Origin of the sequence: Bradyrhizobium sp. 139 (assembly GCF_023074175.1) — a bacterium.
Lineage (GTDB): Bacteria > Pseudomonadota > Alphaproteobacteria > Rhizobiales > Xanthobacteraceae > Bradyrhizobium.
In genome coordinates this window covers 56016-111797 of record NZ_JADPKS010000069.1, presented here as the reverse complement: position 1 = coordinate 111797, position 55782 = coordinate 56016, and the positions used below count along the sequence as shown (strand labels likewise).

Sequence of the window (55782 nt, the reverse complement as noted above, 5' to 3'; positions counted from 1 at the left end):
CAGTCCCCTCGCCGACCTTCGTTGCTGGCCTCGCTCGAGCGCGTCCTCGGCCTGATCGTTGAAATCCCGGCGGCGATCCTGGTCGTCGCCGAGATCGTGATCCTGTTTGCCGGCGTGGTCGCGCGCTACGGCTTGCACCGGCCGCTGATCTGGTCCGACGAACTCGCCTCGATCCTGTTCCTGTGGCTCGCGATGCTGGGCGCGGCGGTCGCGTTCCGCCGCTCCGAGCACATGCGCATGACCGCGGTGGTCGGCAGCGCAAAACCGGCGATGCGGGCCTGGCTCGATCTGGTCGCGACCTGTGCGGCGCTGGCGTTTCTGGCGCTGATCGTCTGGCCGTCCTGCGACTACGCCTATGAGGAAAGCTACATCACAACGCCGGCGCTCCAGATCTCGAACATCTGGCGAGCCGCCGCGCTGCCGGCCGGCATCGGCCTGATGGCGGCGTTCGCCCTGCTGCGGCTGCTGCGCGCGGCCGACTACCGGATGGTCGCGGCCGCCGTGCTGTCGGTCGCCGTCGTGATCGGCCTGTTCTGGCTGGCGGAGCCGTCTTTGCGGCCACTCGGCAATCTCAACCTCGTCATCTTCTTCGTCGGCGTCGCCGGCTTCTGCGTGTTTGCCGGCGTTCCCATTGCGTTCGGCTTCGGTCTCGCCATCTTCGGCTATCTGGCGCTGACCACGCGCACACCGGTCATGGTGCTGGTCGGGCGGATGGACGAGGGCATGAGCCACCTCATTCTGCTCTCGGTGCCGTTGTTCGTGTTCCTGGGACTTCTGATTGAAATGACCGGCATGGCGCGCGCCATGGTGGCTTTCCTGGCCAGCCTGCTCGGCCACGTCCGCGGCGGCCTGCATTACGTGCTGGTCGGCGCCATGTATCTGGTCTCCGGCATCTCCGGCGCCAAGGCCGCCGACATGGCGGCGGTCGCGCCCGTGCTGTTCCCGGAAATGAAGCAGCGCGGCGCCAAGCCCGGCGATCTCGTGGCGCTGCTTGCGGCGACGGGTGCCCAGACCGAGACCATTCCGCCAAGCCTCGTGCTGATCACGATCGGCTCGGTGACAGGCGTGTCGATCGCCGCCCTCTTCACCGGCGGCCTCCTGCCCGGCATCGTGCTCGCCATCACGCTCTGCATGCTGGTGTGGTGGCGCTACCGCCACGAGGACATGAGCCATGTCCGCCGCGCCACGGCGTCCGAGATCGGCAAGACCTTCATCATCGCCCTGCCCGCGCTCGCGCTTCCCTTCGTGATCCGCTACGCCGTGGTCGAGGGCATCGCCACCGCCACCGAAGTCTCCACCATCGGCATCGTCTACGGCGCCCTGGTCGGCCTCCTCGTCTACCGCCGCTTCGACTGGCGGCGGCTGTTTCCGATGCTGGTCGAGACCGCGGCGCTGTCAGGCGCGATCCTGCTGATCATCGGCACGGCGACCGGCATGGCCTGGGGTCTGACCCAATCCGGCTTCTCGCGCGCGCTGGCTTCAGCCATGACCGGATTGCCCGGAGGGCCGGCGACCTTCATCGCCGTCTCGATCCTGGCCTTCACCATTCTCGGCAGCGTGCTGGAGGGCATCCCGGCCATCGTGCTGTTCGGACCGCTGCTGTTTCCGATCGCCCGTGCCGTCGGCGTGCACGAGGTGCACTATGCGATGGTGATCATTCTCGCCATGGGTATCGGATTATTCGCCCCGCCGTTCGGCGTCGGCTATTATGCCGCCTGCGCCATCGGACGCGTCGACCCGGCCGAAGGCATCAGGCCGATCTGGGGCTATCTGCTGGCGCTGCTGGTGGGATTGATCATCGTCGCGATCTTCCCCTGGATATCGATCGGATTCCTTTGAGACGCTTTTGAGGAGGGTGTCGATGAGTGAACGGCAGAACCAGTACAATATCGGCCTCGACAAGACGCCCGCCAACTACGTGCCGCTGAGCCCGCTGAGCTTTCTCGCGCGCAGCGCCGCCGTCTATCCCGATCACGTCAGCACGGTTTATGAGGGCCGCAGCTTCACGTGGCGCGAGACGCATGAGCGCTGCAAACGCTTTGCGTCCTGGCTCGCCGGCAAGGGCATCGGCATCGGCGACACCGTCGCGGCGATGCTGCCGAACATTCCGGCGATGAACGAGGTGCATTTCGCGGTGCCCATGACCGGCGCCGTATTGAACGCGCTCAACATCCGCCTCGATGCGTCCTCGATCGCGTTTCAGCTCGATCATGGCGGCGCGAAGATCGTCCTGGTTGATCCCGAATTTTCCGCCGTCATCACCGACGCGATGTCCCAGATGAGCGGCCCAAAACCGATCGTTGTCGATGTCGACGACGCCGCCTTCGAGGCCGGCAAGCGCATCGGCGAGATCGAATATGAGGCCGCGGTCGCGCAAGGCGATCCAGACTTCGCGGCAATCCCGCCGGGCGACGAATGGGACGCGATCGCGCTGAGCTACACCTCGGGCACCACGGGCAATCCCAAGGGCGTCGTCACCCATCATCGCGGCGCTTATCTCAATGCCGTCAGCAACATCCTCGCAGGCCAACTCGGACAGCATCCGGTCTATCTCTGGACGCTGCCGATGTTCCACTGCAACGGCTGGTGCTTTCCCTGGACCATCGCGGCCGCCGCCGGCATCAATGTCTGCCTGCGCAAGGTCGAGCCGACCAGGATCTTCGAGCTGATCAGACAGCACGGCGTCACCCACATGTGCGGCGCGCCGATCGTCTACAACACGCTGATCAACGCGCCCGATGCGCCGAAGGGCAATGCCGCGCGACGCGTCGTCGGCCTGATCGCCGGCGCCGCGCCGCCGGTCGCGGTGCTCGAAGGCGCAGAAACCATCGGCATCAAGCTCACGCACGTCTACGGCCTGACCGAGGTCTACGGCCCGGCCTCCGTTTGCGCCGAGCAACCCGGCTGGGACGATCTGCCCGCCGCCGAGCGCGCCGGCATGAAGCGGCGCCAGGGCGTGCCCTACCCGCTCGAGGAAAGCGTCACCGTCATCAATCCGCAGACGATGCAGGAGGTGCCGCGCGACAGCGAGACCATCGGCGAGGTCATGTTCCGCGGCAACATCGTGATGAAGGGCTATCTCAAGAACGAGAAGGCCACGAAGGAAGCCTTCGAAGGCGGCTGGTTTCACACCGGCGACCTCGGCGTGCTCGACGAGCACGGCTACGTCATCATCAAGGACCGCTCCAAGGACATCATCATCTCCGGCGGCGAGAACATCTCCTCGGTCGAGGTCGAGGACGTGCTCTACAAGCATCCGGCCGTGCTGTTCGCTGCTGTCGTCGCAAAGCCCGATCCGAAATGGGGCGAGGTGCCCTGCGCCTTCGTCGAACTGAAGGACGGCGCCAACGCGAGCGAAGCCGACATCATCGCCTTCTGCCGCTCGCATATGAGCGGCTTCAAGACGCCGAAGGCGGTCGTGTTCGGACCGATCCCGAAGACGTCCACGGGCAAGATCCAGAAATTCCTGCTGCGCAACGAGGTGGGATCAGTGAAGGCAATTTCGGCCTGAACCTGTCTCGGCTTCAGAACATTTGGAAACACAGACCGGGACAGTGCGGCGATCGTGCGTCGCCCCGAAACCGACTGTGCAGGTTTGACCACGTCGGGACACGGCAGGAAAAGATTGGAAAACATTAGAGACGCATTTACGTTTCGCTCCAGTCGGATTCGCTGATTCCAGATGATTGGCCGCGCAATCTGCGGCTGGCGACCGGCGCTGTTGGGGCGCTTCATGCGGTTGGGGTCGTGAGCGCGGACGTGCGTGCGCGTCTGTCGCTGCTGCTATTGACGGCTGGACTGCTGCTGCCCAACGCGGCCGCTGCGCAGACCACGCGCGAGTTCGGCGCATTCGCGGAGATGCCGGGCTATGGCGCAGCCAGACCGAATGCGCCGGGCTATGGCTTCAACAATTTCGCCGATCCTGCGTTCGGCGGCGCTGCATTTGGCGGGCCGCCTGCATCAGCTTTCTCCGGCGCCTGGTTTGGCAATGGCGGTGGCGGCGGCATGCAGCCGGGCTATGGCTGGAACGGCGAGCCGCCCGGCCGTGCCGACGAAGCGCGGTTCGGCATGCGGCAGTCCTTTGGCGGCGGCGCCGATGGTGCTTCGCGGCCCGAGACGGTGCAGGCCACGTTTCTGGCAATGACCCAGTTCACGCAAGCCTTGCTCGATCCCGCCATCGACGGCCGCGGCGTCGGCCCGGCAGAGTTTGACGCGGAGCTCGCGGCCTACGCCGATATCGGTAACGACCAGACACATGGCGGTGTCGGACGCGAAGCCTATGGAGCGATGTACGGCAAGCCCTCGCTCGCGTCTGCGCACTGGAACGTCTGGGCCGCCGGCTTCGGCGGATCGCAGGTGTCGACCGGCGGCACCGGCTCTGCCAGTCGGAGCTTTGGCACGGTGGTCGGCGCCGATTATTCACTGTCGCCGCAGACGCGGATGGGCTTTGCGCTCGCCGGCGGCGGCACTGGCTTTGCCAACAATTTTTCCAGCGGCCGCTCCGATCTGTTCCAGGCCGGCACCTTCGGCAGGCATTCGATCGGATCGGCATATGTCGCAACTGCGCTCGCCTATGGCTGGCAGGCCATTACCGGGGACTATCAGGTGATGCCGGCCGGCACCGGCCTTAACGCAACGGTCAACGCCGACGCCTATTCTGGCCGTCTCGAAGGCGGGTATCGCTTTTCCATGCCCTGGCTGGGCATCACGCCCTACGCGGCCGCGCAGATCACCACCTTTCGCCCGCCCTCCAATGCGGCGCAGCCGGCCCACGTCGTCGATCGGTCTCCGGCGGTGCCCGGCAGCGATGGTTTCACCGACACCCGCGCCGAGTTCGGCCTGCGCACGAGCACGTCCCTTGCGCTGTTTGGAAGCATGATGAACCTTCGCGGACGGCTCGCCTGGTCGCATGATTTCAGCGCGGGGCAGTCGATCCCGGCGGCGTTCCAGTCCCTCTCCGGTCAGGGCTTCATCATTGGCGGCACGGCATTGGCGCCGAACGCGGCGCTGACAGGCGTAGCGCTCGAGCTGGGGGGCCTGAACGGTTGGTCGGCTTCGGCGAACCTCGACAGCGAGCTGTCGAGCCTGATCCGCTCCTACACTGGCAAGGCCATCCTGCGTTACGCCTGGTGACCCTGCCGCAAGATCGAGGGAAAGACTTCCGCGCCGGTCGAGGGAGCGCGAAAGGCCTCTCCGTCCTTACATCTTCTTGTAGGCGTCAATCAGCGCCTGGCCATCGGGCCCTGCCTTCTTGAGCCAGTCGGCGCTGAGCTGTTCGCCGATCTTCTGGAAGCCGGCCTTCAGCGCCGGGGTCGGCGGCTCGACCGTCATGCCTTTGGCCTTGAGCTGATCGATGTACCAGGCGCTCTTGTCCTGCCAAGCCTTCCAGCCGCGGGTTTCCGCGGTCGCAGCGGCCTTGAGGATGGCCTCCTGCGTCGGCTTGTCGAGCGCGTCGAACGCGGCCTTGTTGACAAAGGTGTAGTCCTTCGGAATCCAGGCCTGTACGTCATAGAAGTATTTGAGCGACTCCCAGGCCTTCGCATCGTAGCCTGTGCCGCCCGACGACATGAAGGAGTTCACCACGCCGGTCGCAAGCGCCTGCGGCAGTTCGGCAGCCTGGATCGTGACCGCCTGGGCGCCGACCAACTCGCCAATGCGGGCGGTTCCAACATTATAGGCCCGCCATTTCAGGCCCTTCATGTCTTCGATCGTCGCGAGCGGCTTGTTGACATAGACGCCCTGCGGCGCCCACGGCACGACGAACAGCAGCTTGAGACCCTGCGCATCGAGCTTCTTGGCAATCAACGGCTTCGACGCCTGATAGAGCTTCATCGCGTCGGGGAAGCTGGTCGCCAGAAACGGCACGACATCGATCCCGAACACCGGATCCTCGTTCTCGTGGATCGACAGCAACACTTCGCCCATCTGCGCCTGCCCGGTGACCACCGCGCGTTTGATGTCGGGAGCCTTGAACAGCGAGGCGCCCGGATGAACCGTGATCTGCAGTTTGCCGGACGTCGCGGCTTCGACGTCCTTGGCGAAAGCGATCAGATTTTCGGAGTGCGGATTGTCGGCCGGATAGGCTGCCGGCAGATTCCACTTGGTCTGGGCCAAGGCGGGTGTTGCGGCCAGTATTGCGCCGGCAATCAGGCCTGCACGGACTAAACGAGACTTCATCGAACTTCTCCTCCCGGTCAAATTGAAAAGCCTGGCGTGGTCAGTCTGGAAAGGCAAGCTTGGGCAGAAACAGCACAATCTGCGGATATTCGGTGATGATGAACACGGCGGCCAGCAGCAAGACGAAAAACGGGAACGCCGCTTTGGCGACGGTAAGGGTGTCGCGGCCGCTCATGTTCTGGAGCACGAAAAGATTGAAGCCGACCGGCGGCGTGATCTGCGCCATCTCGACATGGATGATGAGGTAGACACCGAACCAGACCAGGTCGAGACCGGCCTGCCTGACCATCGGCAGCACGATGACGGCGGTCAGGACGATCATCGAGATGCCGTCGATCAGGCAGCCCAGGATGATGTACATGATGCTCAGATACAGCGCGAGCATGCCCGGCGTGAGTTGTTGCCCCTGGACCCAGGTGGCGAGTACGGCCGGGATGCCGGTATAGGCCATCGCGGCCGTGGTGTAGGCCGCGCCTGCGAGGATCAGCATGATCATGCAGGTCAGGCGCGTCGCGCTCATGATGCTCTCGAGAAAATTCTTGCGCGTGAGCGTGCGGCTCCACCACGCCAGCAGCAGCGCACCGGCGACGCCCCAGGCGGCGCATTCCGTCGCGGTCGCGAAGCCGAGCACGAGCGAGAGGAAGACCGCCATGATCAGCAACAGGCAGGGCGCAAGCCTCGCCGACTCGCGCAGCTTCTGGCGAAACGGAATCGGGGGATCACGCGGCGGAATCTTCTTCGGGTTCAGCAGCGACCAGATGATGATGTAGCCCGAATAGAGCACCATCACGAGCACCCCCGGCAGGAAGCCGCCGAGGAACACCTGGAGTACGGAGACATTCGCCGTGACCGCGTAGACCACCATCGGGATCGAGGGCGGGATCAGGAGTCCGAGCGTGCCGGAGCCGGCGAGCGATCCGAGGCTCAAGCCCTTGTCGTAGCCGCGCTTGTCGAGCTCGGGCAGTGCGATCTTGCCGATCGTCGCACAGGTCGCCGCCGAGGAGCCCGACACCGCCGCAAAGATGCCACAGCCGATCACATTGACATGGGTCAGGCGCCCGGGCAGCCACTGAACCCAGGGCGAGAGCCCCCGAAACATTTCTTCCGACAATTTGGTGCGGAACAGGATCTCCCCCATCCAGATGAACAGGGGCAGCGCGGCCAGTGTCCAGGATGAGCTGGCGCTCCATGTCGTGGTGGCAAGCACGGTGCCGAGCGGCAGGCTCGTCGTCAGCGCCATCGCCACGAATCCGACGAGTCCGAGCGAGACCGCGATCCAGACGCCGCTTCCCAGCAGCAGGATCATGATGCCGAGCAGGATGAAGGACAGCTCGATCATGCCGAGATTGGCCATGGTCAACCTCCGCCGCCCTGCGAGATGCGCTCGATGAATTCGTCCGGCGTCTCGTCCGGCGAGCCCTTCTCGTAGCTCGGCCGGTTGCCGCCGACGACACTGACCATCTCGTCGATCAACGCAACCGACAAGACAACGAGACCCGCGGCAAAGCCGAGCTGGGGAATCCAGAGTGGAAGCGCGACGACGCCCTGCGCCACATCGTTGAAGCGCCAGGAGTCGTAGGTCATCTGCACGGCATGCCGGGTGAAATAGAGAATGAAAGCGGTGGCAATACCGAGCGCCATGATTTCCGCGACCTGCTTGGCCCGCCCGTGCAGACGTTCCAGCAGCATGCCGACGCGGATCATCTCCCCGCGCTTGAAGGTGTGAGCGAGACCGAGGAACGCCATCGCGGCCATGCACCAGGACGCGAAATCATCGCCGGCGGGAATGTTGATCGCAAACTGGCGCCCGACCGACATGATCATCATGATTGCAAAGATCGCAACCAGGAAGACTCCGGCGGCGTAACCTGCACCGAGATAAAGGAGATCCAGAGCGCGTCGCACCAGTCCCCGGCTCGTTACGTCCTCTGCCAACGCAATCCCCATCCTCACACGAGGCGATACAACCGGCCTGGCGGCCGCACATCGGGCGCCGCCGGTTCTGCTTGAATATCGCCCTGCCCAGCGCCTGTCTTTCAGACGTTAGATCAACATGATGGGTCCGGCGCAAGCAAGGAGTATGCCGGCCTATGCCGGAATTCCCACCGCAGGTTCAGTGCGTCTCCAGCCGCAGCCCGTCATACGCGGGCACCACGCCCGCGGGCAGCGACTGCCGGATCACCTCGTAATCGACGTCGGCCGTCATGTTGGTGATGACGGCGCGCTTGGGCTTGAATCGCTCGATCCAGGACAGCGCGTCGTTGATGCTGAAATGGCTGGAATGGCCGGCGTAGCGTAAGCCGTCGACGATCCAGAGATCGAGATTTTCCAGCGCGCTCCAGCTCTCGCGCGGAATGTCGTTGAGATCGGGCGTGTAAGCGGCGTTGCCGATGCGATAGCCAAGCGCGGGGATCTTGCCATGCTCGACCAGGAAGGCAGTCATGGTCACGTCCCCGCCCTTGCCGTTGATGGTCTGGCTCTCGCCCGCCTCGATCGAATGGCGGTGCAGGATCGGCGGATAGTCGCTGCCCTCGGGCGCGATGAAGCAGTAGGAGAACCGCGCCATGATGTCTTTCGCGGTCGACTGGTTGAAATAGACCGGAATGCGCTTGCGCATGTGGAGCACGACGGAGCGCAGATCGTCCATGCCGTGGGTCTGGTCGGCATGCTCATGCGTCAGGAACACCGCATCGATGTGGTCGACGTCGGTGGAGAGCAGTTGCTCTCGCAGATCGGGCGACGTGTCGATCACGATGCGCGTGGTGCCGTGGCTCGACGTCTGCTCGACCAACAGCGAGCAGCGGCGGCGGCGGTTCTTGGGATTGTTGGGATCGCAGGCACCCCAGCCGAGCGCCGGGCGCGGCACGCCGGCGGAGGAGCCGCAACCCAGGATCGTCAACGTCAGCGTCATGCGGCTCCCAGTCCTAAGCTTTCGCCTTGGAGAACAGGCGGAAGAAGTTTTCGCTTGTCTGGCGTGAGATCTCATCAAACGACACGCCGCGCGCCTCGGCGAGCACCTTGGCGACCTCGACCACATAGGCCGGCTCGTTGCGTTTGCCCCGGAACTTGCCGGGCGCTAGATAGGGCGAGTCCGTTTCAACCAGAATACGGTCAGACGGCAATTCAGCCGCAAGCGTGCGCAGGGCCTCCGATTTCTTGAAGGTCAGGATGCCCGTGAAGCCGATATAGAGCCCGAGCGACACCGCCTTCAGCGCCAGCTCGCGCCCGCCCGTGTAACAATGCAGCACGGCGCGAAACGATCCGTTGGCGGCCTCCTCTTCCAAGATGCGGCCGCAATCTTCGTCGGCTTCGCGGGTGTGGATCACCAGCGGCAGGCCGGTGGCGCGGGCAGCAGCGATGTGGGCGCGAAAGCCCCTCGCCTGCGCCTCCGGCGCGCCGTTGTCGTAGAAATAGTCGAGCCCGGCTTCACCGAGCGCGACCACCTTGGGATGCTGCGTCAGCGCGATCAGCTCGTCCGGCGAGATGCCGTCTTCCTCATCCGCGTTGTGCGGATGGGTGCCGACCGAGCAGTAGACGTCGTCGTAGTGCTCAGCGATAGCCAGAAGCTGATCGAGCTTTCGCACCCGTGTCGAGATCGTGACCATACGGCCGATGCCGGCCGCACGTGCACGCGAGACGATCCCGTCGAGGTCTTCCGCAAAGTCCGGAAAATCCAAATGGCAGTGGCTGTCGACCAGCATCACGCGTACGCCTTAGGCTGCCGTCTCGATGTAGCGCGGGAACGCCGGCGCCGGCGCTGGCAACGTCGAGCCGGGCGCAATGCGCTTGGCACCGCCGAGCATCGCGAAGTTCCGCTCGTCCGCAGGAATGCCGAGGCTGTCGAGCAGCAATCCCGAGGCGGTCGGCATCGCCGGCTGGGCCAGGATCGCGATCTGGCGCACGACTTCGGCGGTGACATAGAGCACCGTCTTCTGCCTGATAGGATCGGTCTTGGCGAGCGCCCACGGCGCCTCGCCCGCGAAATAGCGGTTGGCCTCCGCGACCACGGCCCAAACGGCGTTGAGCCAGTGATGAATCTGCTGCATCGCCATCGCCGCGCGTGAAGCGGCGAGCATGCCGTCCGCCATCGCCAACATCGCATTGTCGTTGTCGCTGAACTCGCCGGGCTCCGGCAGCACGCCGCCCAGCTGTTTGGCGATCATCGACAGCGAGCGCTGCGCGAGGTTGCCGAGATCGTTGGCAAGATCGGCGTTGATGCGCGCGACGATGGCCTCGTGATTGTAGTTGCCGTCCTGGCCGAACGGCACCTCGCGCAAGAAGAAATAGCGCATCTGGTCGACGCCGTACTGGTCGGCGAGGTTGAAGGGGTCGACCACGTTGCCGACCGACTTCGACATCTTCTCGCCCCTGCTGAACAGGAAGCCGTGGGCATAGACCCGTTTCGGCAGCGGAATGCCGGCCGACATCAGGAACGCCGGCCAGTACACCGCGTGGAAGCGGATGATGTCCTTGCCGATGATGTGCACATCGGCAGGCCAGTAGCCCCAGTTCTTGTCGCGCTCGTCAGGGAAGCCGACGCCGGTGATGTAGTTGGTGAGCGCGTCGACCCAGACATACATCACGTGCTCTTCGTCGCCGGGTACCTTGACGCCCCAGTCGAAGGTGGTGCGCGAGATCGAGAGATCGCGCAAGCCGCCTCGCACGAAGCTCACCACCTCGTTCTTGCGCGAGTCCGGGCCGATGAATTCAGGATGATCCCCATAAAGCTTGAGCAGCTTGTCCTGGTAGGCCGAGAGGCGGAAGAAATAACTCTTCTCCTCGACCCACTCGACCGGCGTGCCTTGTGGTCCGAGACGCACGCCGTCGTCATTCAAGCGGGTTTCGTCCTCGGCGTAATAGGCCTCGTCGCGCACGGAGTACCAGCCGGCATAGGTATCGGCGTAGATGTCGCCGTTCGCCTCCATGCGCCGCCAGATCTCCTGGCTGGAGCGATGGTGCTGCTGTTCGGTGGTGCGGATGAAACGGTCGAACGACACGTTGAGGCGTTCATCCATCTCCTTGAAGCGGCCGGCGTTGCGGGCGGCGAGCGCCGAGACGGACATGTTTTCACCGGCCGCCGTCTGAACCATTTTTTGACCATGCTCGTCGGTGCCGGTCAGGAAGAAAACGTCCTTGCCGTCGAGCCGCGCGAAGCGCGCCAGCGTATCGGTCGCGATCGCCTCATAGGCGTGGCCGATATGTGGGCTGCCGTTGGGATATGCGATGGCGGTCGTAATGTAGAAGACGTTGTCGCGTGCGGGGGCATCAACGGGAGCAGTGGCTTGCGGAGCTGCGACGGGCTTCGGCGCGCGCGGCGCCTTCGGTTTCACAACCTTCGGCGGGGTGGCGACAGGAGCCGGGGCGACGGTCACGGCGGACGCAGCCGCCCTCGCCTTCCTGGCCACCTTCTTCGCTGGAGCCTTGACTTGCTTCTTGGCTGGCTTCCTGGCCGCCTTGTTCTTCGAAACCTTCTTGGCGGAGCCCTGCTTTTTCGCAGCCTTCTTGCTGGCCGTCTTCGCCGTCTTCGCTGCGCTCTTCCTCACGCGCGTCCTGGTGGCCGCCTTCTTGGTCTTCTTCACCTTCTTGACAGCCTTGCGCACGCGCGCCTTTGCCGCCTTCCTGGTGGCTTTCTTTGCAGCCTTCTTCTTGCTGCTGTTGCCTTTGACGGTTCTCTTAGCTCGCGTTGCCACCACGAATTCCTTTACCGGCTTCTTAAAATCTGGAAACGAACCTGCGCCTAGCGCGTCGCGTCCGCCAGCCAGCCGAACACCGAGAAAACCAAGGGCTTTCGCTCCAGATTGTAGGTTTCGGTGTCGCGCGCGGCGCGGACGATCTTTTCCCATACCTCGCTAAGGCGCGCAAGGCGCGGCAGGTTCTGGTTGGCGTTTGCTTCGTCGGCATGCAGTCGCTCCGCGATCCAGCGATCGATGCCGTCGATGAAGGCTGCAAGCGCGACGCGGTCGTTGGTGGGAAGCGAATCGCCGAGCGTGTGCAATTCGCGCGGATCGACCAATGGAAGTTTCGCGAGCAGCGCTGCCGTGCGCTGCTGGAGTTTCAGGGCGTCGCCGCCGAGCAGCGTCAGCGCCCGCGCGACGCTGCCCTCGGAGGCCTCCGCTGCCTCACGCAGCGCCGGATCGTTCGGATCGAGGTCAGCCGCCGAAGCTGCGGCGCCGATCACATCATCCGTGCCGAGCGGGCGCAGGCGCAGCTTGCGGCAGCGCGACTGGATCGTCGCCAGCACCCGCGCCGGCGCGTGGCTTACCAAGAGGAATAGCGATCGCTGCGGCGGCTCCTCGAGGATTTTCAGCAGCGCGTTGGCCGCATTCGGATTGAGCTCGTCAACGGTGTCGACGATGCAGACGCGCCAGCCTTCGGCGGCTGCCGTGGAGCCGAAGAACGAGATGGTCTCGCGCGTCTCATCCACGGTGATCACGGTGCGCATCACGCCGCGCTCGTTGGCGGTGCGTTCCAGCGTCAACAGCCCGCCATGCGAGCTGGCCGCAACCTGCCGCGCCACGGCGTTGTCAGGCTCGATCGCGAAGGTCTCGGCGCGCTGCACGGCGGGCGCCAGCGGCTGGCCGTGAGCGAGCACGAAGCGCGCCATGCGATAGGCCAGCGTCGCCTTGCCGATTCCCTGCGGTCCCCCGATCAGCCAAGCGTGCGGGATGCGCCCGCTGCGATAGGCCGCGAGCAGCGCCATCTCCGCCTCGCGATGGCCGAACAGAAGGCTCGTCTCGCGCGGATGCGGAATGGCGGTATCGCGTTCGGCCTGACGCGGGCTCATGCGGAAACCACCGATGCAGGGGTTGGGAGAAGACGATCGCGCAGCGCCGTCCAGATGCGCCCGGCGACCGTGTCAGGATCGGAATTGGCGTCGATCAGCACGCACCGTGCGGGATCGTCCGTGGCGATCTTGCGATAGGCCTCGCGCAGGCCCTGATGGAAGCTGAGCTTCTCGCTCTCGAACCGGTCGGGCGTGCCGCTGCCACGGCGTACGGCCGCGCGCTGCAAGCCGATCTCGACCGGCAGATCGAGGATGATGGTGAGGTCCGGCTTCAGATCGCCGATCGTGACCCGCTGCATCGCATTGATCAACCCCGCTGGCACGCGGCCGAGGCTGCCCTGATAGGCGCGCGTCGAGTCGGCAAAGCGGTCGCACAGCACCCAGGTGCCCTGACTGAGCGCGGGCTCGATCAGGGTGCGGACATGGTCGTCGCGCGCGGCCGCGAACAGCAGTGTCTCGGCCTCGGGCCCGAGCAGCTTGCCCATGCCCGACAGCAGCAGATGCCGGATGATCTCGGCACCCGGCGAGCCGCCCGGCTCGCGCGTGACGAGCGTGCGGAGCCGCGCCGCATTGAGCCGGTCGGCGAGTTTTTTGATCTGGGTCGACTTGCCCGTCCCCTCGCCGCCTTCAAAGGTGATGAAGCGTCCGCGTCCGGACGGCCGCTGTACCGCGCTCTCACTCATGATCAGAGCTTCTCGGCGCCTGCGCGGAACATGCCGATCGCGAGCTCGCTGGCGCCGTCGATTGCGCGGCGCACGGTCGAGCCGGTGCCGATCGCTTCAGCCGCATAGACCGGCGTCTCCACCGCGATGTTGCCGCTGCGCCAGACCTTGACCACGCCGACCTTCTGACCGGCCTCAATCGGGGCGCGCACCGGTCCGCTATAGACGACACGCGCGATCAGCTTGTCGCTGCCGTTCTTGTGCACCATCACCTTCACGGGCGTCTTGGCGACGAGCTTCACCGAGCGGCTCTCGCCGCCAAACACCTTAGCGTAGCCGATTTGCTGGTCGGCGGCGATCAGCGTGCGGGTCTCGAAATTGCGAAAGCCCCATTCCAGCATCTTCTTGGCTTCGGTGGCGCGATCTTCCGGGTCTTCAAGGCCGTTGACGACGACGATCAGCCGCGTGCCGTTCTGCGACGCAGAGCCGACCATGCCGTAACCGCCCTCCTTGGTGTAGCCGGTCTTCAGACCGTCAGCGCCTTCCATCGAATTGAGCAGAGGATTGCGGTTGGGCTGGCGGATCTTGTTCCAGGTGAACTCCTTCTCGCCGAACAGTTTGTAGAATTCGGGGAAGTCCAGGATGATGTGCCGCGCGAGGATGCCGAGCTCGCGCACGGTCATCTTGTTGCCGGGGTCGGGCAAGCCGTTGGAATTGCCGAAAGTCGACTTCGTCATGCCGAGTTCGCGGGCACGCTTGGTCATGAAGTCGGCGGCAAAGATTTTCTCGTTGCCGGCCATGCCTTCGGCCAGCGCGATACAGGCGTCGTTGCCGCTCTGGATGATCGCACCATGCAGGAGATCGTCGACCGAGACCTTGCTGTTGATGGCGGCGAACATGGTCGAGCCGCCCGAGGGCGCGCCGCCCTTGCGCCAGGCGTTCTCGCTGATCCGGTACTCGTCGGTCGGCTTGATGTCGTCCTTCTTGATGGCATTGAAGACGACTTCCGCCGTCATCAGCTTCATCATGCTGGAGGGCGCGCGCAGCTCGTCGGCGTTCTTCTCGAACAGCACACTGCCGCTGGAGGCCTCGATCAGGATTGCGGTGGGGGCATCGCCGTCAAAGCCGGCATCGTCCGCTTTCTTGGCGCCTTGGACGCTCTGGTTGGCGGCGTAGAGTGCCCCGCCCCAACCGACGCTCGCCACCAGAACTGTCGCGATCAGCCCGCGCGCCAGCCCACCGGCGGAGAACCGGGTGCGGCGGAGCGGAAAAAGACGAAATGCCATGGCCAAGCCCTGAGAGCGGCGTTCTAACAGCAGGAACCGGTGCGAACAACACGGCGCTGGCCGCGGGACCCCGAGATTGCACGATTCTCGTTGCGCCCCTATCGTGGCACCTCATATTTCTCGACCAAACCCCTGAAACAAGGCGGAAAAGCGATGTTGTCCACCCGCGTGATCAAGGCCAACGGGATCGATCTGTTCATCCGCGAAGCCGGCAAAGGTCCGCTGGTGGTGCTGTGCCACGGTTGGCCGGAACTCTCCTATTCGTGGCGCCACCAGATTCCGGCGCTGGCGGGCGCCGGGTTTCGCGTCGTCGCCCCCGACATGCGCGGCTACGGCCAGAGCGCAGCGCCGGCAGACGTTGCCGCCTACTCGATCTTCGACACGGTCGGCGACGTCGTCGGCCTCGTGCACGCGCTCGGCGAAACCAAGGCGATGGTGGTCGGCCACGACTGGGGCGCGCCGGTGGCCTGGCATGCGGCGCTGTTCCGGCCCGACATCTTCACGGCCGTGGCGGGCCTGAGCGTGCCGCCACCATTCCGCGGCCGTGGCAAGCCGCTCGACCTGCTGCGCCAGGGCGGCGTCACCAATTTCTACTGGCAGTATTTCCAGACGCCCGGTGTCGCGGAGGCCGAGCTCGAGCGTGACGTCGCCCGCACGATGCGCATTGTGCTCGGCGGACGCGGCCTTGCCGATCCCACCGCCGCGATGTTCGTGCAGGAGGGCAAGGGCTTTCTCGGCCACGCAACTGTCGAGGAGCCGCTGCCGGACTGGCTGAGCGAGGCTGATTTGGCCTATTTCACCGAGACCTTCCGCAAGTCCGGCTTCCGCGGCGGGCTGAACTGGTACCGCAACCTCGACCGCAATTGGGAGCTGACGGCGCCCTGGCAGGATGCGCAGATCCACCAGCCCTCACTGTTCATTGCCGGCTCCAAAGACGCGGTCATCACCGGCCTGATCGGGGCCAAGCGCGTCAACGAACTGGAGCGCGTGCTGCCGAATCTCAAGCGCAAGCTGATCATCGAAGGCGCCGGCCATTGGGTGCAGCAGGAACGACCCGACGAGGTGAACGCGGCGTTGCTGACGTTCTTGAAGGAAAGCGCGGCCTAGTAGAGGCCGCGGCCGCTCAGGATGTTGCGGGCCTCGGCGGCGCCGTCGGCCGATGACGGAGCGGTCTCGGTCGCGTAGCGACCATCCTCGTCATAGGACACCGCGCGCGCGTTCTGCAGCGCCCGGCCCCGGCTGCGGTTCGAGGCCGACATCTCTGAGGTCGCATTGAGTGAAGCCAAGTCGGCGGACGTGTTGCCGAGATTGTAGGGGCGCCCCTCCGGCATCGGAACCTCGCCGCGAATGGCGCCGCGGTTCGACGATGGCAGCTCCGGCACGAACGGCCTTGCCGACGCGACCCGAACCATCGAGGGCGACGGCGCCGGGATCCCGGTGCGCAGGGTTGCCATCAACTGGCGGTCGTCGGAGCCCTCCAGCGGCGCCCGGCCGACATATTCGACGCGGACCTTGGCGACACCATTGCCTTTGAATTCAAGAAGTTCGGCGGCCTTGTTCGAGACGTCGATGAGCCGGTTGCCGTGATAGGGCCCGCGGTCATTGACGCGGACGATCAGCGATTTGCCGTTCGAGACATTGGTCACCCGCGCATAGGACGGCATCGGCAGGGTCGGATGCGCCGCCGTCAGCGAGGTCATGTCGAACACTTCGCCATTGGCGGTCAGGCGGCCGTGGAAATCGTCGCCGTACCAGGACGCCATGCCTTCGGCGCGGTAGTTGACGTCTTCTTCCGGCACGTAGGTCCGGCCGGCCACCATGTAGGGCTTGCCGACGCGGTAGGTGCCGCCGCCCTTCGGGACTGGATCGCCCAGCGCCACGACCCGGGGGCTCGAGGACACCCCGTATTTCGGATCGACCCGGCTGGCGAACTTGTTCGAGGAGGCGCAATTGGCGAGCGCGAGACAGGTCGCGACCGCGGCAACACCGCGCGCGGTCCGCAAAACCGAATCTGACCGTCGGATCCCCATTCGCCCCAAATACCATTTCGCCGGAGGCGTACCCAACCCGCTTTGGCTACGGGGAGCGCTATCCGGTCCTCAAGTCCGAGGCGGCCCACCACCGCGTCGGAAGTCGTGACGATATCGCAACCCGAACACGGCGGAAATGGGGAGCCCACAACGATCGCGCCGAGATGGTAAACGGGACGTTCGCTTCTCCCCGTTCATCTACGGAGCGCAGGTACCCCTGCTCTGTGCCACTCCCGGGCATTCTGTTGCGCCAAATCCTCACTCCACCCCCATTGTCGTGGCGCTCACCGGAATTCTTTTGACTGTGCAAGGCCGCCCGCGTTTTCTCGCCTCCAAGGGCGAACTGGAATTTGATGATGATCGAGACGGTTTCGGCACTGATGGGTCTGTTAAGCGCGGGGATCTTCCTGGCCCATGCGTTTGAAGGTTACCGCACGAGGGCCTGAGGCCATTCGCGCGGACGGCAAGCATCACCTCTTTCAAGACAGGGCGTTCGGACAAATTTTAATCGGTCCAACCGAGCATCGAAAACGAGAGTGGCAGGTGTCCCATGCGCAACCATGACCTCGTATCCGACGGCTTCCTGGCATTGACCGCCGGCGGCCTCGTTCTACTCTGCTCGAGCCTCGTGGCACTGGTCTTCGCCTGAGCACTACCAACACTTTCCCGCATCACGCGCTGCTCAGCGCAGGCCCAATAGCGAGCGGCGATAGAAGCTGTCGCGGGCCTCGCTCAGGCAGACGAAGCTGCCGTCGAAACCCTGACCGTACCGCTTCTGGCCCTTGCCGTAGTAGACGCCTTTTCTGAAATCGAGCCAGACAACCTGGTCGTGCGGGCAATGACGTTGCGCCTGCGCCTGGTAGCGAAACGGTGTCAGCGGTGTCGCCGAGACCTCCGCGCTGCCGGCGCCAACCAGGATTGCGACTGCGATCCCGCCGAGCCCTTTGCCGAAGCCGCTCCAAGACACCCCCAAAGACACCCCCGTCTCCTGATTCAAGTCTCCACGCGATAGCCGTTCGCCACGGTAGCACAGGACTGCGCGGTCTGTCGGCCGCGGCAGACGGCTTCGCGTCTTCCGCCGGCCATCTTGTCGGGTTACATGACAGCGAGATCATCTCGCTGCGAGGATGCCGCCTGAATGTCGGTTGAGCCTGGATCCACGTCCGAACTTCGCACCGAACCCCGCCCGCCCTCGCCGCGCCTGGGCCTGCTCCCGATGGTCATCTTCGGCTCGCGCTGGCTGCAACTGCCGCTCTATCTCGGACTGATCGTGGCGCAATGCGTCTACATCTCGCTGTTCCTCAAGGAGCTCTGGCATCTCTCCTGGCACGCCCTCGATCTCACCGAAGAGCAGATCATGATGAGCGTGCTGGCGCTGATCGACGTCGTGATGATCTCCAATCTGCTCGTGATGGTCATCGTCGGCGGCTATGAGACGTTCGTCTCGCGACTAGACCTCCAGGGCCATCCCGACGAGCCGGAATGGCTCGGCCACGTCAATGCGAGCGTGCTGAAGATCAAGCTCGCCATGGCCATCATCGGCATCTCCTCGATCGCGCTGCTGCGCACCTTCATCGAGGCCGGCAATCTCGGCTCAAGCCGCGCCGGCTTTACCGAGACTGGCGTGATGTGGCAGGTGCTGATCCACCTCACCTTCGTGGTCTCGGCGATCGGCATTGCCTTCGTCAACAAGCTCAGCGATTCAGGCGAGCGCAGGCACGCCGAGTGAGGTGCGGCTCTGCCTTGTCTACTTGTCGGCTTCGAGTTGCGCCAGCGTCTGGTGCAGGCACTCCTGAAGCTTCTGCGCGACCTGTTGGCGCGAGACGCCTTTGGCGGCAAGATCGGCTGACACCTTGCCCACGACATCGTCGATCGTCTGGCTCGCCAGATTGTCCGTCACCAGCGCGGTTGCGTAGCTTGCCGCGGCATCGCCGCTGAGCCCGAGTTGGCTTGCGGCCCAGAGCCCGAGCAGCTTGTTGGACCGGGCCGTCGCCTTGAACATGAATTCCTCGTCGTGGGCGAATTTGGCCTCAAAGCCCTGTTCGCGCTTGTCGAACGTGGTCATGGTCAGCTCCAATGCGTTTCGCTGAGGGGAATCGGACTGGCTGGGAGCAAACGTCTCCATGGTTCTCGTTCTCGTCAGTTCAGGATCATTTGAATCTTCCTCCCGAAAGCCAGACGCCGTCAAGCCTGCGCGCTGGTCGCCGCAGCCCGGGCGTGCCCAGCACGCACCAGCCAGACCGGCCAGGCAGAGATGTTTACCATTCGTTAAGCAGACTCGGCGCCGGATGGCCCGGGGGACATCGAGAGCTGACGCATGAACAAAGAGCTGCGGGAGTTTCGACGGCTTGAACGGGTCTGCCTGGAGCAGGCCGCCCTCTCCACCATGGACCTCGCACGAAGCGGCTTGCTCAAGGTCGCCGACGATTGTCGCATCGCAGCCGAAGCGATCGAGGCGCAAGCGCCCCGCGGCGCATTCGCAGGCGCCGTCCAGGCGCTCAAGCTGGCTTTGAGCGCGACGGGGATGTCGAACCGGCATTAGCTGCCGGTCCTCGGTCGAAAGATCGAATCAGAAGATTGCTGGGCGTCGGTCAGCCCTTCGCCGCCGCCGCTTCGCGCGCGAGCCGCTCGGCCCGCAGACGCTCCTTGTTGGCGTAAAACGCCTTCTGCGCCTGTTCATGATCACGCATGGCCTTTTCGGCCTCGATCCGGCGCACGGCATCACGCGCCTGGCGCTGTTCGGGTGTCAGGGGTTTGCGTCGGAAGGAAAGGTCTTCAGTCATGGCGAGACAACGCAGACGCGAGAAGGAAGTTCCGCAAGTCGAACCAGGTGCGCGTCTGGGCCACACCGAAACCCGGCGGCCCGCAAAGAGGGAATTCGAGCGGAGCGCCCTACCCGAAGGCCGCTCCGACAGAATCTCGAAAAACAACCCCATGCACAGTAGCCAACCCTTTGCAATGCAACGCTTCTGTCCTCGACATGGGACCCCGTTGACGCGTCGGGCAAAACAGTGGCACTGTGCCATCTTCGGAAAATCCGCCGAGATGTCGTTAGCGGCCATGCCGTTGCCGGCGTCTGGGCGGGGCCGCTCAGTGTGAGTGGTGGGCAAGAGCCGAAGCCGGTATCGATGATGGTCAGTTCCGCTCGATCCGGGAGCCGTTGCCGCGAGGGCCGCTAACGGGAATCAAGGCGGAGGTGGCGTAAGGACTATGCTTGTTCTCTGCGCCGGGGCGCAGCCAAATGGCAAATGCTCTCGGGACAAAAGCGGACCACATCTGCCCGCACCGAGGATTTCGCCTTTTGACCCGAAGCGGACTACATTTTAAACCGCATCAAGTCATGCTGCCAGGCATGAAGCATCGGACACGCGGATGGCCATCGATGTAGTGCCTCCAGACCATTGTGCGGCCGAAGCGGTTTGGTTGTGTGATAACTGCGCCGTCAGGTACGATCACCCATTCGTCGTCAATGAGGACGCGGTAACGCCCACGACTGGACTCCCAATCCGCATCGGAGACTATGTATCCGTCGGCGTCGGTACAGCACTTTCCAAATTCGCTCTGCAAGCTTTCGAACCATGACTTCAGCGGAGAGTGGTCGTATCCGCCATCATCACGTGCGAGTGCTGGCGTCAGTAGCAACGCTGAGCCAAACAACAATGCCGCAAGTTTCGCTGGAAACATCTCTTTGCCTCCGCGATATTCACTGGTCGATCCGCCGGCTTGGTGCGGTCTAGGTTGGCAACCCAGAAAACAAGTCCGTTGCAGCTGCGGCTGATGAGCGACGACAGCCACAATCGTCCGATGCTGTGTTATGGGACTGTTCGTCCCCGCCGCCTACAGACGTGGGTCCCGCAGTTCGCAGCGAAGGTTCAATAACGACGACAATTCAACTAAGGTCAGTGCAACTGCTTCTTTGGTCCAGCCGGTCAGGGCGGCATTGTGTCGACTCGTCCAATTGACCTCTTTTGGCCCCACCCGGACATGGGAGCCGTTAGTCTCGACCGGATTGTTTGTGCGACACCGTGGCAAATGTGAATGTCTTTTGGATGGGCCGGGCATCCTGTAATCTTCTCTAGAAGCTGCTTTCGTGACGGGACGTGCCGACGTCTCCGTTCGAACGAATTACCAGCGGGAATTGCCGTCGGCGGGCATCGCTCTCTCAGCAGAACCGACAATCCTTTCTGCCCGTCTCTCGCCGTGGACTTGCCGTGCGCACGGCACGCTCACTTCGATCACAACGAGGCACCGCGATGAAACCAAGATTTGGAACGTCCGTCAGGGCGGTATTTATGACCAAGCTCACTCTTCGGGTCACGGTCATTATCACCACGGTTTGCATCGTACTGGTGTGGGCCACAAGCCATAACGTTCGTGCCGATGAAAGGGTGGTCAAAATCGTCGTACTCGGAGATGGGTTCACTTCCGGGGCGTGGCTTCCAGTTGGCCGCAATTTTCCTGATAGACTTGAGTTTGCCTTGAAGGCCAAAGGTCAATCGGTCACGGTCGTCAATGCCGGCGTGGGTCAGGACTCGGCGGCAAATGGCCTTGCCAGATTAGACCGATCGATCACCGACGATACCGATGCGCTAATTTTGCAGCTCGGCGCGAATGACATGATCAGGGGAAGGGAGCCAGATATCACTCGTATCGCACTGGCGGCAATTCTACAAAAACTGAGATCCCGGCATATTCCCGTGCTTCTTTGCGGCGCGCGACCCCACGCCAACCTTGATGACGCACAAACGAAGGCTTTTGCCGCGATGTTCTCTGATCTCGCCAGCGAGTACAGCGTGCTCTTCTACCCAGCATTCGACGATGCGTTTGTGGACAATGCACAGCTCAAGGCGGCGGACGGCCTTCACCCAAATCCGGCTGGGATCGAAGCGGTCGTCATGCGCATCTTGCCGCGGGTCGAGGACCTGATCGAGCGCGCGCGTCGCAGAGACGCCGATCCCCACCAGTAGCGCGCTCATTGTCGCCGCCGATGCGATGAATGGCTCCATTTCCGGTTTTGGCCCATCGCTGCCGTTGATGCCACGCTGCTTGATGTTGGCCGATAGGGCAGACCGGAAGTTTGCGGGTGAGCGCCAAATTGGCGCATTTGACCCACAGCTGACCTTTGCCGCGTCACGGAACCAAGTCTCTCTGTGCACTTTTGCACCAAATGCGGAACAGAAGCGCTTTCATGAGCATTCTGTCACTGGATGAGGGGGAGCCGACAGCGTGCCGTCTGCAGAATATCACCTCCGTCAAGCCGAACTTGCCGCTCGGCTGGCACTCGCAGCATCAGAGCCAACGAAACCTGCGGCTCACCATCTCCTCGCCATGGAACATTACGATAAGGCCGAAAAGGCCAAGCGCGCCGAAGCTCCGCCCGACCTAGCACGCCCGATCCTAAACACCCCAGATCAGATCAGCTAAGGCAACTGCCGCAAAAATGGCCCCAGCTCTGGGGGCAATGGGTCCTGAAGCTGGGGCCAATCGGGGTTGCCCTTGGGGAAGGGCATCGGGAAAACTCGGCAATTCGCAAAGCGTTCCACGCCTGCCGTTACGCCGCCTTCAGGCTGTCAGCGATTATTATCAGGTTTGCCGTTGGGGCTGCCGTCATTGCCCCCGTTGCCGAAGCCATTGTTGCCGTTGACTGCCCCCGACCTCGCGATCGCGTTCGACGTCAGCGACGTCGAAAGCAGGAGCGTCATGGCTGGGGCGTCACGGCCGCAAACTTCCCGCAGGTTTTCAGGAATTCGCGCCGGTCATCGTCCTCGAGGTCGGGCATCGCAAACTCCCCGTGTAAGCACCACTGGTTTAAAGCTGCCACGAATTTAAATTAAATGGAATTAAATAAATAATGTTGGTTCCAAACACGAAATCTAATAGTGAGTCACTTTCTTGACGAGGATCTGGCTCGAAGAAGCCCTAAAAAAGTTCCAATCCCGGAACTGAATTCTCGGAGGGGCTTCTTAACGGAGCACGATATGAAACAGCCCAAGGATATGTTCGACCAGATGTCCATCGATGAGCTTTGGGATTTCTACCGCCACACCCAGGCCATTCTCCCAGGAAAACTAGCGGCGAAACAAAAGGAGCTAGAAGAGCGGCTGGCTAAGCTCGGTGCCGCCGTTGGGTCGGTGCCGCCGCACACTGTTCGCGCCCGACGGCACTATCCCAAAGTCCTTCCAAAGTATCGCAACCCGTTAAATGGATCGGAGACTTGGGCCGGACGCGGCAAGCGGCCTCGCTGGGTAACAAATCTATTAAGGTCCGGAAAACGGATCGATGACTTACGTATTGACCGGGCCGCGACGTAGCGGGTCAGTGCAGGCGTCTGGTTTCGGCCTTCCTAACTTGCTCTCGGAGGGCCTGCACTTCGTCCCATAGTTTTTCAAGGTCGGGGATCGATGCGCGCCTTCCTTTCAGCTTCTCAAGCTCGACAGCCAGCACAAGCAGGTCTGGCTTAACGCGCTTCGGCTTTTTTGAAGCCCTGACCTTTCGTCCCATTTGGGAACAACTCCGCACGCACCAGTCGCCTACCGCGCTGCGCAGCAATTATTGTGCCGTGTCCGATGTATGATGGATGAACGAGAGATCGGGCGGCCCTATGGATCACTCCCAAGTGCAGCGCGCAGGGCTGCTGCCATGTCGTCCGTGCTATATGCCCTTCCGAGCATCGAACGCCGGAAGAATGGTCGATAGGTCGAGATAGCGATAACCCATGATCCCGCCGTTGCACCGGGCAAATGATTTCGCCCCGTGAGCAAGTCATGGATCAAGAGCTCTAACCGGTTCAGGCTAATAAGTGGTACTGCCGCGCAAATATGAAGTCCTGCGGCCTGAGTGCTTCCTCGCTATGTACAACCACATCGTTGCCTGCACTGAGCGTGATCGTGCTCTCGTGCGTTGTTGGGTCGAAAGCCGAGATACTGAGCTGGTTGAAATTCTCAACACCTAGAGCCAAGACGTTGATGTGGTCGGTTCCTAGATTTGAAAGACCCTGGCCGAAATCTTCAACCCTGTCGTGCCCGTTGTTGAAGTTGAACACGAAGGTGTCGTTGCCTCCTTTGGCAAGTCCAAGCATCACCTGAGCGTCGCCCCACATGTCGTCGGCGCTGGTGCGAGCGGCCGGTCTGACCCGGCCGCTTAGGCAGGCCCGCGCCGGGCTTAGGCTGTCCGTAGGACACGCTTAGGTAGTGACCCTAAGGGTAGCCTACCCCGGGCCGCCCGGCCACCACTAAAACGGGGTGGTCAGCGCGGGGGTAGAAACGGGCACCGCGCCCCAAAAGTAAGCCACTGTTTTTATTGATATTTTGGCGGAAGGGGTGGGATTCGAACCCACGGTACCCTTGCGGGCACGCCGGTTTTCAAGACCGGTGCCTTAAACCACTCGGCCACCCTTCCAAGCCTGGGAATGGGTGTCGCTTAACGTAGTCGACGGCGCAAGGCAACGCGAAGTTGGCGCCTCCCCAAGCCGTTCCGCCGCACGCGATCTGTCAGGCGAGCGTCAGCCAGGTCCCTTAGTCTGGGCAACAGGCCAGGCCGCCGGTCAACGGCAGCTCCCTCGGCAATCCCGGACATTGGCGACATCTCCCAGGGCGTCGCCGGTTGCGAGGCCCGGTTGGATTCGCGTCCATTGCCGGGCCTCGTTTGCTGCCCGCAAACGACAACGGCGCCCCGTGAGGAGCGCCGCACAAAATTCTTCGTAGCTGCGTTGGCTCAGTAGCCGCAGGAGGCGCAGCCCATCGCCACCGGGGCGTAGTAGGAATAACCGGGCGAGACCATCTCGACGCGCTGGCGCGTCGCGTATTGCGGCGGGATGCGCTCGTACTGAACGCTCGGCGGCGCGACCATCACGGTCTGCGGCACCATCACGGTGCGGTACTGCGCCGGCGCGCGGTGCGCGACGGTCGCGCCGGGCGAGACCATCACGGTCTCGTCGACGGTGCGGTATTGCGGCTGCACGTATTGCTGCTGGTAGCAGGTCGTGCACGGCGGCGGCGCGTAGCAATTGTAGCAGCCGGCGGAGGCCGCGCCCGTCATGGAAATTGCGGCGAGGACTGTTGAGAAAACGACAGCGAGAGTACGAGACATTGTGGTGGTGCCCCAGTTGCCCGAAATGGATTTGCGAAAGGTCGCGGCAGTATACGCTGCGAAATCCAGGCTTGCGGAACTTCGTGGGGGCATCCTTAACGCGAACGGCCGATTGCGGCCGACCGGTAAGAACTCATTGACCACGCGCATTAACGCGCGCGATGTGCGTTTGCTCCGAAGTCGCCATGGCTTGCGAGAGCGTGATCGCTGCGCCGGCGATCGGACATCGCCGCGATGCTCCGTTCGAGCGCCGTTCCGGAGCGTTCATCCCGTCCGGCGGGTCGAGCTTTAACGCCTCACTGCTCTTTCCAAAAACTCCAGCAGCGAGGGATCGGTCTCTTCGAATTCGACAAAGCGGCGGCGCAGCTCGTCGGCGATTTCTGCGGTGGCATCTCGCGACCATCCTTCCGCGGTATTGAAGGCCACGATACGTGCGGGATGGAGATATTGCCCGTCGACGAGATGTCTGAGCAGGGTCGCGCGATTGGCGTCCTCCTCGGCCGTTTCACACCAGGCGCGGCCCAGCCGCCGGCCGAAATCATCGAGCACGAGATAGACGTCCCGGTCTGTCGTAATATGCGGCACGAGCGATGGAGAGTGACTCATGGCTTCCTCCGCTACTGGCATCCGGACAGTTGCGGACAGATCTGGATACCCGATTTGCCCTTGGCCGGATTCGTAAAAATTGAATTTCAGTCGTTCTTAAGATTGCACGATTAAATTGCAAATCAAATAGAAATAAATAGAAATTAAATAGCGAAGTGCATCGGGTACGCTGGTCGCCTGGCGCGGCGGGCCACGTCGGCGCCCACCTCGCAAACGGCTCCCGGGTGCAACCCCAATACGCCACCACCTGGGAGGCAGGGCCGTTTCCTGGCGACCTCCGTCCGACCTCGACGGTTCGGTCCTGCAACGGCGCATCTGCGCGCCAAGGCGGAACGGCGAGTCGTCCCGAGAGAATCGATCCAGCGTGTGGCGTGCCGATCAGGCGCCTATCTCGAACGGCGCTTGACCTCGCGCACCGCACCGCGCGCGGCGCTCGTGGTGAGCGCTGCATAAGCCTGAAGCGCGGTCGAGACGTTGCGCTTGCGGTTGGTCGCCTGCCAGGCGGCATCGCCCTTCGCCTCTTCCGCTGCACGGCGCTTGGCGAGCTCCTCGTCGGAGACCTCAAGGCTGATGCTGCGGTTCGGAATGTCGATGGCGATGCGGTCGCCGGTCCGCACCAGACCGATGTTGCCGCCTTCGGCCGCTTCCGGCGACAGATGCCCGATCGACAGGCCGGACGAGCCGCCCGAGAAGCGTCCGTCGGTGACGAGCGCGCACGCCTTGCCGAGGCCCATCGATTTCAGATAGCTCGTCGGATACAGCATTTCCTGCATGCCAGGGCCGCCGCGCGGACCTTCGTAGATGATGACCACGATCTCGCCGGCGACGACCTTGCCGCCCAGAATGCCCTCGACGGCCGCGTCCTGGCTCTCGAACACGCGCGCGGGGCCGGAGAATTTCAGGATCGAGGCGTCGACGCCGGCGGTCTTCACGATGCAGCCGTCCTGCGCGAGATTGCCGCAGAGCACGGCGAGGCCGCCGTCCTTGCTGAAGGCGTGTTCGAGATTGCGAACCACGCCCTTCTCGCGATCGGTATCGAGCTCGTCGTAACGGCGCTCCTGGCTGAACGCGACCTGCGTCGGGATGCCGCCGGGCGAAGCGCGGAAGAATGTGCGGACCGACTCGCTCTTGGAGCGCTTGATGTCCCAGCGCTCCAGCGCATCATTCATGGTCGGCGCATGCACGGTCGGGACCGAGGTGTCGATCAGGCCGGCGCGGTCAAGCTCGCCCAGAATGCCCATGATGCCGCCGGCGCGATGCACGTCCTCGACATGCACGTCGGCGACCGACGGCGCGACTTTGCACAGCACGGGCACGCGGCGCGAGAGGCGGTCGATGTCGCGCATGGTGAATTCGACCTCGCCTTCATGGGCGGCAGCGAGCAGATGCAGCACCGTGTTGGTCGAGCCGCCCATCGCGATGTCGAGCGTCATCGCGTTCTCGAACGCCTTGAAGTTGGCGACGTTGCGCGGCAGCACCGAGGCATCGTCCTGCTCGTAGTAGCGGCGCACGATATCGACGATGGTGTGGCCCGCTTCCACGAACAGTCGCCTGCGATCGGCATGGGTCGCCACCACCGTGCCGTTGCCGGGCAGCGCGAGGCCAAGCGCCTCGGTCAGGCAGTTCATCGAATTGGCCGTGAACATGCCCGAGCACGAGCCGCAGGTCGGGCACGCCGAGCGCTCGATCACCTTGACGTCCTCGTCGCTGACCTTGGAGTCGGCCGCCGCGACCATGGCATCGATCAGGTCAACCGCCTTGGTCTTGCCCTGCAGCGTGACCTTGCCGGCTTCCATCGGGCCGCCCGAAACGAACACGGCGGGAATGTTGAGCCGCAGCGCCGCCATCAGCATGCCGGGCGTGATCTTGTCGCAATTGGAGATGCAGACCATGCCGTCGGCGCAATGCGCGTTGACCATGTACTCGACGCTGTCGGCGATCAGCTCGCGCGACGGCAGGCTGTAGAGCATGCCGTCATGGCCCATGGCGATGCCGTCGTCGACCGCGATGGTGTTGAACTCTTTCGCGACGCCGCCGGCCTGCTCGATCTCGCGCGCCACGAGCTGGCCGAGGTCCTTGAGGTGGACATGGCCGGGCACGAACTGGGTGAAGGAGTTGACGACCGCGATGATCGGCTTGCCGAAATCGCCATCCTTCATGCCCGTCGCGCGCCAGAGGCCGCGGGCGCCCGCCATGTTGCGGCCGTGGGTGGTGGTGCGGGAGCGATAGGCTGGCATGGCGGTTTCCGTCCTCGGTTTGCATCGGCCGGGCGGGGAAAAATAGAAGCCGCCTCAGGCCTTTCCGGCCGGATAGCGCACGGGATGGGCGCGTGCAACGAGAACTTGGCCCAGATGGGGCCAGATCGGCCCGGCGCAGGCCTCCCCTGCTCCCGGCGCGGGCTATTGCAGGGTCGGATCGAGCTTGGACAGGAATGTGCCGGAGAGAAACTGCTGAGAGGTTTGCGGTGCGACCAATCACAACGCCCGATAACGCGCAGACCCAATACGTGATGGGCAATCGGTCTCTCCGTCCGTAGTGATCCGGAATGGAGTCCTAACCACGCTTCGCGTACATCGCGCACATTGATCGGCGGCTTTCCAAGGGCATCACCCTCTGGTCCCGCACCATGGGGTTGGGGGACCACATGGGGCGGGGGATCAAAGGCTGGGGCAAGGTGACGAGGTCCGGACTCCTAGGCACTCCGGACCTCGGTACTTTCTACATCGAACGCGATATCGCGCCGCCCGGCTCTTCAGCCTGGCGGCGCGTTCGCGTGTGCTGTCCTGTTGGCTCGGGCGCTTACCGCGTCTGCGGCTCGATCGTGACGGTGCAATCGCCCTGCCCCTGCGTAGCGACGACAATATCGCCAGCCGCAGCCCCGAGCGGGATCGGGGCGGACGAACCGCCGCCGGGCAACTGAACAGTCACGCTCAGCGAATCCGTGCGCGCGGTTGAGCCGACCGTTGACGGTTCCGCTTCGGCGACGTTACCGGAGGAATCGCGCCGCATGACGCGGCAATTCACATTGCTGCCGCCGGCTGCGGCCATGCTCGATGACGTACCGCCACTCATTTGCGCGCGGGCTCGCGAAGGATCGCGCGGCACCTGGCTGACGATGCGATGCGTGCGCGGCTCAACGATGACGACATCGTCATCGGTCGCGAAATATTCGTAGTCCCGATATTCGGGCTCGATCGATACGATCTCGGGCGGCAGACGATGAAGCCGCAGGCGCGGGGGAATCGTCTCGCCAACCCGGACCGCGATGTTCAAATTGCGCTCCGGCTCCGCCAACCGCCCGCGGCTCAGCGTTTCGGAGATGCGCATTTGTTTCTCGGAGGTCACGCGGGTCTGCTGATTGACCTGCGTATTGGTTCGGGTTGTCTGATCGGCTTGATTGGTCTGCGTGCCGGTTTGAGACGGGGCGCTTTGTGCGTTGTTGGCCGGAGCCGGCCGGCTCGAATCGGTTGCCGTTGCCGGACGATTGCCCTGTTGCGCTGGAGGCTGCTGTTCCGCATTGCGCGGTGGCTGGTTCTGATTGCGCTCGTTCTGGTTGGCCGCCGTGCCGGCGCGGTCATCCTGCTGGCCAGCCGGACCGCTCCTCGATTTTTCGGACTCGGCCGTCGACTTCTGCGGCGCGGACTTGTCCTGCTTCGTCTCTGCGCTGCTCTTGCCACCCTCGCGACCTTGCTTGGCGCTCTCCGCCTCACGGTTGCGATCTCGCGCCGGATTGCGGGATTCTTGCGCCTGCTCTTTCGCATTCCGTTGGTTGCGCTCGGCAGCCGCCGCGGGTCGGTTCTTCTCTTCGTTGGCCCGGCGATTGTGGCCGCCCTTTTCCTCCCGCCCGACGCCCTGCATTCTCTCCTGGCTGCCTTTCGCTCGCTCCGGACCGCGTTCTTGAGCCCGTTCCTGAGCCGATCCACGATCGTGCTGCTGCGCGGCGCCTCTTGCCGGCTCCTCGGTTCGTTTTGGTTCGTCTCTCCGCTCACCAGGCGTTTGAGCGTAGGCAAAACCCGATGCGAGCATCAGCCCGGCGGCAGCAGTCGACAACATCAAGTGCTTGCGCATCTCCGTCTCCTCATAAACTTGCCAACCGACGCGAACGTCGCGTTGGCGCGAAGGTTCCTGAGGGGAACTGCGGCCGTGCACCTCACCGGGCGTGCAAGATCAGGTCGAGCTCACATGGGTCCTTTTAGCGCATGGGGTCCTTCAGCGTGAGCCGCGCCGTGAATGTCACGCTGGTCTTGCCGACCAGCGCCATGCCTTCGATCTTGGCGCCATCGGCGGAGTAGTCGCCCGAAAAGCCGCAGGTCACTTCCCTGCCGCCGAACGCGAGTGGCTTGCCAATGGCCTCGGTGTGCTGATTGACGATCATATCACCGCGCCATTTCCCGTTCCGGAAGGTGTAGCTGCCGCTGTAGTAGAAATAGCTGTCGCCGCCCATGATGTGGCCGTCGCAGAGCACGACGACACCTTTGGCCTGGCCGCGCTTGCCGTCGCGCATCTTAATCTCAAAGATGTAGAGGCCGTTGGGGACCTTGTTTTGGTCGCCGCTCTGCTCGGGCCCATCGCCGGCCGACATAGCTCATCTCCCGCTCAAACCGGCACGTTCCGTTCCAGGTCCTCGAGCCATGCCGCTGCGCTCGAATCCGACGGCGCACGCCAGTCGCCCCGCGGCGACAACGACCCGCCCGCCGAGACCTTCGGACCGTTCGGCATCGCCGAGCGCTTGAACTGGCTGAAAGCGAAGAAGCGGCGCAGGAACACCTCGAGCCAGCGGCGTATCTCCGGAAGATCGTAGGCCTTGCGCCGGTCAGTCGGGAATGCCGGCAGCCATTCGCCCTTGGCGACATCGTTCCAGGCATGCAGCGCCATGAAGGCGATCTTGGACGGCCGCATGCCGAACCGCAGCGTGTAGAACAGGTTGAAATCCTGGAGTTCGTAGGGACCAACGGAAGCTTCCGTGCTCTGCGGCTTCTCGCCGGGCCTGACTGGAACGAGCTCGGGCGAGATTTCGGCTGACAGGATCGACGCAAGCGTCCGGTTGACGTCGTCGCTGAATTGTTTTGAGGCGATCACCCAGCGGATCAGGTGCTGAATCAGCGTCTTCGGCACCCCGGCGTTGACATTGTAATGCGCCATCTGGTCGCCGACGCCGTAGGTACACCAGCCGAGCGCGAGCTCCGAGAGATCGCCGGTCCCGATAACGATGCCGCCATGATGGTTGGCGAGCCGGAACAGATAGTCGGTGCGCAGGCCCGCCTGCACGTTCTCGAAGGTGATGTCGTAGACCGGCTCGCCCTTGCCGAAGGGATGACCGATGTCCTTCAGCATCTGCGTGGCCGTGGTGCGGATGTCGAGCTCCTGCCAATCCGCCTGCAACGCCTTCATCAGCGCCAGTGCATTGGTCTTGCTCTCGCTGCCGGTGGCAAAGCCCGGCATCGTGTAGGCCAGGATGTTGCTGCGCGGCAGGCCGAGCAGGTCGACCGCCTTGGCGGCGACGATCAGGGCGTGGGTGGAATCGAGCCCGCCCGAGACGCCGATCACCACGCGCTTGGTGCCGGTCGCGCGCATGCGTTGCACGAGGCCGGCGACCTGGATGTTGTAGGCCTCGTAGCAATCCTGCTCGAGCAGGGCTTGGTCGCTCGGCACGAACGGGAAGCGCTCGATCTTGCGCAGGAAGCCGATGTCGGCGGCCGGCGGCTTCAGGGCAAAGGTGATCCTCCGGAAAAAGCCTTCGCGTTGCCGGCGATTGTCGTCGAACGTACCCATCAGTGCGCGTTCCTGCCTGAGCAGGTCGAGATCGACGTCGGCCGGCGTGATCTGGCCGCCTTGGCGGAACCGCTCGCCCTCGGCCAGCAGCACGCCGTTCTCATAGATCGAGGTCTGGCCGTCCCAGGCCAGATCCGTGGTCGATTCCCCTGCTCCGGCGGCGGAATAGACGTAGGCCGCAAGGCAACGCGCCGACGTCGATTGACACAGCAGCGCGCGCGAGCGCGCCCTTCCGATCGTGATCGGGCTGCCGGATAGATTGATCAGTACGCTGGCGCCCGCGAGCGCGAGTTCGGAAGCCGGCGTCACCGGAATCCACATGTCCTCGCAGATCTCGACGCCGATGGTCAGGCCTGGAACATCCTCGGCCGCGAATAGGAGGTCAACGCCGAACGGTGCGTGCAGCCCGCCAAACGCGATCGTCTCTCCGGCGATGCCGGCGCCGGAGGCAAAATGCCGTCCCTCGTAGAATTCGCGATAGGTCGGCAGGTAACTCTTGGGCACGACGCCAAGGACGTTGCCGCGATGAATGACGACGGCGCAATTGTAGATGCGATGGCCGAAGCGCACCGGCGCGCCGACGATCAAGACGGTCATCAGAGCCGATGAGGCCTCGACGATCGCGGCGAGCCCGCGCTCGACCGCATCGAGCAGCGGATCCTGCTTCACGAGGTCTTCGATCGCATAGCCGGACAGGCACAGCTCGGGAAATACGGCGACCGCCACCGACTGCTCGTGACAGGCATTGGCCGCCGCCAGGATCGCCTTCGCATTGGCCGAGGGATCGGCGACATGAGAGGTGGTGACACAGGCCGCCACGCGCGCAAATCCGTGGGCGTAGATCGAGTGAAAACTCATTGAGCGCAGTATCCTTGGAGCGCAGTACCCTTGATCTTGTCGCGGCCGCGGCCGTCAGTTCCGGATCATAGTATCCCATCGACCGGGCCCCGTGCAGGCCATCCGCCGTCATGCATAACGGATTTGCATGTTCGCCCGCCCCGGTCTGGCGAAGTCAGGCACTGCGGGCGAGCACGCCGGGAAGGTCGTCGCGCAGCCACTCGGCAATCCGGGGCCAGGCATGGGCGTGGGTGCGGGCGCCCATGAACAGGCCGAGATGATTGCTGGGCTCGGAGACCGCCGTGATGAAGGCGGGCGGCGTTCCCAGCAGACCGGCGGTCGCAAGCGCCTGTCTGGCCGGCACGACGTCGTCATCGAGCCCGGCCAGCAGGAAGACCGGCGCCTTGACGTCCTTCAGATCAACCTTGCGGCCGAGCGCCGTGAACTTGCCACCGGCAATCCGGTTCTCGCGGAATATCCAGTTGACGATCTCCAGATAATAAGTGCCGGGCAGGTTGAGCGTCTCCGTATTCCAGCGGTCGAAACGCGCGAGCAGCGCCGCGCCCTCCTCGTCCGAGAGGTCCTTCTGCAATGCCGCTGCAATGTCGTCGCGGCTGGGCGCCTTCGACCAGAAGCGCAGCATCTCGTCGCCGCTGACATTCCCGCCGCCGCGCGCCACGAGCTGATCGTAGAGCGCCTCAGGCGCATTGCGAACGAGCCGGGACAGCGCGGAGTCGATCGAAAGATCAACGGGCGCACCCACCAGCACCAGCCGCCGCACCTTGGCGGGAAACCGCGCCGCATAGAGCAGCGACAGCCAGCCGCCCTGGCACAGGCCGACGAGGTCGACCGGCGCGCCGATCTCGTCGATGGCAACGTTGAGATCGCCGAGATAGCTGTCGATCGAGAGATAGCGCATGTCCGGCGTGGCCGAGCGCCAATCGGTGAGATAGATCCGGTCGATGCCGCCATCTTGCAGGGACTGCACCACACTGCGGCCGGGCGCAAAGTCCGCGATCAAGGCCCGATGCAGCGCATAGGGCGCACAGACCAGCGCCGGCTGTCCGGGCCGCGCCCGCGTGCCATCGCGCAGGCGCATGGTCGCAAGCTCCAGGGCGACCGTGTTGGGCGTCGTCCACGGCAGATTGCTCTCGTCCTGTTCCGGCGGACCGCGCTCCAGCCACCAGAGGCAGGCGTCCATCGCGAGCCGCGCCGCCGCGAACGGCCATAGCCGCGGATCATCCGGAGGACGTTCCGGTCCGCCCAGCGGTTTGCCGCTCTTCTCCACCATGACTATCTCAAGGCATTCACAGGAAGGCCTCCAGGCTGACGATCGAAATACTGCGCTCGCGAAAACTCTGATGGGTCGCGGCCACAGAGCCGTCGAGATCGATGCCGCGACATGCATCCTCGATGACGGCGACCTCGAACCCCGCGTTGCGGGCATCTTCCGCCGAGAAGCGGACACAGAAGTCCAGCGCCAAACCTGCGACGAAGACGGTCTTCAGCTCGCGCTCACGCAAATAGCCGAGCAGGCCGGTCGGCGTCCGGTGGTCGTTCTCGAACAGCGCCGAATACGAATCGATGCCGCGACGAAAACCTTTGCGCACCACGAGGTTTGCGCGGGTGACGTCGAGCTCCCCATGGAATTCAGCGCCGGGCGTGCCTTGCACGCAGTGTGACGGCCAGAGCACCTGGGTGCCGTAGTCGAGCTCGATGGCCTGGAACGGCTGCTTGCCCGCATGGTTCGGCGCGAACGAGACGTGGTCGCCCGGATGCCAGTCCTGGGTCAGCACCATATTGGTGAATTTTTGGGCGATTCGATTGATGGCCGGGACAACCTTCTCGCCGCCGGGAACGGCGAGCGCTCCGCCAGTGCAAAAGTCGTTCTGCACGTCGACCACCAGCAGCACGTCGCGGTCGGAAATCTTCATCGCAAGGTCCCCTTCCAGCCGTCCGGCGCGACGGGCGCCGAACGCTCCATCCAATGTCGAACTTCCCGCGCGGCTTCGCAACCACCGACCGTGCGGCGATATCGCGCCCGTCGTACCTGGGATGCAACGGTTTGGCGCTATCCGAGTTGACTAGGCTCGCCCAAGGGCGGATTCTTTCTAAAGACGTTCGCAAATTGCGGATCGGATGGAGAGCGGAGGAAACGGTTCCCGCGAACCTGCACAGCGCGGCAGCCACATGGTCATGAATATCGGCAAGTCCGGACAGATTCTTCTCGCCGATATCGGCGGCACCAATGCGCGCTTTGCGCTGGGCCAAAGTGAATCGAACAGCGGCGACCAGACCGGCTCCATCGACTATGTGAAGGTCGCTGACTTTCCGACCGTCCGGGAAGCCATTGCCAATGTCCTCACGCGCCGGTCCGGCAGCGAGCAGCCCAAAAGAGCCGTGCTGGCCGTCGCAGGTCCCGTGACCAACAACCGCTGCGTCATGACCAACAGTCCATGGGTCATCGACGGCAACGAGCTCCAGCCGGCTCTCGGCTTCGAGAGCGTGCACGTGCTCAACGATTTCGAGGTGGTGGCCTGGTCCCTGCCCGCGCTGGGGCCTGCCGATTTGATCCCGCTCGGGGGACAGGACGGCCTCCCTGGAGAGCCGCTGCTGGTGGTTGGCCCCGGAACCGGCTTTGGCGTCTCCTGTCTGGTCGAGCGCCATGGCGCCCGGCTGGCGGTCGTCACCGAGGCCGGGCACGCGACTTTGCCGGCGGAGAACGAGCGCGAAGAGCGCGTGATCGCCTGCCTGCGCCGGCGTCTCGGCCATGTCTCCATCGAGCGCGGCGCGCTATCGGGCTCCGGTCTGCAAAGCCTCTACGAGGCGCTGGCGGAAGTGGACGGCGCCCAGGTGCCACACCGCGACGCCGCCGCCATCACCAAGGCGGCCCTGGAGGGCAGTTGCGAAGTCAGCCGCGCGACGCTGGAGATGTTTTGCGCCATCCTCGGCTCGGTCGCGGGCAATCTCGCGGTGACCTTCGGCGCCCGCGGCGGCGTCTATATCGCCGGCGGCATCGTGCCGCGCTTTCCGGAATTCATTGCCGCTTCCGCGTTCCGGGCGCGCTTCGAAGCCAAGGGGCGCTTCCAGGACTACTTGCGCAACATCCCGACCAATCTCGTCACGAAGCCTGATGCGAGCTTCGTCGGCCTGAAGATGTTCGCCGACCACAATCCGGATTGAGACGCGATCGCCCTCCTCGCGCGCCGGTTCCAGTAATTCACAGCTGATTGCAGCATGCCCGCAGTTCCACGCAGGATCTTGCTTGCCGGCGTGTGTTCGATGAGCAACAATCCGCGGGAGTGCGTGGCGTAGTTGCGGGGGCGTGACATGCGTAAGCAGGACCTGGGTTTCGACTATCACCGCTATCACCGCCTGCTGACTGAGGCGGACGACGATGACAAGCGGCTGGCGCTGATCGAGATCCTGATCGAGGAAAGGGCGCGCGACCGGCTGGCCGCGCAGCGCGCCTCTGATCGCGCCGCCATGACGGCCCATACCATTGCCACCGTGCTGAAGAACGGCCGCAACTGAGACTTGCGGGACCACTTGCTGCTCGCGCAAACACGCGGGCGGTTGCGATTCCGTTAACGATCCCGCCTTCGCCGTCGCTCAGTGCGGCGCCCTGGGGGGCGCGTCCGGAAACAACGACTCGATCATCGCCTTGAGCTGATCGATGGAAATCGGCTTGCGCAGGATCGGCCGCCGCCGGAGCAAGGACGGCAGCAGTTCAGGCCCGTAGCCGGTGGCGAACAGAAACGGCTTTCCGCGGCGCTCGATCAGGTCGGCGACGGGATCGACGTAGAGGCCCTTCAGATTGATGTCGAGGATGGCGAAATCGTATTGCGCGGTCATCGCAAAGGCGCTCGCATCCCGGACGTTGTCCGCTTCCGCGACGACATGGTGGCCGAGTTCCTCCACCATGTCGGCGATCATCATCCGGATCAACGCCTCGTCTTCGACCAGGAAAACGGAGAGTCCGTCCGCCATATCAACCCCGCAGTCAGCTTGCGAAGCTAATCATAACCGAGTTGCGAAGAAGATTCACGAATTCGTGGCGGGCGCTGTTAATTCGGACACCCGCAATCGGATTCAACTTGATCAATCCAGCCCGCGCTCGTGGCTGAGGCGCACCATCTCCTGGATGAAGACCTGCTTCTGCTTGTCGTCGAGGCTCGAATAAAGCGGCTCGGCGGCGTCGGCGACGGTGCGCTGGTCGGCGGCGCGGTCGATCAGGAATTGCGACTCGTTGCGCATCTGCTCGATAATGTCGTCAGGCGGATCCCGCTTGGCGCGGGCAATCCGCAGGTTGAGCCGCTCCGCGCCATTATGTCCCAGGTAGTGCATGGCGCTCGAGAAGCCGAACCAGTGCTTCTCCTGATCGGGCGTCAGGTTCAACTCGGTCTTGATCCGCTCGATATAGGAATCGCTGTTGGCGACGATCTGCTCGGCGGTCTGTTGCGGCGCGCCGGTCTGGGTGAGGACGGTGACGTTGTCCTTGTTGTCCTGCGGCGCATTCCTGGCTTCCTTGCTCGCCTTGGCGCCCTTGCCCGCCTTGGCGCTCTTGGCATCCTTGTCCTTGCCGGTGCCCGGCTGCTTGGCGTCCTTGCTGGCATCCTTGCCGGCGTCCTTGGCAGCCGGAGCCGGCTGGTTGTTGTTATTGACGCCGAGCACGCCGGTGAAGACACCGACCACGCCGCCGATTGCACCGCCCAGCACGCCGCCAACGGGACCGGCCGCCTTGTTGCCGGCCGCGGCCCCATCCTGAACGCCTTTGACCAAGCCTTGTGCATGCGCAACCGCGGCTGCGCCGAGCAGCAACGCGAGCACGGAGCCCAGCGCGAACCATCGCCGCAGGTGAAGCCGCGCGGGCGGCGCCGTGTTGATCATTTTGGTCTCCATCGTCGATTCGATCGTCCTGTCCGGATGGGAGCCACCCGCCGGTTGCAACTCTATCGTTTTCGCCGCTTCGAGGTCCAGACGCAGCCAATTGCTGTCCACGCCCGAAAAGTGTTTGGCGCGAAGCGGTTATCAAGGCTTATTCGAAACTGCGGCGTAATTGCGCACGAGATGTCCCGCGCTCCTTGCCCGAAGTGTGCGTCGCAAAATGCGCGCGCGTTGCGGGACGGCGCTGCCGCGTTCCCGGACGCAACGTTAGTTCTAGACGGCGAGCCGTTCGGCTTCCTCGACAGACGCGACCAATCATGATCTGATCGCGCTACCAATCTGCCGCGCTTCGCGCGATTTGGCGGCGAGGCGGTAGCATCAAGAAGAAACTCGAACAAAAAATAAAAACAAAACTCGGAATGCCAGAGGAAACACCAGAACAATAAAACACCCAAGTGAGGAAACGAGATGTCACGCAAGACACTGACGCGACGTCAATTTGTTGCGACCACTGCAATGTCCTCCGCGGCGCTGATCACGGCGCCCTATGTCCGGGGCGCGTACGCCGCCGGCAAGCTCTCGATCGGCTTCTGGGACCATTGGGTGCCGGGCGCCAACAAGGCCTCCACCGACCTCGTCAACGAATGGGCGGCGAAGGAGAAGGTCGAGGTCTCGATCGACTACATCACCAGCAACAATAAGAAGCTCGAATTGACCGTCGCCGCCGAAGCGCAGGCGAAATCCGGTCACGATATTCTCCAGATGCCGACCTGGTGGCCGCACGCCTATGCGGATAACCTCGAGCCCGTCAACGACATCATGGAGCCGATCATCAAGCAGAACGGCGACGTCAACGACACGGTCAAATATCTGGGCCAGGCCGGTGGCAAATGGCTCGCCGTCCCCGCCACCGTCGGCAGCCAGATCAAGGGCCCATGCTCACGCATCGACCTGATGAAGAAGCATGCCGGCATCGACGTGCAGGAGATGTATCCGGTCGGCGGTCCGCCCAAAGTGGACAACTGGACAATGGAGACTTTCCTGAAGGCTGCCGAGGCCTGCCATAAGGCCGGCTTTGCGTTCGGCATCGGTCTCGGCGAGACCACCGACAGCGTCGATACGGCCGGCGCAATCTTTCAATCGTTCGGCGCGGACCTCGTCAACGCCAAGGGCGACGTCACGGTGAAGACCGACGCAGTTCGTCAGGCGCTCGAGTTCTACAAGCGGTTGATTGCCGTGCTCCCGGCTGACGCGGCGTCCTGGGACGATGCGTCCAACAACAAATGGCTGATCTCGGGCCGCGGCGCGATGATCCTGAACCCACCGAGCTCCTGGGCCGTCGCCAAGCGCGACGCACCGCAGGTTGCCGAGCAATGCTGGACTCACGGCTTCCCGGCGGGACCGAAGGGGCGTTTCGCGCCCTTCCTGCCATACTTCTGGGGCGTCTGGAGCTTTGGCAAAAATAAGGAAGCGGCCAAGAGCCTGCTTACCCACCTGTCGCAGCCGTCATCGATCGAAAAATTCGTCGCGGTAAGCGGCGGCTACGATCTCCCGGCTTTCGCGAACATGACGAAACTGAAGACCTGGGCCGAGGAAGGGCCGCCGAAGGGCACGCTCTTTCACTATCCGGACCCGTACAAACACCAGACGATGTCGATCGCGGCGTCTCCGGCACCGCCGAAGATCGCGCAGCAGATCTACTCCCAGGCGACGCTGACCAAACTGGCGCTGCGTTACGCACGGGGTGAGACGATAGAGCAGGCGCTCGCCTGGGCCGAGGGTGAGTGCGAAGGCTTCATGCGGAGCTGATGCCGGGTGCGCCATGGCGGCTCACGCGTTCACACGTGAGCCGCCCACGACTCCGCCCGTTCCATCCCCCTCGAACGAAGCCGACCGATGCGGCCGGCTTCCCCGTTGAATCTTCCGCAAGAAAGTTTGACCATGGCCGATGTCGTCGTTGAGCAAGGTCGCTCCGTCCGTGCCACGAGCCCGCGCAAACGGGCCAGCCTTCACAATGCACTCAGGCGGAAGTCGACGATGGCGTTCTTCCTGACGCTGCCGCTGATTCTCCTGATCGCGCTGTTCGTGCTCTATCCTGCCTTCTACTCGATGCATCTCGCCACGCTGAACAAGTCGATGCAGAAGTTCGTCGGCTTGGGCAATTTCACTTTCCTGTTCAAGCGCGACACGTTCTGGATGGTGGTGAGGCAGTCCTGCATCTTCGCCATCACCGCGGTGTTCTTCAAGGCGTTGATGGGCTTCATTGTCGCTCATTTCGTCCACAACCTTCCGGCCAAGGGCCAGCGCAAGTGGCGCGGCATGCTGCTGGTGCCCTGGGTGATCCCGCCGGCGATGAGCACGCTGGCCTGGCTGTGGCTGTTCGATCCCTCCTACAGCGCCTTCAACTACACGCTGTCGTTCTTCGGCGTCGGCCCGATCCCCTGGCTTGGCGACACCTTCTGGGCGCGTTTCTCCGTCATTCTCGTTAACGTCTGGTACGGCGCGCCGTTCTTCATGATCATGTACCTGGCCGCGCTTAAATCGGTGCCGGACCAGCTCTACGAGGCGGCCGCCATTGACGGTGCCAATTGGTGGCAGCGGATCTGGTACGTGACCCTGCCGATGATGCGCAACATCATCGCGATCACGACGCTGTTCTCGTTGATCGTCACCTTCGCCAATTTCGACATCGTGCGCATCCTGACCTCGGGCGGTCCGTTGGATTCGACGCATCTGTTTGCCACCTGGGCCTTCCAGGTCGGGATCCAGAGCAGCGATATTCCGCTCGGCGCCTGCGTCTCGCTGTTCATGGTGCCGATCCTCGCAGTCGCGGCGATCTTCATCCTGCGCGATGTCAACAAACGTGGGAACGAAGCCTGATGAGCACGCTTGCAATCGACAAGGGCGGTCCCACGCGCAAGATCAAGTACCGGAGCATGAGCCGGGATCGTACCTGGGCGCTGCGCTGGTCCTACTTCTTCCTGGTGCTGTTCGCGATATTCTCGCTCATCCCGCCGATCTACATGCTGATCACTTCCCTCAAGAGCAGCGCGGAGATCTCGGCGGCGACCAATCCCTGGTGGGTGTTCCATCCCACCCTGGCCAACTACGTTGAGCTTTTGACGTCGAACCAGTTTTTGCGCTTCTTCTGGAATTCGGCGATCGTCTCCATCGTCGTTGTGTTCGTCACCATGCTGATCAGCATTCCTGCGGCGTTCGCGCTGGCGAGGATGAAGTTCTGGGGCTCGACGACGCTCGCGACCGGCGTCTTTCTTACCTACCTGATTCCGGACAGCCTGCTGTTCATTCCGCTGTTCAAGATGCTCGCGGTGCTTCAGGACCTCACCGGCATCACGCTACTCAACCGCTGGTACGTTCTGCTGTTCATCTATCCGACGCTGACGGTGCCGTTCTGCACCTGGATCATGATTGGCTATTTCGCCTCGATCCCGAAGGAGCTGGATGAGGCCGCTCTCATCGACGGTGCCTCATGGCTGCAGACGCTGACCCGGATCTTCATTCCGGTGGCGCTGCCCGGGCTGATTGCGGCGACGATCTTCGCGTTCACGGTCTCCTGGGCCCAGTTCCTCTATCCCCTGGTGTTCACCACATCCATAGACCAGCTCGTGCTGCCGGTCGGTATCACCACCACGCTCATCAAGGGCGACGTGTTCAACTGGGGGCAGATCATGACCGGCGCGCTGCTGGGTGCCGCCCCGCCGCTGATCATCTATGCGTTCCTCATGGACTACTATATTGCCGGCCTGACCGCCGGCGCGACAAAGGGTTGAGATCTTATGGCCGACGTTGCTTTGCGGAAAGTGGTCAAGCGTTACGATGACGTCGAGGCGGTGCGCGGCATCGATCTCGACATCTCCGATCACGAGTTTATCGTGCTGGTTGGTCCGTCGGGTTGCGGCAAGTCGACGACGCTGCGGATGATAGCGGGTCTCGAGGACATCACCGACGGTGACATCATGATCGGCGGCGACGTCGTCAATGACGTGCCGCCGAAGGACCGCGACATCGCGATGGTATTCCAGAATTACGCGCTCTATCCGCACATGACGGTCGCGGAGAACATGTCGTTCGGGCTGCGTCTCAAGCACTATCCCAAGGCCGAGATCAAGGCGCGGGTCACGGAGGCTGCCCGGCTTCTGGACATCACCGACCTGATCGATCGCAAGCCGAAGCAGCTCTCCGGCGGCCAGCGCCAGCGCGTGGCAATGGGCCGCGCCATCGTGCGCAACCCAAAGGTCTTCCTGTTCGACGAGCCGCTGTCCAATCTCGACGCCAAGCTGCGCGTGCAGATGCGGATCGAGATCAAGAAAGTGCACCAGAAGGTCCGCACCACCACGGTCTACGTCACCCACGACCAGGTCGAGGCGATGACGCTGGCCGATCGCGTGGTGGTGATGAACAAGGGGCGCATCGAGCAGATCGGCACGCCGAACGAACTCTACCACAAGCCTGCGACGCGCTTCGTCGCGGGCTTCATCGGCTCGCCGGCCATGAACTTCATCCCGTGCCGGCTGGAGGATGCCGGCGGCAAGCTGAACATCCGCCTGACCGACCGCATCTCCTTCCCACTGCCGCCGGCCCGCGCCGCCCGCTATACCGCGCTGCCCCGAACCGAAAACCTGTTGCTCGGCATCCGTCCCGAACATCTCACGGAATCGCATGCGCATCTGGAGCCGGGCGTCGAGACCTTCGACACCGTGCTTGATGTCACCGAGCCGATGGGGATGGAGACGCTGGTCTATTTCGGGCTCGAAGGCGCGCCGATCTGCGGCCGTGTCGATCCCAATGCGGGCGCCAAGGACGGGGCACCCATGCGTTTGGCGATGGACCTCAACAATATGCACCTGCTAAACGAGGCGACCGGCGCCGTATTGTGACGGCCGGACAAGAAACTCGCGCAGGCAGGGGACGATGGCGACCAACAAGAAGAAGATTTTCGTTACGCAAACTTTGTCGCAAGGGGCACGCGCCCTCCTCAACCAGCGGGACGATATCGAGCTCGTCGAGTTTCCGAACCTGATCTCGGCGATAGACTTCGAGGCACTTCTGAAGAGCCATGCGCCGGTTCATGGCGTGGCGCTCGGCGCCACCGCCTTCGGCGAGACCGAACTCGAAGCGTCGCAAGATATGAAAGTGGTGACGCGGATTGGCGTCGGCTACGATGCCGTCGACGTGCCCGCCCTCTCCCGCCGCAAGGTGCCGCTGATGGTCGCGGGCAGCGCGAACTCGCCCTCGGTCGCGGAAGCGGCGCTGTTCATGATGCTGACGCTGGCCAAGCGCGCGCAGGAGCTGCATGCCTGCGTCAAGGACGGCCAATGGGCTGGCCGGCTCGGCATGCTGCCGTTCGATCTCTACGGCAAGACCGTCCTCGTCATCGGCTTCGGCCGCATCGGCACCCGCACCGCCAAGCGCTGCCTGGCGATGGACATGAATGTGCAGGTCTACGACCCCTACAAGCCCGCCGCAGATATCAAAGCGGCAGGCTGCGAGCCGGTCGCCGATCTCGATGCCGCGCTGCCTCACGCCGACTTCGTCAGCATCCACTGCCCGAAGACGCCGGAAACCGTTGGCCTGTTCGATGCGGCGCGGATCGGCCGGATGAAGCCGAAATCCTATCTCATCAACACCGCGCGCGGCGGGATCGTGAAGGAGACGGCGCTGTACGACGCCCTCGTCTCCGGCAAGATTGCCGGCGCCGGCATCGACGTGTTCGAGGTGGAGCCGCCGCCGATCGGCAATGCGCTGTTCGCGTTGCCCAACGTCATCATGGCCCCGCATGTGGCCGGCGTCACGGTCGAGGCCGTGAGCCGCATGAGCGAGCAGACCGCGCGCAATATCCTGAGTGTGCTGGACGGCGATCCGATCCGGCAGAACATCATCAATCAGGACGTGCTGGGCTGAACCAAGCCAAGGACGGGCGGCCAATCCGCCCGCCTTCGGAACGCCAGAATGCGTCCCATTTTGGCGCAGATCGAGCCCCAACTCGGCCTTAATCAAACCTGTGTAATAAGTCCGGCCGCGGCGGCAGTGGGACAGACTTGCCGGACGCGTCGAGCTGGAGGATGGACCCTTGTCAGAGATCGACCCGACCGACCACGCGCTGGCGACCATCGCCAGCATCTTGGAGCACCCCGAACCGGTCCTCGTCGTCCGCGAGACCGAGACCGTGACCGTGACAGAAATGGTGGTTGCTGGTGAGCACGTAGCCGCCGACGAGCCCCCGATTGTCGATGAGCATCCGGTGGTCGAGGAGCAACCGCTGGTGCCGGAGCACGCCGACGCCGACGGCTATAGCAAGGTCGGTCCGGGGCCGATGGTGGCGATCCGCCTCAAATGGACGGTCCATCGCGGCGACGACGGCCAGTTCTACGTCCACGAGACCATTGGCGAACAGTCCGTGCCCGTGATCAGCGGCCCGATGACGAGCGAAGCCGCGGTGCATTTCGTCGACGCGCACGAGGACGAGGCGCATCGGCGCTTCGAAGAGCTGCGCAGCGAGATCGCCGGCCGCAGCTCGCTGGCCGATTACGAGCGCAAGGGCGAAGCTTAATCACTTCCGCCCGAGATAATCTTTCTTGACGAGCTCGACGCCAGCGTGCCGCAACAGGTCGTAGGCCGTCGTGACGTGAAAGAAGAACTGCGGGACGCTGAAGGTTAGCAGCAGCGTCCGCCCTGTGAAGGGCAGTTCGGTCCCGTTCTTCAGCCTGAAAAAGACATTCTGCTCCGCCGCGGCATCGATCTCGGCGCGCGGCAGGCTCTCGATGAACTCGATTGACGTCGCAATGCGGGCCTGAAGTCCGGCCATGTCATGCTCCAGCACCGGCAGCGCCACCGCCTCGCGCTGCGCCAGCAAGGCCGGCGCGACCGTGGCGTGGCGGCAGGCTTCGCCGATCTGCTGGGCCAGATCGTACATGTTCGGCGATAGCCGCATGCCAAGCAGAACGTCACGACTGAACTTGCGAGCCTCCGCATAGGCGACGCCCTTGTCGAGCAGTGCGGACAGATTGCGCAGGTAGGGCACGAAGAGGCCGACCGAGGCCTCGTACATCGAGATCGTCACTTCAAAATTCCCTTCAATTCCGTCTCGCCAGCGACTGGCATCTGGTCTAAATCCAACCTCAAGAGCTGCACAATGACAGCTCACGCAGAGGTGGAAAAGACATGTTCGTTCGAATCGTGGCGGCTTTGGCCGTGGCGTTGCTGGCAAATCTTTCGGCTCATGCGCAACAGCCGGCACCCTCGCGCCTCGACGAGATCGTCAAGCGCGGCGCCTTGCGCGTCGGCATGACCGGCGACTACAAGCCCTTCACCCATCTGGACAAGACCACGCAGCAATTCAGCGGTTTCGACGTCGACATGGCCGAAGCGCTTGGCAAGGCGCTCGGCGTCAAGGTCGAATTCGTGCCGACGGCCTGGCCGAAGCTGATGAAGGACTTCGAGGCCGACCAGTTCGACATCGCGATGGGCGGCGTCTCGGTCACGCTCGACCGGCAGAAGAAGGGCTACTTCTCCACCCCGATCATGCGCGAGGGCAAGACGCCGATCGCGCGCTGCGCCGACGTCGGCAAGTACCAGACGCTTCCCGACATCGACAAGAAAGGCACCCGCGTCATCGTCAATCCCGGCGGCACCAATGAGCGCTTTGCGCGTGCCAACATCAAGGACGCCGAGATCAACGTCTTCCCGGACAATACCGTGATCTTCGACGAGATCGCCAAGGGCAACGCCGATTTGATGATGACGGACGCCTCCGAGACCCGCTACCAGCAGAAGCAGCATGCCGGCGTGCTCTGCGCGGTGCATCCCGAAAAACCGTTCGACTTCTCTGAGAAGGCCTACTGGCTCCAGCGCGACATGGCGCTGAAGGCCTTCGTCGACCAGTGGCTGCATATCGCGGTGGAGGACGGCAGCTACAGGAAGATCTACGCCGCCTGGTTCGACTGACGCGACTCGCGCCAGCAACAGGGAATGCAGAGGATCATGCGACGATTGGTGGTGCTCGCGACCGCACTTGCGGCGGCCGGGGCTGGCAGCGCGTTCGGGCAGACACAGTTCACACCGGCGACCGGCTCCGGTTGCAAGGACGAATCCAAGGACGGGCTCGGGCTATGGACCTGCCCCGGTCCGGCCGGCTACGCCGTGCGCTTCGCCGACGAAGGCAACATCGTCTCGCTTACAATCGCGCCGAAGCGCTCGATCGAGAAGCGACAGGGACCGACGGCGCAATGGCGCGGCGCCGGCAAGGTGCTTGGCGACAAGATGCAATGGATCATGCGCGCCGGCGTGCCCAAGGCCGCCGTGGTCCGGACCTGGCGCCGGCCCGACGCCGACGATGACGGCGAGATCCCGGAACTCTCCGTGTTCGCGATCAATGGCGAGAAGACCTGCCTCTTTGGTGCGATCGATATCCACACCGACAAGGCGAACGAGGCCGCCCTCGCCCGCGCCGAGCAGGCAGCGGATTCACGCTGCCCGGAGAGGTAACCGGGCGAACCGCTCCTTCGCGGCTGGTCGTATTCGTACTGCCGCCGTCCAACTCTGGACCGACTTCGGTGTTATTGAACCCGGAACCGCCGGAGGACGACTCATACGGTGACAGTGATCTAGATCACTTTTTGCGATCGAACCGGCGCGTAAGCGTGGGTACTGGGACCATCTGTTCAGGAGACGGAAATGAGGAAGCTGTTGGTCACGGCCGCATTCCTTTTGGCGAACACCGCTGCGCAGGCGCAGTACACTTTCGACTATGGCGGGCGCACCATCCGCATCGATCCCGATCGCGGCACGGTGTCGATACCCGGCGTCTACGACAACACCGGCCAGGGCAAGGCGAAGAAGGCCAAGAAGAACGAAACGAGCCCGGGCCAGCAGGCGCCGCAGCAGGCCAAAGCCGATCCGCAAGCGCCCGCCGCTCCGGCGCCAGCCCCAGCACCTATCGCGGCGCCGCCCGCAGCAGAACAAGCGCCGGCACCCGCTCCGGCCGCCGCAGCGGCTCCTCCCGCTCCAGCGGCTCCACCTCCGACGACGACCGCGAACAATGCTCCGCCCGAAACGGCTGTGCCGCCGCCGCCCGCACCGCCTCCGGTGCCCGCCTTGGCGCCGCCGCCGGCTCCCGCCCCCGTTCAGGCCGCCGCCGTCGCCCCGCCCGCTCCCGCGTCCGCGCCTGCGCGCGATCTCAATTTGCCGCTCGGCATCTGGCTGACAGAGGAGAAGGAAGGCAAGGTCCGCATCGAGCAATGCGGCAGCAATCTCTGCGGCTATTCGGTCGACAGCAAATCGAACCAGAACGGCGAGCAGGTCCTGATCAACATGAAACCCGGCAAGGATCAGAAATGGTCCGGCCGCATCCTCGATCCCAACACCGGCTCGACCTACGATTCCACGATCGCGCTGAAGGGCACCGATCGCCTGCGCGTGCAGGGTTGCGCCTTCGGCGGCATGTTCTGCGGCGGCCAGACCTGGACGCGGGTGAACTGACTGCGGGTATGACGTTCTGACGGAAACAACAGGCCCGCGATGCGGGCCTGTTTGCTTTTGCCCGCATCGCGGGTGCGCCACCTCACACAGCCTGGTGCGCGCGTGACTGCCCTCACATCGCCGGCCCCACGCCCATGCCACGATTCCCGCATGGTCACCCCAAGGGGCGTGTCATGAACGGATTTCGCAAAGGTCTCTTTGCCAGCATTGTCGCCATCGCCTTCCCGCTGACGCAGGCAGGCGCGGCGACCTCCACCTTCGACGGCGCATGGAATGTCCGCATCTCATCATCGAGCGAGACTTGCGGCAACGGCGCAACCGTCGCGATCGGCATCAACAACGGCCAGATCGCGTCGAGCAGCGCTGTGGTGTCAGCAACCGGACGCGTCGTCGATGCCGGCAGCATCAATGTCAACTTGAGCACCGGCATCACGCGCGCCGTCGGGTTCGGCCGGCTCAGCGGCACGTCCGGCTCCGGCACCTGGCGCGGCGCCTTGTGCACGGGCACGTGGACGGCGGAGCGGCAGTAAATCTGAGCCCGGATCGGCGACGCATCGCCGTAGGGCGATGCGTCTTGGTCCGGGGCACAAGAGCTAGCCGACCGCCGCCCCGTATTCCGCGTCCGTGACCGATTCCAGCCAGGTCGAGAATACGCCGTCGAGCGCTTCCTGCATGGCGATATGGCACATGCTGTTGTTCGGCGAGGCGCCGTGCCAGTGCAGTTCACCTGGCGGGATCCAGACGGTGTCGCCGGGACGGATCTCGCGGATCGGACCGCCTTTGGCCTGCACGCGACCGACTCCGGAGATGACGTAGAGCGTCTGCCCGAGCGGATGGTGATGCCAGTTGGTGCGGGCGCCCGGTTCGAACGACACGCGCGAGCAGTTCAGCCGTGCTGGCGCGGGCGCCATGATCACAGGGTCCTGCAACACGGTGCCGGTGAAGTTTTCCTTCGGCGCGCGGCGGGTCGGCCGCGTGCCTGCGACGGTGATCTCCATGGGGTCGTCCTCGCTTCTGTTCTGATTACTTCTTGCTGGCGGCGTAGCGCGCCTTGGTCTCGGCGTTCATGGGATAGAGGCCCGGCAGCGCGGCGCCGTTGTTCACCTCGTTGACGATCCAGGCTTCCATCCGTTCCTGCTCGACGCCCTCATTGAGCACGTGATCGAGCATCGCCTGCGGGATCAACACGCAGCCGTCCTGGTCGGCGACCACGATGTCGTTCGGGAACACCGCAACGCCGCCGCAGCCGATCGGCTCGCCCCAGCCGACGAAGGTCAGGCCTGCAACCGACGGCGGCGCGGCATAGCCGTCGCACCAGACCGGAAGATTGGTGCCGAGCACGCCCTCGACGTCACGCACTACGCCGTCGGTGACGAGCGCGGTGACGCCGCGCTTCATCATGCGCGCGCAGAGGATGTCGCCGAAGATGCCGGCATCGGTGATGCCCATGGCGTCGACCACGGCGATGCAGCCGTCCGGCATCGCCTCGATCGCGGTGCGGGTCGAGATCGGCGACGACCAGGATTCCGGCGTCGCCAGATCCTCGCGCGCCGGCACGAAGCGCAGCGTGAAGGCCGGCCCCACCAGGCGCGGCAGGCCCGGGCGCAGTGGCCGCGCGCCGCGCATCCACACATTGCGCAGGCCCTTCTTCAGCAGGACCGTGGTGATCGTGGCAGTGGTGATGCCGGCGAGGGTCTTGCGGGCTTCGGGGGACAGCGACATGGACGGCAACGAGCTCCGGATGGGCGGGAAAGGACGCCGCGCATCTTGCGAGGCGCAAGGCATCCGTCAAGGGCCATGAACGCGGCCTGCAGGGCTGTTATGCGACGCGATAACAAGACCTTATCGCCTGGCCTTGCATTAATTTATTGGACTTGCGGGCGCATTTACGCGAAGCAGGACAGCGCGGAACTCAAGGATGAGCCCGCGTTTCTCCAGAAGCCCGATTTCGACAGCCCATGGCCGCGACGCTTCCCCCGCCCCGCCTTCTGCCCAGTGGCGACAGCGCCGTCACGGTCGAATTCAGCCGCACCATCGACGATGCCGCCAACGAGCGCGTGCTCGCGCTCGACAAGGCGCTCGCGGCAAGCCCCATCGACGGCATCACCGAATCCGTGCCGACCTATCGCTCGCTGCTGGTGCATTACGATCCCGGCATGATCGGCTTCGACGAGCTCGGCGAAAAGCTGCTTGTGCTCACCAGCCAACCACTGCCGCCGGCCACGAAAGCGCGGCGCTGGCGCATTCCCGTGGCCTATGGCGGCGAGCACGGCATCGATATCGAGGATGTCGCAAAAGCGCTGAACACCACGCCCGACGACATCGTAGCCCGCCACGTCGCCGGCGATTATCGCGTCGCCATGATCGGCTTCACGCCGGGCTGGTCCTATCTCAGCGGCCTCGACAAATCCCTGCACATGTCGCGGCGGCAGAGCCCGCGGCTGCTGACACCTGCCGGCACGATTTCGATCGGCGGCATCCAGGCCGGAATCCAGTGCCTGGCTGCCCCGAGCGGCTGGCACTTGCTCGGCCGCACCCCGGTGCGGACCTATCAGCTCCACCGGAATCCGACCTTTCTCACCGAACCCGGTGATCGCGTGACGTTTTTCGCCATCGACCACAAGACCTTCGAGGAACAGGACCGCGCCGCTGAGGCCGGCGAGATCATCGCCGAGCAGGAGGTCGCATGAACCGGCTCGTCGTCGCCAGCATCGGGCCTGCAAGCTCCGTCCAGGATGGCGGGCGCCCGGGCGCGCAGCGCTATGGACTTACGCCGAGCGGCGCGATGGACCGACTGGCGCTGGCGGCGGCTAACATCCTCGTTAGCAACGAGCCGTTCGCAGCCGCCGTCGAGATCGGCCCGTTCGGCGCCACGTTCACCGCGCGGGACGGCGCCGTGCGCGTCGCGATCGCGGGGGCGCCGCGCAATGCCGATATTGCCGGGCGGACGGTCGCCATGGATGCATCCGTGACGCTGAAGGACGGTGAGACGCTGACGCTGGGCTTTGCCCGCGGCGGCGCCTTCACCTATCTCGCGATCGAAGGCGGGATCAAAGGCGAGCCGGTGTTCGGCAGTCTTGCGGTGAATGCGCGAGCTGGCCTCGGCAGCCCCTACCCGCGCCCGCTCCAGGCCGGCGACGAATTCACAGTTGATGCCGCGAGCGGCGCGCCAGAATTGCGGATCGAACTGCCGAAGCCGTCGAGCGGTCCGATCCGCGTCGTGCTGGGGCCGCAGGACGACGAGTTCGACGACGCCAACAAGGCGCTGTTCCTGGGCAGCGAGTGGAAGATCTCGGCGACCTCCGACCGCATGGGCTACTGGCTCGAAGGACCACCGATCAAACATCTGCATGGCCACAACATTGTCTCCGACGGCACCGTCAACGGCAGCATCCAGGTGCCCGGCAACGGCGCACCGATCGCGCTGATGATGGATCGCGGCACTTCCGGCGGCTATCCGAAGATCGCAACCGTGATCACGGCCGATGTCGGCCGCCTCGCGCAGACTTCGGCGGGAACCGCGTTCCGCTTCCTTGAGCTCACGATGGCCGAGGCGCAGGACGAGGCGCGCAAGTTCGCGCAACTCATTCGCAACCTATCCGATCGCCTGCGCTCCGCCGACACCGTCGCGCTCAATGTCGAGGCGCTCAACGATGCTAATGTCGCGGGCTATGCGGTAAGTGCCGTGGATGCCGGAACCTGGCAGGTCGCGGCGGAGCCGTAAGCGACAGGACGATCAGAGGCGGAGAGCACCATGAAGACAATCGATCTCAACTGCGACCTCGGCGAAGGTTTTGGCGCGTGGGAGATGGGCAACGATGCCGCGATGATCGAGCTGGCGAGCTCGGTCAACGTCGCCTGCGGCTTCCACGCCGGCGACCCCGACATCATGCGCCGGACGGTCGAGTTGGCGAAGGCGCGCGGCGTCTCGGTCGGCGCCCATCCCGGCTATCGCGACCTGCACGGGTTCGGCCGGCATCCGATCGCGGGCCTGAAGGCTTCCGAGATCGAGAACCTCGTCGCCTACCAGATCGGCGCGTTGCAGGCGATCGCGACCGCGGCTGGCCACAAGGTCACGCATGTAAAGGCGCATGGTGCGCTCTCCAACGTCGCCTGCGAGGACGACATGACCGCCAAGGCGATCGCCGCCGGCATCAAGGCAGTCGACCCGAGCCTGATCTTCGTCGTGCTTGCCAACTCGAAACTGGTGAAGGCCGGCGAGGACGCCAACCTGCCGATGGTGCACGAGGTGTTCGCCGACCGCGCCTATGAGGACGACGGCAATCTGGTCTCGCGCAAGAAGCCCGGTGCGGTGCTGCACGACGCCAAGGCGATTGCCGACCGCGTGGTGCGGATGGTCCAGGACGGCGCAGTGGTTTCGGTGACAGGCAAGGTGATCAAGATGCGCACGGACACGGTTTGCATCCATGGCGACACGCCCGGCGCGGTCGACATCGCGCGAGGCCTGCGTCAGGCGTTGAAGGATGCGGGAATCGAGGTCGCGCCGTTCAAGCGCGGGGCGTGAGGTACAGGTGCCGTAGGTTGGGCAAAGCGAAACGTGCCCACCACCTCGATCTCGTGTGTTGAAGGATGGTGGGCACGGCGCGTGAAGAGCGCGCCTTTGCCCAGCCTACGAGATCTGCGAAGCCCCTTTAGAACGGGTGCACCGAGAGGGTGCCGAACACGATCGCCGCGATGAGCGCGAAGGCGCTGTAGAGCGCGACATGGTTGAGGCTCGCCGCAGTGCGCCGCGAGAGCGAGCGCGCATAGAAGTGCAGTCTGGCTTCCGCCGATAGCTCGCGCATGGTCGATCTCCAACGCCCCATTTGCGGGAGTATGAAGGATCAACCGGGGCGGGAGGCAAGACGGCCGCCGAAATAGCGATGAGGGTTCTCTGAACGTACCTCCTCGCAGATGCAAATTCTCCTCGCCAGCGAGTTCCGAGCATCTTATTCGTTAAAGTCCGAGCCGGTTGGAACTGCCCGGCCCGCCTATGCTCCGGCCGCGCCTTAGTAGACGTCAGCCTGGAAGCGTCCCGTCTTCTTGAGCTCGGCGACAAAACTCACGGCTTCGTCGGTCGAACGCGCCCCGAACTGAGCGACGATGTCGACCAGCGCGCGCTCGACGTCCTTGGCCATGCGCTTGGCATCGCCGCAGATGTAGAGATGCGCGCCCTCGGCAAGCCAGGTCCACACCTCGCGGCCGACCTCGCGCATGCGGTCCTGCACATAAAACTTCTTCTCGCCGTCGCGCGACCAGGCCAGCGACAGTCGCGTCAGTAGGCCCGAGGTCTTCATTGCGTTGAGTTCGTCCTGGTAGAAGAAGTCGCAATCGCTGCGCTGGTGGCCGAAGAACAGCCAGTTCTTGCCGGGCGCGCCGGTCGCCTTGCGGTCGAACAGGAAGGCGCGGAACGGCGCGATGCCGGTGCCGGGGCCGATCATGATGATCGGCGTCTTCGGATCCTGCGGCAGGCCGAATCCGTGCGCTTTCTGCACATAGACCTTCAGCTTCTCGCCCTCGGTGATGCGCTCGCCGAGGAAGGTCGAGGCGACACCGGTGCGCTTGCGCTTGCCGACGACGTAACGCACGGAGTCCACCGTCAGCGACAGCTTTCCGGGCGTCGCATTGTGCGAGGAGGAGATCGAATAGAGCCGCGGCTGGAGCGGCTCCAGCGCCTCGACGAAGGCCTCGGGATGCGGCCGTGTGCCCGAAAATTTCTGGAGCGCCGCCATCACGTCGAGCGTGGCGGCGTCGCCATCGGGATCCTCGCCCTGCGCCAGCGCCCGTGCCTTCTCGCGCTGCGCCCCGCCGGTGATGAAGGAGATCAGCTCGAACAGCGTGTCGGGTGCCGGCGACAGCGAGACGTCGTCGATCAGCACCTCGCGCAGCGTCTTGCCGTTGACCTTGGTGGTGTGGGAGGCGCCGAGCAGCGCGATGATCTGGTCGACCAGGCCGACCTCGTTGCGCGCAAACACGCCGAAGCTGTCGCCGACGACGTAGTCGAGCTTGTTGTCGGAGAGATCGAACTCGACGTGATAGGTTTCCTTCTCCGAGGCGCCCTTGTTGAGAAGGCGCCGCGACAGGAACGTCGCGGCGACAGGATTGTCGCGCGAGCGGCCGGGCTCGGCGATCGTCACCGTCACGGCTGGCGCTGCCACCGCGTCTTTCTTGTCAGCCGCCTTGTTAGCCGTCTTGGCCGTCGGCGTCTTGTCCAGCTCTTCGTGCAGCGCCTTGAGCATCCGCGCGGTTTCCTTGCCGCCGGGGACGCACAGGTTGAGCCGCGCTTCGCTGCGGCCGGCGATCGCCTCGGAATAGTCGTGGCAATTGTAGCCGCACTGGCCGCAATCCTGCTGTGCCATCGCCGCCATCATCTTGCGGCGCACGGGACGGCCTTCGGCGAGCTTCATCCGATCGGCAATCGGCATGGTCTGGTCGTGCCATGGCGCTTCACCGTCGTCGCCGTCGCCGGCTTGCATGACGGCGGCGCCCTGCTCCGCCGACAGCGGCGTGGCCGCGTCAGGCGACAGCAGCCCGGCAAAGAAACCGTTGAGCCAGGAGCGCTGCGCGTCGGAGAACGGTGCGCTGGCGGGAATGATATCGAGTCTGGGCGGAGGGCTGATCTGGTTCATGAGGACACCTCTGCATCGGCAAGCTTGCGCAGCGTCTCGCCGTCATGGCGGCGCGCAAAGGAAAGGAAGCTTTCGTCAGATGACGAGCGATGGGCGATGTAGGCCTTGAGCAGTCCCTCGACCGTCTTCGGCGCATCCTCGGCCTTGAGGTCGTGATAGACCTCCTGCCCGACATCGGCATCGGGTCCGAACCCGCCGCCGGTGAAGAGGTGATAGCCCTCCACCGTGTCCTCCTCGCTCACAGGCACGCGTGCCCCTATCAGGCCGATGTCGCTGATGTAGTGCTGCGCGCAGGAATGATGACAGCCGGTGACGTGGATGTTGACCGGCTTGTCCATGTCGACACGCGGCTCGCACCAGTCGCCGATCTCGGCGGCGTGGCGCTTGGTATTCGAGGCGGCGAAGCGGCAGCCGGCATTGCCGGTGCAGGCAATCAAACCGGCGCGGATATGCGAAGCCTCGACCGCAAGCCCGATCTGCTTGATCGCTGCAATTGCAAGCTCGACATTCTCGTCGCGCACGCCTGATATCAGCAGGTTTTGCCAGACGGTCAGGCGGATCTCGCCGTCGCCGAGGTCGCACGCGACCTTGGCGAGGCCGCGCATCTGATCGCAGGTAATCTTGCCGAGCGGCAGCGACACGCCGATCCAGTTCAAGCCGTCCTGCTTCTGCTTGTGCACGCCGACATGCGCCATGCGGTCCGACGCAGGCCGCGGCACAAACGCCTCGTCCGGCACGCGGGTAAACGGCGTCTTCAGCCGCTCCTCGACATGCCCAAGGAATCCGTCATGGCCCATGGCATCGAGCACGTATTTCAGCCGCGCCTTGTTGCGGTTGGTGCGGTCACCGTGCTCGATGAACACGCGCACGATCGCGTCCGCAACGGCGGTCGCTTCCTCCGGCTTGACGATGATGCCGGAGTATTTTGCGAAATCCTTGTGTCCGGTGATGCCGCCAAGGCCAAGACGGAACCAGACACCGGGCTCGACGCCGAAGCCGTCCCTGACCTCGAACGCCGTGAAGGCGATATCGTTGGTTTCCTCCAGCACCGCGATCCTGCCCGCGCCGTCGAAGGCGACGTTGAACTTGCGCGGCAGTCCGTAGAGCGAGCGATCGTTGAGGATGTGGTAGTGCCACTCCCGCGCATAGGGCCGCGTATCGATCAGCTCCTGCGGATCGATCCCCGCCGTCGGCGTTCCCGTGACGTTGCGGATGTTGTCGGCACCGGAGCCGCGCGAGCACAGGCCGAGGTCCTGAATGCCCTCGATCAGCTTCACGGCGTTCTTCGGCGGAATTTCGCGGAGCTGGAGATTGGCGCGCGTCGTGACGTGGCTGTACGGCCCACACAGATCGTCGGCGAGGTCGGCCAGGCCGGACAGCTGCCAGTGCTTCATGATGCCGTTCGGAATACGCAGACGGCTCATGTAGGAGTCCTGCGTCGGCGCAACGTAGAAGATGCCGAAATAGCGCCAGCGGAAATTGTCGGCCGGGCTCGGCGGCGTGTTGTCGAGCGCCTGCTGGCGCAGACGCGGATAGGCATCGAACGGATGCTCGTCGCGCTTGAATTTCTCCTGATCGGCGAGTTTCTTGCCGGACGCGATGACCTTGTCCTGCGCCTTGATGTGGACGGCGTCGGGACCGGTCGGCTCGGCATTGGCCTTGCCCGCGCTGCCGCCGAGACCGCGACCGACCCGGCTGATCTGCAGACCGGTCGTGAAGCCTTCGAGATAGCGCTTCTGCTCCTCGGTAAAGTCGACTGAAAGCGTATCGATTTTCATGGTCAGCAACGAAGCTCCTGCGGCCACCTCAGTGGCATCGACGGCACGACCCGCGAGGAACTCGGCTGGCTCAAGAGCCGGCTTCGCCACCCACGGTCCGATCAGCTTCGTTGCTGCGGGACTTGGCTCAGCAGGCATCTGTGTCAAGCTGGCCGCAGTGCAACATTCAAGTTGCGTGCCAGCTTTGGTGAAATAGAAAAATGTTCGATTTCAGTTGATTAGAGACGGCCCCGGAAGATCCCGGTCCCGGAACTCTGATGAAATTCGAGCAGCTAGCTCAAAATTTAGACGATGATTTCTTCCGCTCAAAAATGGTGCAGGACCGAATCAGGTCCGCCAGCGCCCGACCTCGAAGGCCTCCAGATGACCACGGATGTTGGCGGGATCGAAGGCGGGGCCGGCGAATGCCCCGAACGCTGCGGGGGCTTCGGTGGGCGGCTGGTGACCAAGGGCTGCGTCGTAAAGGTCGGGCCTGAACACGGCCATCGCCGTCTTGACGCCATCCGGCGTCAGCGCAGTCTGCCCCCAACGCACCATCTGCGCGTAGAGCCACGCAGCCTGCACCGGATCGGGGCGCCCTGCCCCTTCGCGTCCGACCAGGAGATAGCGACCACTCTCGCGGAAGGTGCCGTCAGGCGAAATCTTCAGGCGCCCAGTGAGGGTTCGCTGAATGACTTCGGCATCGACGCCGATCCGTTCCGGCTGCGCCAGGATCCGCGCTGCCTCAGTCAGGTTCGCGGGGTCCTCG

55 protein-coding genes, 1 tRNA gene and 1 pseudogene (2 of these 57 running past the window's edge) are annotated in these 55782 nt (G+C 63.9%); 23 read left to right on the top strand and 34 right to left on the bottom strand.

Annotated features, from left to right (window positions below; genetic code table 11):
- The 3 genes from IVA80_RS16130 to IVA80_RS38610 all read left to right on the top strand — a co-directional run.
- Positions 1-1839, top strand: partial view of a TRAP transporter large permease subunit gene (locus IVA80_RS16130; RefSeq protein WP_247431776.1) — the 3' portion only. 63 nt of this gene lie to the left of the window's left edge; the window shows 1839 of its 1902 coding nt (coding positions 64-1902); its start codon lies beyond the left edge, outside the window; the stop codon is at positions 1837-1839.
- A gap of 22 nt (positions 1840-1861) precedes the next feature.
- Positions 1862-3511, top strand: coding sequence for an acyl-CoA synthetase (locus IVA80_RS16125; RefSeq protein ID WP_247431773.1), 1650 nt, complete (start codon positions 1862-1864; stop codon positions 3509-3511).
- A 248-nt stretch (positions 3512-3759) separates the two neighbouring features.
- The gene (locus IVA80_RS38610; protein ID WP_247431770.1) at positions 3760-5133 is read left to right on the top strand and encodes an autotransporter outer membrane beta-barrel domain-containing protein; all 1374 of its coding nucleotides are present in this window, start codon (positions 3760-3762) and stop codon (positions 5131-5133) included.
- A 66-nt stretch (positions 5134-5199) separates the two neighbouring features.
- Here IVA80_RS38610 and IVA80_RS16115 read toward each other — a convergent pair whose 3' ends face one another.
- The 9 genes from IVA80_RS16115 to IVA80_RS16075 all read right to left on the bottom strand — a co-directional run bounded on the left by IVA80_RS16115 (position 5200) and on the right by IVA80_RS16075 (position 14909).
- Positions 5200-6177, bottom strand: coding sequence for a TRAP transporter substrate-binding protein (locus IVA80_RS16115; protein WP_247431767.1), 978 nt, complete (start codon positions 6175-6177; stop codon positions 5200-5202).
- A 40-nt stretch (positions 6178-6217) separates the two neighbouring features.
- Complete coding sequence (locus IVA80_RS16110) at positions 6218-7531, bottom strand: TRAP transporter large permease subunit (protein WP_247431764.1); 1314 nt, start codon at positions 7529-7531, stop codon at positions 6218-6220.
- Between the two features lie 2 nt (positions 7532-7533).
- Complete coding sequence (locus tag IVA80_RS16105; RefSeq protein ID WP_247431761.1) at positions 7534-8124, bottom strand: TRAP transporter small permease; 591 nt, start codon at positions 8122-8124, stop codon at positions 7534-7536.
- Between the two features lie 166 nt (positions 8125-8290).
- Positions 8291-9088, bottom strand: a complete 798-nt coding sequence (locus IVA80_RS16100) for an MBL fold metallo-hydrolase (RefSeq protein ID WP_247431759.1) — start codon at positions 9086-9088, stop codon at positions 8291-8293.
- Between the two features lie 13 nt (positions 9089-9101).
- Complete coding sequence (locus IVA80_RS16095; protein ID WP_247431756.1) at positions 9102-9878, bottom strand: TatD family hydrolase; 777 nt, start codon at positions 9876-9878, stop codon at positions 9102-9104.
- 12 nt (positions 9879-9890) lie between these two features.
- On the bottom strand, positions 9891-11867 hold the full coding sequence (gene metG, locus IVA80_RS16090; protein WP_247431753.1) for a methionine--tRNA ligase: 1977 nt from the start codon (positions 11865-11867) through the stop codon (positions 9891-9893).
- A 47-nt stretch (positions 11868-11914) separates the two neighbouring features.
- Positions 11915-12961: a DNA polymerase III subunit delta' gene (locus IVA80_RS16085; RefSeq protein ID WP_247431750.1), complete on the bottom strand. Its 1047-nt coding sequence runs from the start codon at positions 12959-12961 to the stop codon at positions 11915-11917.
- Positions 12958-13644 carry a dTMP kinase gene (gene tmk, locus IVA80_RS16080; protein ID WP_247431747.1) on the bottom strand — a complete coding sequence of 229 codons (687 nt, stop codon included), beginning with the start codon at positions 13642-13644 and terminating at the stop codon, positions 12958-12960. The genes IVA80_RS16085 and tmk overlap by 4 nt, the downstream gene beginning before the upstream one ends.
- A gap of 2 nt (positions 13645-13646) precedes the next feature.
- Entirely contained in the window at positions 13647-14909 is a 1263-nt protein-coding gene (locus tag IVA80_RS16075; protein WP_247431744.1) for a D-alanyl-D-alanine carboxypeptidase family protein, read from the bottom strand.
- A gap of 153 nt (positions 14910-15062) precedes the next feature.
- On the opposite strand from IVA80_RS16075, the gene IVA80_RS16070 reads away from it, so the two are divergent.
- Positions 15063-16016, top strand: a complete 954-nt coding sequence (locus tag IVA80_RS16070) for an alpha/beta hydrolase (RefSeq protein WP_247431741.1) — start codon at positions 15063-15065, stop codon at positions 16014-16016.
- Here IVA80_RS16070 and IVA80_RS16065 read toward each other — a convergent pair.
- A complete protein-coding gene (locus IVA80_RS16065) occupies positions 16013-16939 on the bottom strand; it encodes a septal ring lytic transglycosylase RlpA family protein (RefSeq protein WP_247431739.1) in 927 nt (308 codons plus the stop codon). The two genes, IVA80_RS16070 and IVA80_RS16065, sit on opposite strands and share 4 nt — an antisense overlap.
- Before the next feature lie 682 nt (positions 16940-17621).
- Positions 17622-17906: a hypothetical protein gene (locus tag IVA80_RS16060; protein WP_247432096.1), complete on the bottom strand. Its 285-nt coding sequence runs from the start codon at positions 17904-17906 to the stop codon at positions 17622-17624.
- A gap of 171 nt (positions 17907-18077) precedes the next feature.
- On the opposite strand from IVA80_RS16060, the gene IVA80_RS16055 reads away from it, so the two are divergent.
- Entirely contained in the window at positions 18078-18668 is a 591-nt protein-coding gene (locus IVA80_RS16055; protein WP_247431736.1) for a TIGR00645 family protein, read from the top strand.
- Positions 18669-18686: 18 nt separating this feature from the next.
- On the opposite strand, the gene IVA80_RS16050 is transcribed toward IVA80_RS16055, so the two are convergent.
- Complete coding sequence (locus tag IVA80_RS16050; RefSeq protein WP_247431732.1) at positions 18687-19004, bottom strand: DUF1476 domain-containing protein; 318 nt, start codon at positions 19002-19004, stop codon at positions 18687-18689.
- A 252-nt stretch (positions 19005-19256) separates the two neighbouring features.
- Between IVA80_RS16050 and IVA80_RS16045 the strand changes: the two genes are divergently transcribed.
- Positions 19257-19481 (top strand): hypothetical protein, encoded by a 225-nt coding sequence (locus IVA80_RS16045; RefSeq protein WP_028153369.1) that lies wholly within the window; start codon positions 19257-19259, stop codon positions 19479-19481.
- A gap of 49 nt (positions 19482-19530) precedes the next feature.
- Here IVA80_RS16045 and IVA80_RS16040 read toward each other — a convergent pair whose 3' ends face one another.
- Positions 19531-19722, bottom strand: a complete 192-nt coding sequence (locus IVA80_RS16040; RefSeq protein ID WP_247431729.1) for a hypothetical protein — start codon at positions 19720-19722, stop codon at positions 19531-19533.
- Positions 19723-20272: 550 nt separating this feature from the next.
- The gene (locus IVA80_RS16035; protein WP_247431726.1) at positions 20273-20623 is read right to left on the bottom strand and encodes a hypothetical protein; all 351 of its coding nucleotides are present in this window, start codon (positions 20621-20623) and stop codon (positions 20273-20275) included.
- A 608-nt stretch (positions 20624-21231) separates the two neighbouring features.
- On the opposite strand from IVA80_RS16035, the gene IVA80_RS16030 reads away from it, so the two are divergent.
- Positions 21232-21906, top strand: a complete 675-nt coding sequence (locus IVA80_RS16030) for a GDSL-type esterase/lipase family protein (RefSeq protein WP_247431723.1) — start codon at positions 21232-21234, stop codon at positions 21904-21906.
- A gap of 603 nt (positions 21907-22509) precedes the next feature.
- On the opposite strand, the pseudogene IVA80_RS16025 reads toward IVA80_RS16030, so the two are convergent.
- Positions 22510-22718: pseudogene (locus IVA80_RS16025) on the bottom strand (hypothetical protein).
- Positions 22719-22917: 199 nt separating this feature from the next.
- On the opposite strand from IVA80_RS16025, the gene IVA80_RS16020 reads away from it, so the two are divergent.
- Positions 22918-23250 (top strand): H-NS histone family protein, encoded by a 333-nt coding sequence (locus IVA80_RS16020; protein WP_247431720.1) that lies wholly within the window; start codon positions 22918-22920, stop codon positions 23248-23250.
- A gap of 476 nt (positions 23251-23726) precedes the next feature.
- Here IVA80_RS16020 and IVA80_RS16015 read toward each other — a convergent pair whose 3' ends face one another.
- From IVA80_RS16015 to pncA, 10 genes are all read right to left on the bottom strand, one after another.
- Positions 23727-24038, bottom strand: coding sequence for a hypothetical protein (locus tag IVA80_RS16015; RefSeq protein WP_247431717.1), 312 nt, complete (start codon positions 24036-24038; stop codon positions 23727-23729).
- Positions 24039-24247: 209 nt separating this feature from the next.
- Positions 24248-24337: transfer RNA gene (locus IVA80_RS16010), tRNA-Ser, on the bottom strand.
- A gap of 315 nt (positions 24338-24652) precedes the next feature.
- Complete coding sequence (locus IVA80_RS16005) at positions 24653-24976, bottom strand: hypothetical protein (protein ID WP_247431714.1); 324 nt, start codon at positions 24974-24976, stop codon at positions 24653-24655.
- Between the two features lie 339 nt (positions 24977-25315).
- Entirely contained in the window at positions 25316-25576 is a 261-nt protein-coding gene (locus tag IVA80_RS16000) for a hypothetical protein (RefSeq protein WP_247431711.1), read from the bottom strand.
- A gap of 443 nt (positions 25577-26019) precedes the next feature.
- On the bottom strand, positions 26020-27870 hold the full coding sequence (gene ilvD, locus IVA80_RS15995) for a dihydroxy-acid dehydratase (RefSeq protein ID WP_247431708.1): 1851 nt from the start codon (positions 27868-27870) through the stop codon (positions 26020-26022).
- A gap of 562 nt (positions 27871-28432) precedes the next feature.
- The gene (locus IVA80_RS15990; RefSeq protein WP_247431705.1) at positions 28433-29701 is read right to left on the bottom strand and encodes a DUF1236 domain-containing protein; all 1269 of its coding nucleotides are present in this window, start codon (positions 29699-29701) and stop codon (positions 28433-28435) included.
- 124 nt (positions 29702-29825) lie between these two features.
- A complete protein-coding gene (locus IVA80_RS15985; protein ID WP_247431703.1) occupies positions 29826-30215 on the bottom strand; it encodes a GrlR family regulatory protein in 390 nt (129 codons plus the stop codon).
- Positions 30216-30229: 14 nt separating this feature from the next.
- Positions 30230-32263 (bottom strand): NAD(+) synthase, encoded by a 2034-nt coding sequence (locus IVA80_RS15980; RefSeq protein WP_247431700.1) that lies wholly within the window; start codon positions 32261-32263, stop codon positions 30230-30232.
- A gap of 154 nt (positions 32264-32417) precedes the next feature.
- Positions 32418-33533: an alpha/beta fold hydrolase gene (locus IVA80_RS15975; protein ID WP_247431697.1), complete on the bottom strand. Its 1116-nt coding sequence runs from the start codon at positions 33531-33533 to the stop codon at positions 32418-32420.
- 16 nt (positions 33534-33549) lie between these two features.
- Positions 33550-34176 (bottom strand): bifunctional nicotinamidase/pyrazinamidase, encoded by a 627-nt coding sequence (gene pncA / locus IVA80_RS15970; protein WP_247431694.1) that lies wholly within the window; start codon positions 34174-34176, stop codon positions 33550-33552.
- A gap of 262 nt (positions 34177-34438) precedes the next feature.
- Here pncA and glk point away from each other — a divergent pair, with 262 nt between their 5' ends.
- Both glk and IVA80_RS15960 read left to right on the top strand, forming a co-directional pair.
- Entirely contained in the window at positions 34439-35425 is a 987-nt protein-coding gene (glk, locus tag IVA80_RS15965; protein ID WP_247432093.1) for a glucokinase, read from the top strand.
- Positions 35426-35572: 147 nt separating this feature from the next.
- Positions 35573-35776: a hypothetical protein gene (locus IVA80_RS15960; RefSeq protein ID WP_247431692.1), complete on the top strand. Its 204-nt coding sequence runs from the start codon at positions 35573-35575 to the stop codon at positions 35774-35776.
- A gap of 78 nt (positions 35777-35854) precedes the next feature.
- Here IVA80_RS15960 and IVA80_RS15955 read toward each other — a convergent pair whose 3' ends face one another.
- A complete protein-coding gene (locus IVA80_RS15955) occupies positions 35855-36232 on the bottom strand; it encodes a response regulator (RefSeq protein ID WP_247431689.1) in 378 nt (125 codons plus the stop codon).
- A 111-nt stretch (positions 36233-36343) separates the two neighbouring features.
- Positions 36344-37132 (bottom strand): Spy/CpxP family protein refolding chaperone, encoded by a 789-nt coding sequence (locus tag IVA80_RS15950; protein WP_247431686.1) that lies wholly within the window; start codon positions 37130-37132, stop codon positions 36344-36346.
- A 465-nt stretch (positions 37133-37597) separates the two neighbouring features.
- On the opposite strand from IVA80_RS15950, the gene IVA80_RS15945 reads away from it, so the two are divergent.
- The 6 genes from IVA80_RS15945 (at position 37598) to IVA80_RS15920 (ending at position 43700) form a co-directional block, all read left to right on the top strand.
- Positions 37598-38938: an extracellular solute-binding protein gene (locus IVA80_RS15945; RefSeq protein WP_247431682.1), complete on the top strand. Its 1341-nt coding sequence runs from the start codon at positions 37598-37600 to the stop codon at positions 38936-38938.
- 132 nt (positions 38939-39070) lie between these two features.
- The gene (locus tag IVA80_RS15940; RefSeq protein ID WP_247431679.1) at positions 39071-40009 is read left to right on the top strand and encodes a sugar ABC transporter permease; all 939 of its coding nucleotides are present in this window, start codon (positions 39071-39073) and stop codon (positions 40007-40009) included.
- On the top strand, positions 40009-40920 hold the full coding sequence (locus IVA80_RS15935) for a carbohydrate ABC transporter permease (protein ID WP_247431676.1): 912 nt from the start codon (positions 40009-40011) through the stop codon (positions 40918-40920). Before IVA80_RS15940 ends, IVA80_RS15935 begins: the two co-directional genes overlap by 1 nt.
- 6 nt (positions 40921-40926) lie before the next feature.
- Positions 40927-42027 carry a sn-glycerol-3-phosphate ABC transporter ATP-binding protein UgpC gene (gene ugpC, locus IVA80_RS15930; protein WP_247431673.1) on the top strand — a complete coding sequence of 367 codons (1101 nt, stop codon included), beginning with the start codon at positions 40927-40929 and terminating at the stop codon, positions 42025-42027.
- Between the two features lie 34 nt (positions 42028-42061).
- Complete coding sequence (locus IVA80_RS15925; RefSeq protein ID WP_247431670.1) at positions 42062-43051, top strand: hydroxyacid dehydrogenase; 990 nt, start codon at positions 42062-42064, stop codon at positions 43049-43051.
- A 169-nt stretch (positions 43052-43220) separates the two neighbouring features.
- A complete protein-coding gene (locus IVA80_RS15920) occupies positions 43221-43700 on the top strand; it encodes a hypothetical protein (RefSeq protein WP_247431667.1) in 480 nt (159 codons plus the stop codon).
- On the opposite strand, the gene IVA80_RS15915 is transcribed toward IVA80_RS15920, so the two are convergent.
- Entirely contained in the window at positions 43701-44198 is a 498-nt protein-coding gene (locus IVA80_RS15915; RefSeq protein WP_247432090.1) for a DUF1993 domain-containing protein, read from the bottom strand.
- 113 nt (positions 44199-44311) lie between these two features.
- Here IVA80_RS15915 and IVA80_RS15910 point away from each other — a divergent pair, with 113 nt between their 5' ends.
- The 4 genes from IVA80_RS15910 (at position 44312) to IVA80_RS15895 (ending at position 47157) form a co-directional block, all read left to right on the top strand.
- A complete protein-coding gene (locus tag IVA80_RS15910) occupies positions 44312-45094 on the top strand; it encodes a transporter substrate-binding domain-containing protein (protein WP_247431664.1) in 783 nt (260 codons plus the stop codon).
- A gap of 36 nt (positions 45095-45130) precedes the next feature.
- The gene (locus IVA80_RS15905; RefSeq protein ID WP_247431661.1) at positions 45131-45634 is read left to right on the top strand and encodes a hypothetical protein; all 504 of its coding nucleotides are present in this window, start codon (positions 45131-45133) and stop codon (positions 45632-45634) included.
- 189 nt (positions 45635-45823) lie between these two features.
- Positions 45824-46627, top strand: a complete 804-nt coding sequence (locus IVA80_RS15900; RefSeq protein WP_247431658.1) for a DUF2147 domain-containing protein — start codon at positions 45824-45826, stop codon at positions 46625-46627.
- Positions 46628-46800: 173 nt separating this feature from the next.
- Entirely contained in the window at positions 46801-47157 is a 357-nt protein-coding gene (locus IVA80_RS15895) for a hypothetical protein (protein ID WP_247431655.1), read from the top strand.
- Between the two features lie 63 nt (positions 47158-47220).
- Here the strand turns inward: IVA80_RS15895 and IVA80_RS15890 are convergent, their stop codons facing one another.
- Together IVA80_RS15890 and IVA80_RS15885 are read right to left on the bottom strand one after the other, a co-directional pair.
- The gene (locus tag IVA80_RS15890) at positions 47221-47625 is read right to left on the bottom strand and encodes a cupin domain-containing protein (RefSeq protein ID WP_247431650.1); all 405 of its coding nucleotides are present in this window, start codon (positions 47623-47625) and stop codon (positions 47221-47223) included.
- A 25-nt stretch (positions 47626-47650) separates the two neighbouring features.
- Positions 47651-48349: a ribonuclease activity regulator RraA gene (locus IVA80_RS15885; RefSeq protein WP_247431646.1), complete on the bottom strand. Its 699-nt coding sequence runs from the start codon at positions 48347-48349 to the stop codon at positions 47651-47653.
- Between the two features lie 236 nt (positions 48350-48585).
- On the opposite strand from IVA80_RS15885, the gene pxpB reads away from it, so the two are divergent.
- Genes pxpB through IVA80_RS15870 form a run of 3 tightly spaced genes read left to right on the top strand, consistent with a single transcriptional unit; the run spans position 48586 to position 51152 of the window.
- The gene (gene pxpB, locus IVA80_RS15880) at positions 48586-49317 is read left to right on the top strand and encodes a 5-oxoprolinase subunit PxpB (protein WP_247431642.1); all 732 of its coding nucleotides are present in this window, start codon (positions 48586-48588) and stop codon (positions 49315-49317) included.
- Positions 49314-50351, top strand: coding sequence for a biotin-dependent carboxyltransferase family protein (locus IVA80_RS15875; protein ID WP_247431639.1), 1038 nt, complete (start codon positions 49314-49316; stop codon positions 50349-50351). Before pxpB ends, IVA80_RS15875 begins: the two co-directional genes overlap by 4 nt.
- A gap of 30 nt (positions 50352-50381) precedes the next feature.
- Positions 50382-51152: a 5-oxoprolinase subunit PxpA gene (locus tag IVA80_RS15870; protein ID WP_084809305.1), complete on the top strand. Its 771-nt coding sequence runs from the start codon at positions 50382-50384 to the stop codon at positions 51150-51152.
- Between the two features lie 127 nt (positions 51153-51279).
- Here the strand turns inward: IVA80_RS15870 and IVA80_RS15865 are convergent, their stop codons facing one another.
- The 4 genes from IVA80_RS15865 to IVA80_RS15850 form a co-directional block, all read right to left on the bottom strand.
- A complete protein-coding gene (locus IVA80_RS15865; RefSeq protein ID WP_247431636.1) occupies positions 51280-51432 on the bottom strand; it encodes a hypothetical protein in 153 nt (50 codons plus the stop codon).
- A 204-nt stretch (positions 51433-51636) separates the two neighbouring features.
- The gene (locus tag IVA80_RS15860) at positions 51637-53256 is read right to left on the bottom strand and encodes a sulfite reductase subunit alpha (protein ID WP_247431632.1); all 1620 of its coding nucleotides are present in this window, start codon (positions 53254-53256) and stop codon (positions 51637-51639) included.
- Entirely contained in the window at positions 53253-55034 is a 1782-nt protein-coding gene (locus IVA80_RS15855) for a NirA family protein (RefSeq protein ID WP_247432087.1), read from the bottom strand. Before IVA80_RS15855 ends, IVA80_RS15860 begins: the two co-directional genes overlap by 4 nt.
- Positions 55035-55361: 327 nt before the next feature.
- Positions 55362-55782, bottom strand: partial view of a CmpA/NrtA family ABC transporter substrate-binding protein gene (locus IVA80_RS15850; protein ID WP_247431628.1) — the 3' portion only. Its footprint extends 743 nt past the window's final position; the window shows 421 of its 1164 coding nt (coding positions 744-1164); its start codon lies beyond the right edge, outside the window; its stop codon occupies positions 55362-55364.

Bases quoted from the DNA above. Each gene is read 5' to 3' on its own strand.
- IVA80_RS16095 (WP_247431756.1), bottom strand. From the start codon at position 9,878: ATGCTGGTCGACAGCCACTGCCATTTGGATTTTCCGGACTTTGCGGAA.
- IVA80_RS15855 (WP_247432087.1), bottom strand. From the start codon at position 55,034: ATGAAAATCGATACGCTTTCAGTCGACTTTACCGAGGAGCAGAAGCGC.
- IVA80_RS16040 (WP_247431729.1), bottom strand. From the start codon at position 19,722: ATGACTGAAGACCTTTCCTTCCGACGCAAACCCCTGACACCCGAACAG.
- IVA80_RS15985 (WP_247431703.1), bottom strand. From the start codon at position 30,215: ATGTCGGCCGGCGATGGGCCCGAGCAGAGCGGCGACCAAAACAAGGTC.
- IVA80_RS15875 (WP_247431639.1), top strand. From the start codon at position 49,314: ATGAACCGGCTCGTCGTCGCCAGCATCGGGCCTGCAAGCTCCGTCCAG.
- IVA80_RS15925 (WP_247431670.1), top strand. From the start codon at position 42,062: ATGGCGACCAACAAGAAGAAGATTTTCGTTACGCAAACTTTGTCGCAA.
- ilvD (WP_247431708.1), bottom strand. From the start codon at position 27,870: ATGCCAGCCTATCGCTCCCGCACCACCACCCACGGCCGCAACATGGCG.
- IVA80_RS15905 (WP_247431661.1), top strand. From the start codon at position 45,131: ATGCGACGATTGGTGGTGCTCGCGACCGCACTTGCGGCGGCCGGGGCT.
- IVA80_RS15990 (WP_247431705.1), bottom strand. From the start codon at position 29,701: ATGCGCAAGCACTTGATGTTGTCGACTGCTGCCGCCGGGCTGATGCTC.
- IVA80_RS16115 (WP_247431767.1), bottom strand. From the start codon at position 6,177: ATGAAGTCTCGTTTAGTCCGTGCAGGCCTGATTGCCGGCGCAATACTG.
- IVA80_RS15940 (WP_247431679.1), top strand. From the start codon at position 39,071: ATGGCCGATGTCGTCGTTGAGCAAGGTCGCTCCGTCCGTGCCACGAGC.
- IVA80_RS15915 (WP_247432090.1), bottom strand. From the start codon at position 44,198: ATGTACGAGGCCTCGGTCGGCCTCTTCGTGCCCTACCTGCGCAATCTG.
- IVA80_RS15870 (WP_084809305.1), top strand. From the start codon at position 50,382: ATGAAGACAATCGATCTCAACTGCGACCTCGGCGAAGGTTTTGGCGCG.
- IVA80_RS15935 (WP_247431676.1), top strand. From the start codon at position 40,009: ATGAGCACGCTTGCAATCGACAAGGGCGGTCCCACGCGCAAGATCAAG.
- IVA80_RS15885 (WP_247431646.1), bottom strand. From the start codon at position 48,349: ATGTCGCTGTCCCCCGAAGCCCGCAAGACCCTCGCCGGCATCACCACT.
- glk (WP_247432093.1), top strand. From the start codon at position 34,439: ATGAATATCGGCAAGTCCGGACAGATTCTTCTCGCCGATATCGGCGGC.
- IVA80_RS15955 (WP_247431689.1), bottom strand. From the start codon at position 36,232: ATGGCGGACGGACTCTCCGTTTTCCTGGTCGAAGACGAGGCGTTGATC.
- IVA80_RS16030 (WP_247431723.1), top strand. From the start codon at position 21,232: ATGACCAAGCTCACTCTTCGGGTCACGGTCATTATCACCACGGTTTGC.
- IVA80_RS15860 (WP_247431632.1), bottom strand. From the start codon at position 53,256: ATGAACCAGATCAGCCCTCCGCCCAGACTCGATATCATTCCCGCCAGC.
- IVA80_RS15895 (WP_247431655.1), top strand. From the start codon at position 46,801: ATGAACGGATTTCGCAAAGGTCTCTTTGCCAGCATTGTCGCCATCGCC.
- IVA80_RS16125 (WP_247431773.1), top strand. From the start codon at position 1,862: ATGAGTGAACGGCAGAACCAGTACAATATCGGCCTCGACAAGACGCCC.
- IVA80_RS15865 (WP_247431636.1), bottom strand. From the start codon at position 51,432: ATGCGCGAGCTATCGGCGGAAGCCAGACTGCACTTCTATGCGCGCTCG.
- pxpB (WP_247431642.1), top strand. From the start codon at position 48,586: ATGGCCGCGACGCTTCCCCCGCCCCGCCTTCTGCCCAGTGGCGACAGC.
- IVA80_RS16055 (WP_247431736.1), top strand. From the start codon at position 18,078: ATGTCGGTTGAGCCTGGATCCACGTCCGAACTTCGCACCGAACCCCGC.
- IVA80_RS15950 (WP_247431686.1), bottom strand. From the start codon at position 37,132: ATGATCAACACGGCGCCGCCCGCGCGGCTTCACCTGCGGCGATGGTTC.
- IVA80_RS16085 (WP_247431750.1), bottom strand. From the start codon at position 12,961: ATGAGCCCGCGTCAGGCCGAACGCGATACCGCCATTCCGCATCCGCGC.
- IVA80_RS15945 (WP_247431682.1), top strand. From the start codon at position 37,598: ATGTCACGCAAGACACTGACGCGACGTCAATTTGTTGCGACCACTGCA.
- ugpC (WP_247431673.1), top strand. From the start codon at position 40,927: ATGGCCGACGTTGCTTTGCGGAAAGTGGTCAAGCGTTACGATGACGTC.
- IVA80_RS15975 (WP_247431697.1), bottom strand. From the start codon at position 33,533: ATGGTGGAGAAGAGCGGCAAACCGCTGGGCGGACCGGAACGTCCTCCG.
- IVA80_RS16065 (WP_247431739.1), bottom strand. From the start codon at position 16,939: ATGGGGATCCGACGGTCAGATTCGGTTTTGCGGACCGCGCGCGGTGTT.
- IVA80_RS16075 (WP_247431744.1), bottom strand. From the start codon at position 14,909: ATGGCATTTCGTCTTTTTCCGCTCCGCCGCACCCGGTTCTCCGCCGGT.
- IVA80_RS16045 (WP_028153369.1), top strand. From the start codon at position 19,257: ATGAACAAAGAGCTGCGGGAGTTTCGACGGCTTGAACGGGTCTGCCTG.
- IVA80_RS16100 (WP_247431759.1), bottom strand. From the start codon at position 9,088: ATGACGCTGACGTTGACGATCCTGGGTTGCGGCTCCTCCGCCGGCGTG.
- IVA80_RS16015 (WP_247431717.1), bottom strand. From the start codon at position 24,038: ATGTGGGGCGACGCTCAGGTGATGCTTGGACTTGCCAAAGGAGGCAAC.
- IVA80_RS16110 (WP_247431764.1), bottom strand. From the start codon at position 7,531: ATGGCCAATCTCGGCATGATCGAGCTGTCCTTCATCCTGCTCGGCATC.
- IVA80_RS15900 (WP_247431658.1), top strand. From the start codon at position 45,824: ATGAGGAAGCTGTTGGTCACGGCCGCATTCCTTTTGGCGAACACCGCT.
- IVA80_RS16050 (WP_247431732.1), bottom strand. From the start codon at position 19,004: ATGACCACGTTCGACAAGCGCGAACAGGGCTTTGAGGCCAAATTCGCC.
- IVA80_RS15910 (WP_247431664.1), top strand. From the start codon at position 44,312: ATGTTCGTTCGAATCGTGGCGGCTTTGGCCGTGGCGTTGCTGGCAAAT.
- IVA80_RS15980 (WP_247431700.1), bottom strand. From the start codon at position 32,263: ATGAGTTTTCACTCGATCTACGCCCACGGATTTGCGCGCGTGGCGGCC.
- IVA80_RS16035 (WP_247431726.1), bottom strand. From the start codon at position 20,623: ATGTTTCCAGCGAAACTTGCGGCATTGTTGTTTGGCTCAGCGTTGCTA.
- IVA80_RS15960 (WP_247431692.1), top strand. From the start codon at position 35,573: ATGCGTAAGCAGGACCTGGGTTTCGACTATCACCGCTATCACCGCCTG.
- IVA80_RS16070 (WP_247431741.1), top strand. From the start codon at position 15,063: ATGTTGTCCACCCGCGTGATCAAGGCCAACGGGATCGATCTGTTCATC.
- IVA80_RS16005 (WP_247431714.1), bottom strand. From the start codon at position 24,976: ATGACGGGCGCGGCCTCCGCCGGCTGCTACAATTGCTACGCGCCGCCG.
- IVA80_RS16020 (WP_247431720.1), top strand. From the start codon at position 22,918: ATGAAACAGCCCAAGGATATGTTCGACCAGATGTCCATCGATGAGCTT.
- IVA80_RS16105 (WP_247431761.1), bottom strand. From the start codon at position 8,124: ATGGGGATTGCGTTGGCAGAGGACGTAACGAGCCGGGGACTGGTGCGA.
- pncA (WP_247431694.1), bottom strand. From the start codon at position 34,176: ATGAAGATTTCCGACCGCGACGTGCTGCTGGTGGTCGACGTGCAGAAC.
- tmk (WP_247431747.1), bottom strand. From the start codon at position 13,644: ATGAGTGAGAGCGCGGTACAGCGGCCGTCCGGACGCGGACGCTTCATC.
- IVA80_RS15890 (WP_247431650.1), bottom strand. From the start codon at position 47,625: ATGGAGATCACCGTCGCAGGCACGCGGCCGACCCGCCGCGCGCCGAAG.